Origin of the sequence: Aurantimonas marina (assembly GCF_017183135.1) — a bacterium.
In the GTDB taxonomy this organism is placed as follows: domain Bacteria; phylum Pseudomonadota; class Alphaproteobacteria; order Rhizobiales; family Rhizobiaceae; genus Aurantimonas; species Aurantimonas marina.
Genome location: NZ_JADDXW010000010.1, coordinates 1 through 56385 on the forward strand (window position 1 = coordinate 1; position 56385 = coordinate 56385).

General features: G+C 65.5%; 53 protein-coding genes and 1 riboswitch. Of the genes, 24 read left to right on the plus strand and 29 right to left on the minus strand.

Annotated features, from left to right (window positions below):
- On the minus strand, positions 1-847 hold an 847-nt coding region (locus ING15_RS12270; protein ID WP_206455116.1), incomplete at its 3' end, for a CHASE3 domain-containing protein.
- Positions 848-885: 38 nt separating this feature from the next.
- On the opposite strand from ING15_RS12270, the gene ING15_RS12275 reads away from it, so the two are divergent.
- Complete coding sequence (locus ING15_RS12275) at positions 886-1125, plus strand: hypothetical protein (protein ID WP_206455117.1); 240 nt, start codon at positions 886-888, stop codon at positions 1123-1125.
- A gap of 86 nt (positions 1126-1211) precedes the next feature.
- Here ING15_RS12275 and thiD read toward each other — a convergent pair whose 3' ends face one another.
- The 11 genes from thiD to ING15_RS12330 all read right to left on the minus strand — a co-directional run bounded on the left by thiD (position 1212) and on the right by ING15_RS12330 (position 12489).
- Positions 1212-1991: a bifunctional hydroxymethylpyrimidine kinase/phosphomethylpyrimidine kinase gene (thiD, locus tag ING15_RS12280; RefSeq protein ID WP_232845732.1), complete on the minus strand. Its 780-nt coding sequence runs from the start codon at positions 1989-1991 to the stop codon at positions 1212-1214.
- Positions 1988-2632, minus strand: coding sequence for a thiamine phosphate synthase (locus ING15_RS12285; RefSeq protein ID WP_206455247.1), 645 nt, complete (start codon positions 2630-2632; stop codon positions 1988-1990). Before ING15_RS12285 ends, thiD begins: the two co-directional genes overlap by 4 nt.
- A 26-nt stretch (positions 2633-2658) precedes the next feature.
- A complete protein-coding gene (locus ING15_RS12290) occupies positions 2659-3429 on the minus strand; it encodes a thiazole synthase (RefSeq protein WP_206455119.1) in 771 nt (256 codons plus the stop codon).
- Positions 3430-3440: 11 nt separating this feature from the next.
- The gene (gene thiS, locus ING15_RS12295) at positions 3441-3638 is read right to left on the minus strand and encodes a sulfur carrier protein ThiS (protein WP_206455120.1); all 198 of its coding nucleotides are present in this window, start codon (positions 3636-3638) and stop codon (positions 3441-3443) included.
- Entirely contained in the window at positions 3635-4612 is a 978-nt protein-coding gene (thiO, locus tag ING15_RS12300) for a glycine oxidase ThiO (RefSeq protein ID WP_206455121.1), read from the minus strand. The genes thiS and thiO overlap by 4 nt, the downstream gene beginning before the upstream one ends.
- Before the next feature lie 4 nt (positions 4613-4616).
- Positions 4617-6431 (minus strand): phosphomethylpyrimidine synthase ThiC, encoded by a 1815-nt coding sequence (thiC, locus tag ING15_RS12305; RefSeq protein ID WP_206455122.1) that lies wholly within the window; start codon positions 6429-6431, stop codon positions 4617-4619.
- Positions 6432-6582: 151 nt separating this feature from the next.
- A riboswitch (TPP riboswitch) is annotated at positions 6583-6700 on the minus strand.
- Between the two features lie 101 nt (positions 6701-6801).
- On the minus strand, positions 6802-7704 hold the full coding sequence (locus tag ING15_RS12310; protein ID WP_206455123.1) for a carbohydrate ABC transporter permease: 903 nt from the start codon (positions 7702-7704) through the stop codon (positions 6802-6804).
- A gap of 10 nt (positions 7705-7714) precedes the next feature.
- The gene (locus ING15_RS12315; RefSeq protein WP_206455124.1) at positions 7715-8647 is read right to left on the minus strand and encodes a carbohydrate ABC transporter permease; all 933 of its coding nucleotides are present in this window, start codon (positions 8645-8647) and stop codon (positions 7715-7717) included.
- Between the two features lie 124 nt (positions 8648-8771).
- Positions 8772-10088, minus strand: coding sequence for an ABC transporter substrate-binding protein (locus tag ING15_RS12320; RefSeq protein ID WP_206455125.1), 1317 nt, complete (start codon positions 10086-10088; stop codon positions 8772-8774).
- Positions 10089-10173: 85 nt separating this feature from the next.
- Positions 10174-11238 carry an ABC transporter ATP-binding protein gene (locus ING15_RS12325; RefSeq protein WP_206455126.1) on the minus strand — a complete coding sequence of 355 codons (1065 nt, stop codon included), beginning with the start codon at positions 11236-11238 and terminating at the stop codon, positions 10174-10176.
- A gap of 336 nt (positions 11239-11574) precedes the next feature.
- Entirely contained in the window at positions 11575-12489 is a 915-nt protein-coding gene (locus tag ING15_RS12330; protein ID WP_206455127.1) for a D-alanyl-D-alanine carboxypeptidase family protein, read from the minus strand.
- Between the two features lie 227 nt (positions 12490-12716).
- On the opposite strand from ING15_RS12330, the gene ING15_RS12335 reads away from it, so the two are divergent.
- From ING15_RS12335 to ING15_RS12360, 6 genes are all read left to right on the plus strand, one after another.
- Positions 12717-13601: an SMP-30/gluconolactonase/LRE family protein gene (locus ING15_RS12335; RefSeq protein WP_206455128.1), complete on the plus strand. Its 885-nt coding sequence runs from the start codon at positions 12717-12719 to the stop codon at positions 13599-13601.
- 198 nt (positions 13602-13799) lie between these two features.
- Positions 13800-15275, plus strand: a complete 1476-nt coding sequence (locus ING15_RS12340; RefSeq protein WP_206455129.1) for an aldehyde dehydrogenase family protein — start codon at positions 13800-13802, stop codon at positions 15273-15275.
- A gap of 34 nt (positions 15276-15309) precedes the next feature.
- Positions 15310-16059, plus strand: coding sequence for a glucose 1-dehydrogenase (locus ING15_RS12345; protein WP_206455130.1), 750 nt, complete (start codon positions 15310-15312; stop codon positions 16057-16059).
- Positions 16060-16068: 9 nt separating this feature from the next.
- Positions 16069-16674, plus strand: a complete 606-nt coding sequence (locus ING15_RS12350) for a glutathione S-transferase family protein (RefSeq protein WP_206455131.1) — start codon at positions 16069-16071, stop codon at positions 16672-16674.
- A 5-nt stretch (positions 16675-16679) separates the two neighbouring features.
- Positions 16680-17870, plus strand: a complete 1191-nt coding sequence (locus tag ING15_RS12355; protein WP_206455248.1) for an acetyl-CoA C-acyltransferase — start codon at positions 16680-16682, stop codon at positions 17868-17870.
- 55 nt (positions 17871-17925) lie between these two features.
- Complete coding sequence (locus ING15_RS12360; RefSeq protein WP_206455132.1) at positions 17926-18999, plus strand: tartrate dehydrogenase; 1074 nt, start codon at positions 17926-17928, stop codon at positions 18997-18999.
- A gap of 93 nt (positions 19000-19092) precedes the next feature.
- On the opposite strand, the gene ING15_RS12365 is transcribed toward ING15_RS12360, so the two are convergent.
- Complete coding sequence (locus tag ING15_RS12365) at positions 19093-20013, minus strand: hypothetical protein (RefSeq protein ID WP_206455133.1); 921 nt, start codon at positions 20011-20013, stop codon at positions 19093-19095.
- Positions 20014-20227: 214 nt separating this feature from the next.
- Here ING15_RS12365 and ING15_RS12370 point away from each other — a divergent pair, with 214 nt between their 5' ends.
- The 3 genes from ING15_RS12370 to ING15_RS12380 all read left to right on the plus strand — a co-directional run bounded on the left by ING15_RS12370 (position 20228) and on the right by ING15_RS12380 (position 22622).
- Complete coding sequence (locus ING15_RS12370; protein WP_206455134.1) at positions 20228-20956, plus strand: response regulator transcription factor; 729 nt, start codon at positions 20228-20230, stop codon at positions 20954-20956.
- Positions 20953-22218 carry an ATP-binding protein gene (locus ING15_RS12375; protein WP_206455135.1) on the plus strand — a complete coding sequence of 422 codons (1266 nt, stop codon included), beginning with the start codon at positions 20953-20955 and terminating at the stop codon, positions 22216-22218. The genes ING15_RS12370 and ING15_RS12375 overlap by 4 nt, the downstream gene beginning before the upstream one ends.
- A 65-nt stretch (positions 22219-22283) precedes the next feature.
- On the plus strand, positions 22284-22622 hold the full coding sequence (locus ING15_RS12380) for an RcnB family protein (RefSeq protein ID WP_206455136.1): 339 nt from the start codon (positions 22284-22286) through the stop codon (positions 22620-22622).
- A 66-nt stretch (positions 22623-22688) separates the two neighbouring features.
- On the opposite strand, the gene ING15_RS12385 is transcribed toward ING15_RS12380, so the two are convergent.
- On the minus strand, positions 22689-23483 hold the full coding sequence (locus ING15_RS12385) for a polyphosphate kinase 2 family protein (protein WP_206455137.1): 795 nt from the start codon (positions 23481-23483) through the stop codon (positions 22689-22691).
- Positions 23484-23620: 137 nt separating this feature from the next.
- Here ING15_RS12385 and ING15_RS12390 point away from each other — a divergent pair, with 137 nt between their 5' ends.
- Positions 23621-24781 (plus strand): YbfB/YjiJ family MFS transporter, encoded by a 1161-nt coding sequence (locus ING15_RS12390; RefSeq protein ID WP_206455138.1) that lies wholly within the window; start codon positions 23621-23623, stop codon positions 24779-24781.
- Positions 24782-24794: 13 nt separating this feature from the next.
- Here ING15_RS12390 and ING15_RS12395 read toward each other — a convergent pair whose 3' ends face one another.
- Both ING15_RS12395 and ING15_RS12400 read right to left on the minus strand, forming a co-directional pair.
- Positions 24795-25286, minus strand: coding sequence for a DUF302 domain-containing protein (locus ING15_RS12395; RefSeq protein ID WP_206455139.1), 492 nt, complete (start codon positions 25284-25286; stop codon positions 24795-24797).
- Positions 25287-25317: 31 nt separating this feature from the next.
- The gene (locus tag ING15_RS12400) at positions 25318-26337 is read right to left on the minus strand and encodes an alpha/beta hydrolase (RefSeq protein ID WP_206455140.1); all 1020 of its coding nucleotides are present in this window, start codon (positions 26335-26337) and stop codon (positions 25318-25320) included.
- A gap of 165 nt (positions 26338-26502) precedes the next feature.
- On the opposite strand from ING15_RS12400, the gene ING15_RS12405 reads away from it, so the two are divergent.
- Positions 26503-26955 (plus strand): DsrE family protein, encoded by a 453-nt coding sequence (locus ING15_RS12405; RefSeq protein ID WP_232845734.1) that lies wholly within the window; start codon positions 26503-26505, stop codon positions 26953-26955.
- A 66-nt stretch (positions 26956-27021) separates the two neighbouring features.
- Here the strand turns inward: ING15_RS12405 and ING15_RS12410 are convergent, their stop codons facing one another.
- The 8 genes from ING15_RS12410 to betC all read right to left on the minus strand — a co-directional run bounded on the left by ING15_RS12410 (position 27022) and on the right by betC (position 36138).
- Entirely contained in the window at positions 27022-28413 is a 1392-nt protein-coding gene (locus ING15_RS12410) for an alpha,alpha-trehalose-phosphate synthase (UDP-forming) (protein WP_206455142.1), read from the minus strand.
- An 82-nt stretch (positions 28414-28495) separates the two neighbouring features.
- Complete coding sequence (otsB, locus tag ING15_RS12415) at positions 28496-29221, minus strand: trehalose-phosphatase (RefSeq protein ID WP_206455143.1); 726 nt, start codon at positions 29219-29221, stop codon at positions 28496-28498.
- A 45-nt stretch (positions 29222-29266) separates the two neighbouring features.
- Positions 29267-30100, minus strand: a complete 834-nt coding sequence (locus tag ING15_RS12420) for an N-acetylmuramidase domain-containing protein (RefSeq protein WP_206455144.1) — start codon at positions 30098-30100, stop codon at positions 29267-29269.
- Positions 30101-30178: 78 nt separating this feature from the next.
- A complete protein-coding gene (locus tag ING15_RS12425; protein ID WP_206455145.1) occupies positions 30179-31252 on the minus strand; it encodes a sn-glycerol-3-phosphate import ATP-binding protein UgpC in 1074 nt (357 codons plus the stop codon).
- Positions 31253-31254: 2 nt separating this feature from the next.
- On the minus strand, positions 31255-32103 hold the full coding sequence (gene ugpE, locus ING15_RS12430; RefSeq protein WP_206455146.1) for a sn-glycerol-3-phosphate ABC transporter permease UgpE: 849 nt from the start codon (positions 32101-32103) through the stop codon (positions 31255-31257).
- A gap of 15 nt (positions 32104-32118) precedes the next feature.
- On the minus strand, positions 32119-33000 hold the full coding sequence (ugpA, locus tag ING15_RS12435) for a sn-glycerol-3-phosphate ABC transporter permease UgpA (RefSeq protein WP_206455147.1): 882 nt from the start codon (positions 32998-33000) through the stop codon (positions 32119-32121).
- A gap of 108 nt (positions 33001-33108) precedes the next feature.
- On the minus strand, positions 33109-34413 hold the full coding sequence (gene ugpB, locus ING15_RS12440) for a sn-glycerol-3-phosphate ABC transporter substrate-binding protein UgpB (protein WP_206455148.1): 1305 nt from the start codon (positions 34411-34413) through the stop codon (positions 33109-33111).
- A gap of 195 nt (positions 34414-34608) precedes the next feature.
- Positions 34609-36138, minus strand: coding sequence for a choline-sulfatase (gene betC / locus ING15_RS12445; protein WP_206455149.1), 1530 nt, complete (start codon positions 36136-36138; stop codon positions 34609-34611).
- Between the two features lie 242 nt (positions 36139-36380).
- Between betC and ING15_RS12450 the strand changes: the two genes are divergently transcribed.
- From ING15_RS12450 to ING15_RS12465, 4 genes are all read left to right on the plus strand, one after another.
- Positions 36381-38573, plus strand: coding sequence for a TRAP transporter permease (locus ING15_RS12450; RefSeq protein WP_206455150.1), 2193 nt, complete (start codon positions 36381-36383; stop codon positions 38571-38573).
- Entirely contained in the window at positions 38570-38983 is a 414-nt protein-coding gene (locus tag ING15_RS12455) for a DUF1850 domain-containing protein (RefSeq protein ID WP_206455151.1), read from the plus strand. The genes ING15_RS12450 and ING15_RS12455 overlap by 4 nt, the downstream gene beginning before the upstream one ends.
- A 59-nt stretch (positions 38984-39042) precedes the next feature.
- Positions 39043-39471, plus strand: a complete 429-nt coding sequence (locus ING15_RS12460; protein WP_232845735.1) for a DUF2019 domain-containing protein — start codon at positions 39043-39045, stop codon at positions 39469-39471.
- Between the two features lie 179 nt (positions 39472-39650).
- On the plus strand, positions 39651-40058 hold the full coding sequence (locus tag ING15_RS12465; protein WP_206455152.1) for a DUF805 domain-containing protein: 408 nt from the start codon (positions 39651-39653) through the stop codon (positions 40056-40058).
- Here the strand turns inward: ING15_RS12465 and betA are convergent.
- Both betA and betI read right to left on the minus strand, forming a co-directional pair.
- The gene (betA, locus tag ING15_RS12470) at positions 40049-41725 is read right to left on the minus strand and encodes a choline dehydrogenase (RefSeq protein WP_232845736.1); all 1677 of its coding nucleotides are present in this window, start codon (positions 41723-41725) and stop codon (positions 40049-40051) included. The genes ING15_RS12465 and betA overlap by 10 nt on opposite strands.
- The gene (gene betI, locus ING15_RS12475) at positions 41722-42330 is read right to left on the minus strand and encodes a transcriptional regulator BetI (RefSeq protein ID WP_206455153.1); all 609 of its coding nucleotides are present in this window, start codon (positions 42328-42330) and stop codon (positions 41722-41724) included. The genes betA and betI overlap by 4 nt, the downstream gene beginning before the upstream one ends.
- Positions 42331-42561: 231 nt before the next feature.
- On the opposite strand from betI, the gene ING15_RS12480 reads away from it, so the two are divergent.
- The 4 genes from ING15_RS12480 to ING15_RS12495 all read left to right on the plus strand — a co-directional run bounded on the left by ING15_RS12480 (position 42562) and on the right by ING15_RS12495 (position 47253).
- Positions 42562-44163, plus strand: coding sequence for a bifunctional metallophosphatase/5'-nucleotidase (locus tag ING15_RS12480; protein ID WP_206455154.1), 1602 nt, complete (start codon positions 42562-42564; stop codon positions 44161-44163).
- A 69-nt stretch (positions 44164-44232) separates the two neighbouring features.
- Positions 44233-44817: a DUF2585 domain-containing protein gene (locus ING15_RS12485; protein WP_206455155.1), complete on the plus strand. Its 585-nt coding sequence runs from the start codon at positions 44233-44235 to the stop codon at positions 44815-44817.
- Positions 44818-44884: 67 nt separating this feature from the next.
- A complete protein-coding gene (locus tag ING15_RS12490) occupies positions 44885-45394 on the plus strand; it encodes a FecR domain-containing protein (protein WP_206455156.1) in 510 nt (169 codons plus the stop codon).
- 86 nt (positions 45395-45480) lie between these two features.
- On the plus strand, positions 45481-47253 hold the full coding sequence (locus tag ING15_RS12495; RefSeq protein WP_206455157.1) for a CHASE2 domain-containing protein: 1773 nt from the start codon (positions 45481-45483) through the stop codon (positions 47251-47253).
- A 64-nt stretch (positions 47254-47317) separates the two neighbouring features.
- Here the strand turns inward: ING15_RS12495 and ING15_RS12500 are convergent, their stop codons facing one another.
- A complete protein-coding gene (locus ING15_RS12500) occupies positions 47318-47479 on the minus strand; it encodes a hypothetical protein (protein ID WP_206455158.1) in 162 nt (53 codons plus the stop codon).
- A gap of 83 nt (positions 47480-47562) precedes the next feature.
- Here ING15_RS12500 and ING15_RS12505 point away from each other — a divergent pair, with 83 nt between their 5' ends.
- Complete coding sequence (locus ING15_RS12505; protein WP_206455159.1) at positions 47563-49956, plus strand: di-heme oxidoredictase family protein; 2394 nt, start codon at positions 47563-47565, stop codon at positions 49954-49956.
- A 147-nt stretch (positions 49957-50103) separates the two neighbouring features.
- Here ING15_RS12505 and ING15_RS12510 read toward each other — a convergent pair whose 3' ends face one another.
- A complete protein-coding gene (locus ING15_RS12510; RefSeq protein ID WP_206455160.1) occupies positions 50104-51345 on the minus strand; it encodes an ROK family transcriptional regulator in 1242 nt (413 codons plus the stop codon).
- A gap of 305 nt (positions 51346-51650) precedes the next feature.
- Here ING15_RS12510 and ING15_RS12515 point away from each other — a divergent pair, with 305 nt between their 5' ends.
- From ING15_RS12515 to ING15_RS12525, 3 genes are all read left to right on the plus strand, one after another.
- Positions 51651-52634 carry a sugar ABC transporter substrate-binding protein gene (locus tag ING15_RS12515; protein ID WP_206455250.1) on the plus strand — a complete coding sequence of 328 codons (984 nt, stop codon included), beginning with the start codon at positions 51651-51653 and terminating at the stop codon, positions 52632-52634.
- A gap of 102 nt (positions 52635-52736) precedes the next feature.
- Positions 52737-53807 (plus strand): ABC transporter permease, encoded by a 1071-nt coding sequence (locus ING15_RS12520; RefSeq protein WP_206455161.1) that lies wholly within the window; start codon positions 52737-52739, stop codon positions 53805-53807.
- The gene (locus ING15_RS12525) at positions 53804-54592 is read left to right on the plus strand and encodes an ATP-binding cassette domain-containing protein (protein WP_206455162.1); all 789 of its coding nucleotides are present in this window, start codon (positions 53804-53806) and stop codon (positions 54590-54592) included. Before ING15_RS12520 ends, ING15_RS12525 begins: the two co-directional genes overlap by 4 nt.
- Before the next feature lie 57 nt (positions 54593-54649).
- On the opposite strand, the gene ING15_RS12530 is transcribed toward ING15_RS12525, so the two are convergent.
- Positions 54650-56197, minus strand: a complete 1548-nt coding sequence (locus tag ING15_RS12530) for a methyl-accepting chemotaxis protein (RefSeq protein ID WP_206455163.1) — start codon at positions 56195-56197, stop codon at positions 54650-54652.
- Between the last annotated feature and the right edge of the window lie 188 nt (positions 56198-56385).

The following is a 56385-nucleotide window of genomic DNA, read 5'->3' on the forward strand; positions in this document are numbered from 1 at the left end:
GCGCCGCCTGGCGGTTCTTCGCCTGTTCCTGGTCGATCCGCGACGCCTCGGCCTCGCTCTCCAGACGCTCGCGCTCGATCGCCGCCTGCTTGAAGCTCTCCACAGCCACAGCCATCGCACCGATCTCGTCCTTGCGCTCCTGTCCCTCGACCACGATCGACTTGTCGCCCTTGGCGAGCCGATCCATCAGAGCAGTCATCCGGTCGATCGGAGTTGCAATGGCACGCCACAGAAGCCAGCCAACCAGAACGGCGAGCGAGGCCGCCGCTATGCCGCCGATCAGCAACGCAAGCTGCATGCTGGATTTGGCGCTGTACTGCTCGGCGGATCTATCGGCCTGGCGCTGCTCCTCCGCGTCGTGGAATGCAGCCATTGCTTCACGAAAGAGCTGCAGATTCTTGCCTTTGCCCTCGCTGAAGTCGGCGATGGCCTGACCAAGCGTCAAGGGATTTCTGGCCATAGCAACGCGCTTGTCCTGGCCGGCCATCAATGTCTCGCCCTTCTCCCGGATCTCGGCGAGCCTTTGCTTTTGGCCGGGATCGGTGACCACCGCTTCGAGCTGCTGCAGGCTGTTCTGAAAATTCTTCCGCTCGACTTCGATTTGCTCGAGCCGGGCCGGAGCCTGATGGAGAAGATAGCCGCGCAGCGCGACGATCTGTTCGAGCAAGGCTGGCTCCAGCTGGGCCGCGATTCTCATGGTCTTCGCGCTCTCCTCTTGGGCGAGCGTCGCCTCCTCAAGCTTCCAAATATTGAACTGAACAACGCCGCTGAGGCCAACGACCGCCAGCATGATCATCAGGAAGCCGGCAATAAGCTTCCGGCTGATTTTCAGATTCGCGACGCGCATTCCATTTCTTTCGTAAAATGCTGGATTCCGGCTGGAGCATGCGGTTCGCGAACGAAACCGGGGCATTCATACCCTTGAAAATCCACTTTATTCCGGGGGAGGCAGTCATTGCCGTGGGATTTCGCCGACGGTGTTCCTTGCCGGCATCCCGGACCATCGACAAAAATGCTTACGAATTCGTTCTTGCCCGCGAGCGCAGTCGCTTTCCGGACAAGAATTCGCCGCAAAAACAAACTCCTGTAGAACTTAACGCAGACCTGCCCTACAAAGAAAATTGACGCTCTGGGTGCAGCGATCGTCATGTTCCGGCGCTTGCAATTGCTTTGATTAGAGTATCGGACCGCAAAAAAGCCGGACTTGCTTCTTAGCCTCTGCGTGAATCGGCGCCGCCCCATGTGCGTTCGAACCACGTGGTCATGTGATTCTTCCCCCTGCGGCAAGACGCCGCAAGGGAATCACCTTGCGCCAAGTGGACGCAAATCGCGGTCGACAGCATGCAGCCGGTGCCGCGCATCGCGACCGGCAGACGTGGTGCGGAGAAGCGATTCGGCGCGCCGCCGCCGGGCTCAAACAGCAGATCGACGGCGCTCTCGCCATTGCCGTGGCCGCCCTTGACGAGCACTGCCCTTGTACCGGCGGCAAGGACGATTTCCGCCTGCTCCGCGATCGTCGCGGGAGGTTCGGCGCCCGCGATCCCACCGGCCAGAATACGCAGTTCCGGCAGGTTCGGCGTCAGCAAGGTTGCCAGCGGGAGCATCCGCTCGATGAAGACCGCCATCGCCGGATCATCGAGAAGCCGGCGGCCGGAGCTCGAGGCCACGACCGGGTCGAGGACGACGGGTAAATGGCGATACGCGGCCAATGCCTCGGCGACTGTTTCGACGGCGGCGGCCGAGCCGAGCATGCCGATCTTGACGGCGCCGACCGCCCCATCGCCGAGTGCCAGCCGGACCTGCTCGCGCAGTACCGCCGGCGGAACCGGTTGGATGGCGGTCACCTCACGGTCGGATTGTGCTGTCACCGCCGTGACCGCCAAGCATAGCGTGGCGCCGAGATCGTGGGCGGCGCGAATGTCGGCGGCGATGCCGGCCCCGCCGGAGGAATCCGAGCCGGCGATCGCCAGCACCACGGGCCGGGCGCTCAAGCGCTGTTCGCGGGTGCCGCCTCGGCCTCGGCGGCTGTGCGCCAGCGCCGGGTCGCCGCGATCCATTCGCGGGTCCGCGCCTCCGGGTCGGCATTTCGAGTGATGTCGGTGACGACGGCGGCGCTGTCGGCACCGTTAGCGAACACCTCACCGATCCGCGCGACAGTGAGGCCGCCGATCGCCACCAGTGGTATGTCGCCGATCGCCGCGCGCCAGGCGGCGAGCTTTGCCGGGGTCTGCGGCGCCCAGTTCATCGCCTTCAGGATGGTCGGCCAGATCGGCCCGAGCGCGACATAATCGGGCTTGGCGGCAAGCGCGGTTGCAAGCTCGGCTTGGTCGTGGGTCGACAAGCCGAGCTTCAGCCCGGCGCGGCAGATGGCGGCGCGATCAGCGCCGGCCAGATCCTCCTGGCCGAGATGGACGACATCGCAGCCCTCTTCGATCGCCAGGCGCCAGTGATCGTTGATCACGAGCTGGCAGGAATTCGCCTCGCACACGTCCCTGGCGCGGCGGATTTCGGTGCGCAGCCGTCGTGCGTCCCTATCCTTGGCCCGCAATTGCACCAGTCTGACGCCGAGCGGCACCAGCCGTTCGATCCAGTCGGCATCGTCGACGATCAGATAGAACGGATCGAGCGCGATCCGCGAGCGCCCGTCCATCGTCGCACTCATGCGAGCAGCGCCTTGCCCAACACCGGCGTCGACGGCGCGGCCATGTCGCGCGGCTCCAGCGCGCCCGCATCAAAGCCGAGCCGCCCGGCCTCGACCGCCAGCGCGAAGGCGCGCGCCATCGCGACCGGATCGCCGGCCTTGGCGATAGCGGTGTTGAGGAGGACGCCGTCGAATCCAAGTTCCAACGCCTCGGCCGCATGCGAGGGCACACCGAGACCGGCATCGACGATCAGCGTCACCTCCGGAAAATGCGCCCTGAGGCTGCGCAGCCCATAGCGGTTGTTGAGGCCCCTGGCCGAGCCGATGGGCGAACCCCAGGGCATGAGAACACGGCAGCCGGCTTCGACAAGGCGCTCGGCGGCGGCGAGGTCCTCGGTCGTATAGGGCAGCACCTCGAACCCCTCGGCCACGAGGATTCGCGCCGCTTCGACCAGCCCGAAGAGATCCGGCTGCAGCGTGTCGGCTTCCCCGATGACCTCCAGCTTGACCAGCGTCGTGCCGAAGATCTCGCGGCCCATCTGCGCCGTCGTCACCGCTTCCTTCACCGTATGGCAGCCAGCCGTGTTGGGCAGCACCTGAACGCCGAAAGCGCGGATCAGGTCCCAGAAGCCTTGGCCCGCCTTTGCTCCGGCGCTCTCGCGGCGGAGCGACACGGTGACGAGTTCCGCCCCGGATGCCCGCACCGCCTCGGCCATGATCGCGGGCGAGGGGTAGAGCGCGGTGCCGAGCATCAGCCGCGAGGCGTAGTGGCGCCCGTAAATGTCCATCGACAAATCTCCTAGCCTCCCTGCATGGGCGCGACGATCTCGATCGCATCGCCGTCGACGACCGGCGTCGCTGGCCGGTCCTCCTTCGCCACGAAATCGCGGTTGCGCGCGGTGGCGACGACCGCGTCTGCCAGCCCGAGTTCGACCAGCAAAGCATCGAGCGTCGTCGCCGCGACCTCGCGCGGCTCGCCGTTCAGCCGGATCGTCATGCGGCTTGCCTCCCGCTCTGGCCAAGGGCGAGATCGGCGGCCCGCCCCGCGACGTCCGGCGCCAGCAGAAAGCCGTGGCGGTAAAGACCGTTGACCGAGATCACCCGTCCCTGCCGCGTCACCCGTGGCAGATTGTCCGGAAAGGCCGGCCGGATGCCGACGCCGGTATCGAGCAGCTCGGCCTCGGCGAAGGCCGGGTGCAGGGCGTAGGCGGCTGACAAAAGCTCGACCGCCGAGCGCAGCGTGATCGCGCTCCGGTTCTCGCTTTCGATCATCGTCGCGCCGACCATGAAGATGCCGTCCACACGCGGTACGACGTAAATCGGTTGACGCGGATGCAGGAGACGGACCGGCCGCGACAGCATCACCTCGGCCGTCCGCAGCAGCACCATCTCGCCGCGCACGCCGCGCAGCTCCGGCAAGGCCTCGCGGGCGGCAAAACCGCGGCAGTCGACGACCATTTCAAACCCTGCGGACGCAGCGCGCCCGTCCTCTCCGAAATGGAACGCAACCCCCATCCCCTCCAGCCGCCGGGCCAGCGCCTTCAAGGCGCAGCGCGGGCACAGATGCGCCTCTTCGGTAAACAACAGCCCGGCGCGAAACCGCCCGGCCAAGCTCGGCTCGAGCTCGGCGATCTCCTCCGCGCCGATACGGTCGAAATGGTCGGTGCGCCGGGCGAAACGGTCGAGCTCCGCCCGGTCGCGCGGCGGCGCCAGGACCAGGCTGCCCTGCCGCGCCACATCCGGAACACGGGCCGCCCACCAGTCGGCGGCGCCGGCGCCGAGCCGGACCACCTCAGCCTCGGCGCTTTCGCGCTCGCACCACGGCGCCAGCATGGCGCCGGCGAGACGCGACGCCGCGCCCTCGCCGATGACGGCGCCGCGCTCGAACACCGTCACCGAAGCACCCCGCTCGGCGAGCACGGTGGCGGAGGCCAGCCCCGCGACGCCGGCGCCGAGAACCGCGATCTGCATCGGCCTACTCCGCTGCTTCGCCGGCCGCGTTCGCCGGCATATAAAGATCGCCGCCCTCACGGTATTTGCGGGCCATCTCCTCCATGCCCTCTTTCTGGGCCTCGGCACGGATGTCGTGGGAGATCTTCATGGAGCAGAATTTCGGGCCGCACATGGAGCAGAAATGCGCCGTCTTGTGCGCCTCCTTGGGCAGCGTCTCGTCGTGCAGCGAGCGCGCCGTTTCCGGATCCAGCGAGAGGTTGAACTGATCCTCCCAGCGAAACTCGAATCGGGCCCGCGACAGCGCGTCGTCGCGCAGCTGCGAGGCCGGGTGGCCCTTGGCGAGATCGGCGGCGTGGGCGGCGATCTTGTAGGTGATCACCCCGACCTTGACGTCGTCGCGGTCGGGCAGGCCCAGATGCTCCTTGGGCGTTACGTAGCAAAGCATCGCCGTACCGAACCAGCCGATCATGGCGGCACCGATACCGCTGGTGATGTGGTCGTAGCCCGGCGCGATGTCGGTCACCAGGGGCCCGAGCGTATAGAACGGCGCCTCGCCGCAGACCTTCATCTGCAGATCGACATTTTCCTTGATCTTGTGCATCGGCACATGGCCGGGGCCCTCGATCATCACCTGGCAGTCCTTGCCCCAGGCGATCTGGGTGAGTTCGCCGAGCGTCTCCAGTTCGGCGAACTGCGCCTTGTCGTTGGCGTCGGCGATCGAGCCGGGACGCAGGCCGTCGCCAAGCGAGAAGGACACGTCGTACATCCGGCAGATGTCGCAGATTTCCTCGAAATGGTCGTAGAGGAAGCTCTCCTTGTGGTGATGCAGGCACCATTTGGCCATGATCGAGCCGCCGCGGGAGACGATGCCCGTGACCCGCTCGACGGTGAGCGGGATGTGCCGCAGCCGCACGCCGGCATGGATGGTGAAATAGTCGACGCCCTGCTCGGCCTGCTCGATCAGCGTGTCGCGATAGACCTCCCAGGTCAGATTCTCGGCGATGCCGCCGACCTTCTCCAGCGCCTGATAGAGCGGCACGGTGCCGATCGGCACCGGCGCGTTGCGGATGATCCACTCGCGAATGTCGTGGATGTTGCGACCGGTCGACAAATCCATGACCGTATCGGCGCCCCAGCGGATCGACCAGACCATCTTCTCGACCTCTTCGGCCATCGACGAGGTCACGGCCGAATTGCCGATATTTGCGTTGATCTTGACCAGGAAATTGCGCCCGATCGCCATCGGCTCGAGTTCGGGATGGTTGATGTTGGCGGGAATGATCGCCCGCCCCGAGGCGACCTCGTCGCGCACCCATTCGGGGGTGATGAAATCGGGGATCGTCGCGGAGAACGGATGGCCGTCCCGCTCCAGCTCAGCCTTGGCCTGCTCGCGCCCGAGATTCTCGCGGATCGCGACGAACTCCATTTCCGGGGTGACGATGCCGGCGCGGGCATAGGCGAGCTGGGTGACGGCCTTTCCGTCCCGGGCGCGCAGCGGCGCATGGCCGACGGGAAAGGCGGGAACGCGCTTGGCGTCGGAGGTGACGCCGTTGTCTTCCGGCCGGACCACCCTGCCGGCATAGTCCTCGACGTCTCCCGCGGCGAGCGTCCAGTCCCGCCGCTTGCGGGGAAGGCCGGCGGCAATATCCGTCGTTGCCGTGTCGTCCGTATAGGGGCCGGAGGAATCATAGACGGTGACCGGCGGCTCGCCGGCGGTCGGATGCACCGAAATTTCGCGCATCGGGACGCGCACTTCGGGATGCAGTGTCCCGGCGCGCCAGATCTTGCGGGATGCAGGCAGCGGGCCGCTGGTTACGGTGGGTGTCAGGGCGTTCATAGGCTCTCCTGTTCGACGAGGAGATCCAGTTCCGCGGTTTGGGTAAGATTGGGCCGTTTCACACCGGGGGTTTCCCGATGCCTCTTCCCGATTGTCGTCACCAGAGAACGCGCCGCGTAGGCGGCGGGTCGTCAAAGGGAAAAACGGATCGGGAAGCGGCTCACTCCATCCCTACGCCAGTGTCAACTGGATCAGGTTCGTAGGGTCGCCGCGCGCTTCTTGAGCCGTCGGCCTCTCAGTTCCTTGCCGGAACTCCCCTTGGACGAGCGAACGCTATCAATTCAGCGGCCAAAGTCAACGGCGATCTGCGCCGACCCGGAGACCGGACCGCCAAATGTCGTGAAAGCCCCGCGGAAGCGCCGGGCAGCGCCTATTCCTTCACCGCGCCGGTCATCGACGAGACGTAATAGTCGACGAAGAAGGAATAGAGGATGACCACGGGGAGCGAGCCGAGCAGCGCCCCGGCCATCAGCGCCCCCCATTCGTAGATATCACCTCTGACAAGCTCGGTCAGCACGCCGACCGGGATCGTCTTGTTTTCCGACGAGGAGATGAAGGTCAGCGCGTAGATGAACTCGTTCCAGGACAGGGTGAAGGCGAAGATGCCGGCGGAGATCAGGCCGGGCACGGCCAGCGGCAGCACCACCTTGGTCAGAATCTGCCAGCGCGTCGCCCCGTCCACCAGGGCGCTCTCTTCCAGCTCGAAGGGGATCGTGCGGAAATAGCCCATCAGCAGCCAGGTGCAGAACGGGATGAGGAAGGTCGGATAGGTCAGGATCAGCGCCAGCCGGGAGTCGAATATGCCAACGTTGAAAACGATGAAGGCCAGCGGAATGAACAGGATCGACGGCGGCACGAGATAGGCGAGGAAAATCAGAAGACCGGTGACCCGCGCGCCGGTGAAACGCACACGCTCAATCGCATAGGCCGCGAAGACGGAGGCTGCCAGCGCGATCGCCGTCGAGGCGACGGAGACAAGCATCGTGTTCCACAGCCAGCCCGGATAGGAGGTCTCGAAGAGCAGGAAGCGGATATGTTCGAGCGTCGGCTTGACCACCCAGAACGGGCTGTAGTCGGTGTAGTTGGTCAGCTGGTGGTTCGGCTTCACCGCCGTGATCGCCATCCAGTAGAACGGGAACAACAGCACGAAGACGAACACGGCCAGCGGCAGATAGACAACGAGGATGCGGCGCGGCAGCGAGTTGAATTGCTGCATGCCCTCGGTATCGTCATGCACGGCGGCGGTGCGCCCGGGAAGCGTTTCTTGGCTCATCGTGATGTCCTCAATCGGCCCCGCCCTGTTGCCATTTGCGTCGCTGCAGTCCGAAGAACGAGAACAGGATCGCGGCGAGCAGGAAAGGAATCATGGCGACGGCGATCGCCGCGCCCTCGCCGAGCTGGCCGCCGGGGATGGCGCGCTGGAACGAGAGCGTCGCCATCAAGTGCGTCGCGTTGACCGGGCCGCCACGCGTCAAAACGTAGATCAGCTGGAAATCGGTGAAGGTGAACAGCACCGAGAAGGTCATCACCACGGCGATGATTGGCGTCAGCAGCGGCAGCGTGATCTTGGTGAAGCGCTGCCACGACGTCGCGCCGTCGAGCGCCGCCGCCTCGTTCAGCGACTGCGGGATCGTCTGCAGGCCGGCGAGCAGCGAGATCGCCACGAATGGGATGCCGCGCCAGACATTGGCCGCGATCACCGAGGCACGGGCCTTGTTCGGATCGCCGAGGAAGTTGATCGGCGCGTCGATCCAGCCCCACTGCATGAGCACCCAGGAAATGATCGAGAACTGGGAATCGTAGATCCACCAGAAGGCCAGCGCCGACAAGACGGTCGGCACCACCCAGGGCAACAGGATGATCGCCCGGAAGAAATTCTTGAACGGCAGATGCTCGTTGAGGATCAGGGCCAGCCACAGGCCGAGGATGAATTTCAGCACCGACGCGACGAAGGTGTAGAGGACGGTATTGTAGACCGACAGCCAGAACACCGGGTCGTCGAACAGCCAGGCGTAGTTCTCCAGCCCGACGAAGACACCGGTGCGCCCGATGGTCGTGTCGGTAAAGCCCAGCCAGACGCCGAGGCCCAGCGGGTAGGTGAGAAAGAACAGCAGGAATATGCCCGCCGGCAGCATGAACAGGAGGCCGAGACCGTTCCGGCTCTGCACGAAGCGACGCAGGATGGATGGGCGTTCTACCGCCTGGACGCTCGACATCGCTTGCTCGTTCCTCTGCTTTTACCCGGCCGGTCAAGGCCGGACATATCGCGCCGCGCAACGGCGTTCCTGACGTTCGAAAAAGAGCGGGGGACGCCGACGATCGCCGGCGCCCCCTGTCTCGTTAGCGGTAGTAGCGGGCGATACGCCGCTCGGCGTTCGCGATCGCTTCCTCGGCCGTGCGCTGACCTGTCACCGCCTCGGCGAACATGTCGACGACCACATAGTCGGCCATCACGCCGGCCGACGAGGGTCCGAGCGGCCCGGCGAAGCCGTTGGGACGCAAGCTCGCCGACGCCTTGGAATACGGCTCGTGGATCGGGTCCGAGGTCCAGACTGGATTGTCGGCGAAGGCCTTCAGCGGCTGGCAGCAATAGGCACTAGCGCCCTGGATCCAGGCGTTCATCTGATCGGGCTGATACATGAAGGCGATGTAGGCCTTGGCCGCCTCAGGGTATTTGGTGTGCTTGAAGACGTTGATGGTCGAGGTCTGGTGCAGTTCCACCGACTTTCCGACCGGGCCGATCGGCAGGTTGGTCGTGCGCATATCCTCGGCGATCTCGGCCATCGCCGGGTCCTTCTTGGCGGCGTAGTAGAGCGAGACGCCGTTCGCCGTCAGCGAAATCTGGCCAGCCAGGAAGGCGCGGTTGTTGTTGATGTCGAGCCAGCTCTCGGTGCCGGGAATGAAGGTGGCATAAAGCGCCTTGGCGTATTCGATCGCCGCCTTGGTCTCGGGACTGTTGATCGCCGGCTTGCCGCTCTCGTCGACGGTCATGCCGCCATGGCTCCACAACAGCCAGTGGGCATAGTTGTTGCCGTCGCCGACGGCCTTGCCGTGCGGGAAGCCGGCAGGCGTGCCCTTGGCCTGCATCGCTTTGCAAAGCTCCAAGAAGCCGTCGGTGTCGGTCGGAAATTCCTCGAACCCGGCGGCCTTCATGTGGCTGTCGCGATAGCAGATGGCGTTGCCGATTGCAGTCAGCGGCACGGCGATAAACTTGTCGCCCTGCTTGGCATAACCTTCGAGGCCTTCGTACCAGCCGCCGCTCTGCTCGCCGAGCGCGGTGGCGACGTCAGTGACGTCGACCAGCTTGTCCGGATACTGGAACGGATCGTCGAACCAGCTCATCACCATGTCGGGTCCCGAGCCGACATTGGCCGCGACGGCAGCCTTCGGACGCACGTCTTCCCAGCTTTCCTGGTCGATCTGGACTTCGACACCGGTCGCCTCGGTAAAGGCCTTGGTATTGGCGTTCCAGGCTTCTTCCTCGCCGGAAACGAACGGCACCCAGCGCAGCAGCCTGAGGCTCGCGCCTTCTTCCGGCTGGAAGCTCGGCATGGCCCCTTGGGCGAATGCCCGGCCACTGCCGACGAGGCCACCGAGCGCGGTACCGGCGACAATGCCGGCCGTGCCCTGTAGAAGTGTTCTGCGATTAATTGTCATATTGGTATCCTCCTCTTGCGCGGAAGCGCTCCCTGCACTCTCCGTCGGCGGCCTTCCGCTGCCGCGACGGCTTGTCTGCCTGCTCCTAGACCGAGACGCGCGCCCCGGACTTGGCGTCGAACAGATGCACCGCGCTGGGGTCGATCGATACCCGCAGCTCCTCGCCCGGTCCCTGGGAAATGCGCTCGCGAAAGACGCAGATCATCTCCGTTTCCCCGAGTTTGGCGACCACGTGGGTCTCTGAGCCTGTCGGCTCGACGACCTCGACCTTGAGCGGCACATCGCCTCCAAGGGTCATACCCTCCGGCCGCACGCCGTAGATCGTCTCGCGTCCCGGCTCCGCCTTGCCTGGCCGCGCGATCGGCAGCCGGTGTCCGTCCCCGGTGACGAACCACGTCCGGTCGTCGGGATCGGTCGCGCCCGTCACCATGTTCATGGCGGGCGAGCCGATGAAACCGGCAACGAAAAGATTGTCGGGATGATCGTAAAGCTCCAGTGGCGTGCCGACCTGCTCGACGATTCCATCGTGCATGACGACGATCTTGTCGGCCATGGTCATCGCCTCGATCTGGTCGTGGGTGACATAGACGGTGGTGGTCTTCAGGCGCTGGTGGAGATTCTTCATCTCGGTCCGCATGGAAACGCGCAGCTTGGCATCGAGATTGGACAACGGCTCATCAAACAGGAAGACCTGCGGCTCGCGCACGATCGCCCGGCCCATGGCGACGCGCTGGCGCTGGCCGCCGGAGAGCTGGCGCGGATAGCGGTCGAGCAGATGGGTCAGGCCGAGGATTTCCGCGGCCGGCTTGACCCGCGCTTCGATCTCGCTCTTCGAGGCACGCTTGAGCATCAGCGAAAACGCCATGTTCTCCGCCACGGAGATGTGCGGGTAGAGCGCATAGTTCTGAAAAACCATGGCAATATCGCGGTCCTTCGGCGGCAACGCATTCACCACGCGATCGCCGATCAGGATCTCGCCCGCGGTGATGTTCTCCAGCCCCGCGAGCATGCGCAGCAGCGTGGACTTGCCACAGCCCGACGGCCCCACCAGCACGACGAACTGCCCCTCTTCGATATCGATCGAGACGCCATGCAGCACTTCCACCGGACCGAACGCCTTGCGCACGTCCCGGAACGTCACCGATGCCATTCGCTTCCCCACAATGGATTCTTTTCGTTGCCGGCATACTGTCCGCTTCGGCCACACAACGCAATCGGCGCCGTGGGATTTCGTATACCTTAATCCTGAAACGCCACGTTTGCCCCGCTTTTGCAAGCGAATTCTACGACTCGACCCACCCGATCGATGAATCCACTGTCCGCCCAGCGGGGCATTTCGTCAACAGGCATCCCCGTGATGCCGGGTGGGCTGTGCCCCCCCTCGCCGCGGCGGTGCGGTAAGCGGCTCCGGGGCCGAAACGGGGGAGCCGTCTCTGGATCGAATTGGCCGGATCGCCGGAAAATGTCAGGCGAGCCGCTCCCGGACTCAGCGCTCGGCGAATCTCGCGGCGCCGAGATACTGGTCGATCAGCGCGGTCACCTTGGCGTCTCGGTCTCGGCCCTTCTCGCCGCCCATGACGACGACGATGATCCGCCGCCCGCCGCGCTTGGCCGTCGCAACGAGGTGGAAGCCGGCGTCGCGGATGTAGCCGGTCTTCAGGCCGTCGACGCCGGGCACCTTGCCGACGAGCTTGTTCGTCGCCTTGAAGCGCTTGCCGCCATATTCGAATTCGGTGACGCTGAAGAGCGAGGCATATTGCGGAAAGCGCGAGAGCAGCGCCCGCCCGAGCGTTGACATGTCCCGCGCGGTCGAGATCTGGCGCGGGTCGGGCAAGCCGGAGGCGTTGGCGAACTGGGTCCGGCTCATGCCGAGCGACCGCGCCTTGGCTGTCATGGCCGCCGCGAAGCCGGCTTCCGAGCCGCCAAGATTTTCGGCGATGGCCGTCGCCACGTCGTTGGCGGACTTCACCGCGATCGCTTGGGCCGCATCACGAACGCGGATCGTCGTCCCCGGCTCCAAGCCGATCTTGGCGGGCGGCTTCGACGCCGCGTTCTCGCTGACGCGAAGCTCGCTGTCGAGCGAGAGTCGCCCCTCGCCGATCGCTTCGAACAAGAGGTAGAGCGTCATCATCTTGGTCAGCGAAGCCGGATAACGCAGGCCGTCGGCCGCCTCCTCGTAGAGCGTGCGACCGCTGGCATAGTCGAGGACCAGCGTGGACTGGCCGCGGATTTCCGCTTCGCCGGTGACCGCCCCGACAGACTGGGGTGCTGCGAACGGCAACAAGCCGGCGGTGGTCAGCTCCGTCGACCGGCAGGCGACGAGGGACAACGCGAGGAGCGCGGCGATCGCCGCCTTGAAGGGCGCGACAAGACCGGGCCGGGCGAAAAGGCGGGACGTCACAGTGGCGGGCTCACAATTGAATTTCCGCGAGCTAGATGGCCGCGGCTGGAGTTGTCAAACTAGCCCGACGATCTTCAATCTTGTTTAACAACCAATGTGTTGCGGCGGGCACATCGGAGCGACGAGCGCCGGGACCTGTCTTGTCCCACTTCGGGTCCGTTGCGCCGGATCGACAGGGCCGGGCGAACCGGCCATTCTCTTGGTTTCTCGAAAAGCCAGGACCGCCGATGACCGACACCGATATTTCCGTCAGCCTCTATTCCAGCATCGCCTGCCAGCTGGGCGAGGGTCCGACCTACGATCCGGCGGCCGACACGGCCTGGTGGTTCGACATCGAGGGCCGATCGCTGCTCGAAAAGCACGGCGACGTGGCGGAGGCGACCGTCCATCCCCTGCCTTTCATGGCGAGCGCCCTGGCAGTGGTCGACGGCGATCGCCAGCTAATCGCGGCGGAGGACGGCCTTTATCTTCGCGAGACGGCGACCGGCAAACTGTCGCTGCACCGGCCACTGGAGGCGGACAACGCTGCGACGCGCTCCAATGACGGCCGCGTCCATCCGTCCGGCGCGCTATGGATCGGCACCATGGGCAAGGCGCATGAGAAGGGCGCGGGCGCGATCTACTGGTATCGCGGCGGTGAATTGCGGACGCTCTATTCCAACGTCAGTATCCCCAACGCGATCTGCTTTTCGCCCGATGGCCGCCTCGCCTATTTCACCGACACCGCCATCAACCGTCTGATGCGCGTCGCGGTCGACCCACAAACCGGTCTGCCCTTTGCCGAGCCGACCCTGTTCTTCGACCAGCGCGGCGGCAAGGGCGGCCTCGATGGCGCGATCTGCGACGCCGACGGCGTCGTCTGGAACGCCCGCTGGGGCAACGGCACGGTCGACGCCTATTCACCGGACGGGACGCGCATCCGCACGATTGCCCTCGATACCCGGCAGGTCACCTGCCCCTGTTTCGTCGGCCCGAAACTCGACCGGATGATCGTCACCTCGGCCTGGTCCGGTCTGTCCGACAAGGCTAGAAAGAACGATCTCCATGCCGGTAAGACGTTCCTGGTGGATCGTCCGATGCGGGGCCGCCCCGAACCGAAAGTCCTGCTATGACGAAGCGATGGGTCGACGCTGCTCTTCGTTAGGGGAGAAGACCGACGTTTGATCGGGTAGGGTCGGAGGCCGCGCGTCGTCCTCGGCTGGCGGCTTTCCTCGCGCGCGGCGAAGCCGTAAGAGGACCTTGGCAATCGGTGCGGAGGCGCCGACGCGACGGTGTCTTAGCGCGTCGGCACGGAAAACAGGGAGGAAGCGGTGAACCAGCAGTTCAAGTTCGATAACGCGGCGAGCGGTTCGACCATCCAGATCGCCGGACAATGGGCCACCGCGGATTCGGGCGAGACCATCGATGTCATCGCCCCGTCGACCGGCGGAGTCGTGGCGACCATCGCCGCCGGCGGCGAAGCCGAGGTCGATCGCGCGGTCAAAGCAGCCCGCGAGGCTTTCGATCACGGCGCCTGGGGCCGGCTCTCGGCGGTCGAGCGCGGCCGGCTGCTGATGAAATTCTCCGAACTGATCGCCGCCAACGCCGAGGAACTGGCGCAGCTGGAGGCGCTCGACTGCGGCAAGCCGATGAAGCAGGCGCGGGCCGACATCACCGCCTGCGCCCGCTATTTCGAGTTCTACGCCGGCGCCGCCGACAAGGTGCATGGCGAAACGCTGCCATTCATGAACGGCTACACGGTCATGACCCTGCGCGAGGCCAAGGGTGTCACCGGCCATATCATCGCCTGGAACTATCCCGCGCAAATGTACGGCCGCACCCTCGGCGCCTCGCTGGCAATGGGCAACGCCACGGTCATCAAGCCGGCCGAGGAAGCCTGCCTGACGCCGATCCGCCTGACCCAGCTGGCGCTCGACGCCGGGCTGCCGGAGGGCGCGATCAACCTCGTCACCGGCTATGGTGAAAAAGCCGGCGCGGCGCTGTCGGCCCATCCCGGCATCGACTTCATGTCGTTCACCGGCTCGCCCCAGGTCGGCACGCTGATCCAGCAGGCCTGCGCCATCAACAATGTCGGCTGCACCATGGAGCTTGGCGGCAAGTCGCCGCAAATCCTCTTCGACGACGCCGATCTCGACAAGGCCTTGCCGTTCATCGCCGGCGCGATCGTCCAGAATGGCGGCCAGACCTGCTCGGCCGGCAGCCGCCTGCTCGTCCACAGACCGATCCTCGACAAGGTGCTCGAACGGGTGACGGCGAAATTCGAGAGCCTCGTCGCCGCGCCCCATGACGAGGACGCCGATCTCGGCGCCCTGGTCAGCGCCAGGCAGAAGGCGCGCGTCCAGTCCTTCCTCGATCACGCGGCGGAAACCGGCGTCAAGACGCTGGCGACCGGCCGGATCTCGCCCAACGCGCCGGCCGGCGGCTTCTACGTCGCACCGCGGGTTCTTGGCCTGGTTCCGCCCGAGCATCGCCTGGCCCGCGAGGAGGTGTTCGGCCCGGTGCTGGCCGTGACGACCTTCGAGGACGAGGCTGACGCTGTCCGCATCGCCAACGGCACCGACTATGGCCTCGTCGCCGGAATCTGGACCAATGCCGGCGACCGGCAGATGCGCATGGCCAAAAAGGTCCGCGCCGGTCAGGTCTACGTCAACGGCTATGGCGCCGGCGGCGGCATCGAGCTGCCTTTCGGCGGCGTCAAGAAGTCCGGCCACGGCCGCGAGAAGGGCTTCGAGGCCCTCTACGAGTTCTCGGAACTGAAGACGGTCGTGTTCAATCACGGCGAATAGCGAAAAGATAGACGATCGATCGGGAGGATCATTCATGCGTCTGGCCAACAAGCGCGCCCTCGTCACGGGCGGCGGCTCCGGTTTCGGCGAAGGCATCGCCAGGGCCTTCGCCAAGGAGGGCGCGGAAGTCGCCGTGCTCGACATCAACGAGGCAGGCGCCAGGCGCGTGGCCAGCGAACTCGGCGAGGGGCATGTCGCGATTGCCTGCGACCTCACCGACGGCAAGGCTGTCGAGGCTGCCTGGAAATCGGCGAGCGACGCGCTGGGCGGTATCGACATCGTCGTGAACAATGCCGGCTGGACCCATCGCAACAAGCCGATCCTCGAGGTCACCGAGGACGAGTTCGACAAGGTCTACGCGGTCAATGTGAAATCGATCTTCCACATGACCCGCGTCTGTGTCCCGGCCATGCGCGACGCGGGCGGCGGCGTTATCGTCAATATCGGCTCGACCGCCGGCTTGCGTCCGCGTCCGGGCCTGACCTGGTACAACTCGTCCAAGGGCGCGGTGAACACGCTGACCAAGTCCCTCGCCGTCGAGCTGGCGCCGATGAAGATCCGGGTCTGCGGCATCGCCCCGGTGATCGGCGAAACGGGTCTGCTGTCGGAATTCATGGGCATTCCGGACACGCCGGAGAACCGCGCCAAATTCATCGCCACCATCCCGCTCGGCCGGATGAGCCGGCCCGACGACATCGCCAACGCCACGGTCTTCCTTTCCTCCGACGAAGCCGCGATGATCACCGGCGCCGTCCTCGAGGTCGATGGCGGCCGCTGCATCTGAGGAATTGCGATGAAGCTTCTGAAGAACGCCACCTCGCCTTTCGCCCGCATCGCCCATGCGGCGCTGATCGAGGCGGGCGTCGCGAATCTCCAAATCCAGACCGTCGACCCCTGGGCGGACGAGGCCGATCTGCTGGCCGCCAACAGCGCCGGGCGGGTTCCCTGCCTCGTTCTCGACGATGGCACGACGATCACCGAGTGCCTGCTCATCGCGACATTTGCCGAGCGACAGGGCAAGGGCGCCCTCTCGGCCAGTGATCCGAAGAGCCTTGCGATCGCCGGCACCGGCATCGGGGTCTGCGACGCCGCCGTGCAGATTCTGATTGGGCGCCGCATCGTTTCCGGCGATTTCGCCGACCGCACCTTCGACGCCAATCCGATCGCCGCCAGGCGCAGGCGGTCCGTCGCCGACGGTCTGACGCGCCTCGATGCGATGGTCCTCGACGCACCGGGCGAGCGTCTGGATCTCGGCACCATCGCCGCCGTGACTGCGCTGGACTATATCGAGCTGCGCTTTCCCGGCGCCGAGTGGATTCCGGCGACGCCGCGATTGTCCGCGCTGCGCGAGCAACCCGCTGATCGGCCGGCGCTGGCCGCGACCCGGCCACCGCTTTAAGGAGCATTGCCATGCAGGACCCGATCGTCATTCTCGGCGGCGCCCGCACGCCGCTCGGGGGGTTCCAGGGTGAGTTGGCCGATCTCGCGGCGACCGAACTCGGCGCCAGGGCGATCGCCGCCGCGATCGAGCGCAGCGGCGCGGCGGTGGACGATGTTGCCGAGGTGACGATGGGTTGCGTGCTGCCGGCCGGGCTCGGTCAGGCGCCGGCGCGTCAGGCGTCGATCGGCGGCGGCCTGCCGAAGTCCGTCCCCTGTGCCACCGTCAACAAGATGTGCGGGTCCGGCATGATGGCGGTGATGATGGCCCATGACAGCCTGCACGCGCGGCCAGAGGGCCTGCGCGTCGCCGGCGGCATGGAGTCGATGTCGAATGCGCCGTATCTGCTGCCCAAGGCCCGCGCCGGCCTGCGGCTCGGCCACGGCCAGGTGATCGACCACATGTTCCTCGACGGCCTGGAGGACGCCTACGAAAAGGGCCGGCTGATGGGCACCTTCGCCGAGGCCGCGGCCGAAGCCTACCAGTTTACCCGCAAGGAACAGGATGACTACGCCGTCGCCTCGTTGACTCGCGCCCTTGATGCTCAAGGAAGTGACGTGCTCGGCGCCGAAATCGTCCCGGTCGACGTAGCCACCCGCAAGGGGACCGTGACCGTCACCCGGGACGAACAGCCGGGTAAGGCCGACGCCGCCAAGATCCCGACTTTGAAGCCGGCGTTCCGTCCCGGCGGCACGGTCACCGCCGCCAATTCCTCGTCGATCTCCGACGGCGCCGCGGCCCTCGTGCTCGGCCGCGAACGCTTTGCCGAAAAGCGCGGTCTGACGCCGGTCGCGCGGATCGTCGCGACCAGTCAGTTCGCCGGCGAACCGGCGAAGTTCACCTCCGCGCCCGTCGAAGCGATCCGCCGCGTCCTCGAGGTCGCCGATTGGCAACTCGCCGATGTCGACCTCTTCGAGGTCAACGAAGCCTTCGCCGTCGTGCCGATGATCGCCATGCGCGAGTTCGGCATTCCGCTCGACATCATGAACGTCCATGGCGGCGCCTGCGCGCTCGGTCATCCGATCGGCGCCTCCGGAGCGCGCATCATCGTCACCCTCCTCGCCGCCCTCCGTGCGCGAGATGCGCGGCGCGGCGTCGCCGCGATCTGCATCGGCGGCGGCGAGGCGACGGCCGTCGCGGTCGAAATGCTGCAATAAGCCCCGCAGCCGCAACCCGAACCACCCCGATTGACACCTGAAGCAAAGAGGCCCCATGTCATCCAACAGTCTGAAGATCGCCGTCATCGCCGGGGACGGCATCGGCAAGGAAACCATCCCCGAGGGGCTGCGCGTGCTGGAGGCGGCGGCGTCGAAATTCGACCTCGACCTGCGGTTCGACACCTTCGACTTCGCCTCCTGCGACTACTACGCCAAGCACGGCGAGATGATGCCCGAGGATTGGAAGGCCCAGATCGGCGGTCACGATGCGATCTTCTTCGGTGCCGTCGGCTGGCCGGACACCGTCCCCGACCACGTCTCGCTCTGGGGCTCGCTCATCAAGTTCCGTCGCGAGTTCGATCAATATGTGAATCTTCGTCCGGTCAAGCTGATGCCCGGCGTCAAGAGCCCGCTCGCCGGTCGCGAGCCGGGCGACATCGACTTCTTCGTCGTGCGAGAGAACACCGAGGGCGAATATTCCTCGGTCGGCGGCCGCATGTTCGAGGGCACCGACCGCGAATTCGTCTCCCAGCAGACGGTGATGAGCCGCGTCGGCGTCGACCGGATTCTTCGCTACGCCTTCGAGCTTGCCCAGCGCCGCGACAAGAAGCACCTGACTTCGGCGACCAAGTCGAACGGCATCTCGATCACCATGCCCTATTGGGACGAGCGGGTGGAGGAGATGGCGAAATCCTATCCGGATGTTCGCTGGGACAAGTACCACATCGACATCCTGACGGCGCATTTCGTGCTCAACCCGGACCGCTTCGACGTGGTCGTCGCCTCCAATCTGTTCGGTGACATCTTGTCCGACCTTGGGCCGGCCTGCACGGGCACGATCGGCATCGCGCCGTCGGGCAACATCAATCCGGAGCGGAACTTTCCCTCGCTCTTCGAGCCGGTGCATGGCTCGGCGCCCGACATCTTCGGCAAGGGCATCGCCAATCCGGTCGGCCAGATCTGGGCCGGCGCGATGATGCTCGACCATCTCGGCCACACCGAGGCGGGCGCGGCGATCGTCGGCGCCATCGAGACGGTGCTGGCTGAGGAAAAGCTCAGGACCGGCGATCTCGGCGGCCCGCTTGGCACGGAAGGTTGCGGCAAGGCGATTGCCGACGCGCTGGGCTGACCCCGCGGGAGTCTTACCAAAAACGGCCGGCCTCGTCGCGAGGCCGACCGTTGTTTTCAGTGGCGCGAAAGCGCCCAAGAAGGTGCGGTTTCGTTAGCGCCGGTCGCTGCCGCCGCGACCATGGAAGCCACCCGAGGAATCACCACCGCGCCCGCGATGGCCGCCCATATCACCGCGCCCGCCGCCATGGCCACGCATCTGCATGCCGCGTTTGCCATGAGCGTCCCGCATCATCGAGCGGACGATGCTCTGCGCATTGCTGATCTGCTCGGGCGTCAGCACGCCTTCGACTTCGGCGAGCGCACTCTTCAGCGCCTCGGCCTTCCCGGCCTGGGCAATCGCCCGGTCCGCCATGCGGTCGAGCATCCGGAAGCCGCGGAACTGCGAGCTGGCCTGGCCCGCATTGCTGGCACTGTCGTCGTTATCGTCCTGCATCGCCTCGTCCGAGGCTGCGGCGGTATCGGTCTCGTTGTCCGAATCCGTCGCCTCGCCCGCCATAGCGGTGTCGTCATCGGAGGTGTCGGTGCCGGCATTCGGCATCATCATGCCGCGCCCTTGTCCCATTCCCATGCGCGGCGGCTGCGAGGCATCGGCGAAAGCGACCACGGCGGCGGTGAATGTGCGCCATGCCTCCATCTGGTCCGGCCGAACGCCGATACCGGTCTCGATCGTCGACAGCGCGTCGGCGACATGGGCCGGCGTGAACATGCGCGCCATCATGCCGGCGTGACGCCCGCCGCCGCCCATGCGGCCCATACCAGGCATGCCGCCCATACCGCGGCCGTTGAATTCCTTGCCGCCGCGCTGTCCACGCTGCTCCGACATGCGCGGACCACCGCTGCGGCGCATCATCGAACCGTCGCGCGAGTCCGAAGCGGTCGCGGCAGATGGTTGCGCGGGGGAGGCCTGCTGGGCGAAGGCGGTGCCCGCAGCGGTGCTGGCCATCAGCGCCGCGGCGGCGATGGCGACGAACCCTTTGGAGCGGGTCGTGGGGCGATTGTGGATCTGGGTCATGTCGATGTCCTCTGATTGGATGACGTCTGGACCCTCTACCTAGACGCCGGTTGTTGCAGCGATGCGGCGGAATGTTGCGAAACATGGCCTGGACACGGAGAGTTGTTACGAAACGTGTCACAGTGCCCAGGGGCAACGTCCCGTTACAAAATTCGCCTCGCACGCGGAGCCGGGAGCCGGCAGAGATAGGATACGCAGAAGGAAACACCGCCGCATGAGCCTGCCCCACATCCTCGTGGTCGACGATGACCCGGAAATCCTGCGCCTGCTCGGAAAATATCTCGAGAGCCAAGGTTTCCGTTGCTCCCTCGCCGCCAACCGGCGCGCGGCCGAGCAGAAGGTCGCCGATTCGCGCATCGACCTGGTCGTGCTGGACGTCATGCTGCCGGACGGCTCCGGCCTCGACATCTGCCGCGATCTGAAGGAACACCGGCCGGACATCGCGATCATCCTTCTGACCGCGCTGAAAGAAGATGTAGACCGAATCATCGGCCTCGAACTCGGCGCCGACGATTATCTCGGCAAGCCGTTCAACCCGCGGGAACTGGCCGCCCGCATACGCGCCGTGCTCCGACGCAGTGGTGAGAGCCCATCAGAGCGCCCGGCGGAACCTGGTCTCTATGCGTTCGAGGGCTTCACCGTCGACCCGGAGCGCCGGCTCGTCGGCGCGCCCGATGGCGAGGAGATCGAACTCACCGGCGCGGAGTTCGATCTTCTGATGATTTTCCTCGAACGACCGGGCCGGGTTCTCTCCCGTGACGTGCTAATGGACCTGTTGCACGGGCGGACCGCCGACCCCTTCGACCGCTCTGTGGACGTGACGATGAGCCGGCTGCGGCGCAAATTCAACGACAACGGCGTCTTCCGCCTGTTCAAGACGGTACGCAATGGCGGTTATCAGTTCGCAGCGCGGGTCGAGCGGCACGCCGGCGAACAGACATGAGATCACTCCGCTCCCGGCTGGCTCTGCTTCTCGTCCTTGCCATCGTCGGCGTCGTGGTGATCGCGGCGCTGGTTTCGGTGCAGGTTCTCGAACGGCCCGACCGCGACAGCTTCCGCGCGGCGTTCGTCAATGAGGTGCGCATCGTCGCCACGATTCTTGCGGCCGAGCCGGGCGCCGCCGAGCGACTCGGCATCGTCGTCGGCCCCGAACCGACGCCCGGCAACGGCGTGATGGTTCACGAGGCGCGCCGCATGGCCGAAAGCTTGGCCGGTGAAGGCCTCGCCATTCCCGTTCGCATGGTCGGTGACATGCGCACGCACACGCCTCAGATCGCCTTCGAGTTCGCACCGGGGCGCTGGGCCTATCTGCCGCATCCGGGCCTCAGAACCCGCAACTGGCCGGCCTTCGTGTCCTATATGGCCCTTGTCGTCATCGGCGCGGCGGCGGTCTCGCTGTTTGCCGCCACCAAGATGACACGCCCGCTTCGCATCCTCGATCAGGCGGTTTCGACGATCGGTCCGGACGGGCTGCCCGCCCATGTCCCGGAAGACGGTCCGGCCGAGGTCCGCGCCACCGCAGCGGCGCTCAACCGGTTGACCAGCCGCGTGCGCGAGGCGATCGAGAGCCGCATGCGGCTGGTCGCCGCTGCGGGCCATGACCTTAGAACCCCGATGACGCGCATGCGTCTGCGCGCCGAATTCCTGCCCGACGAGGAGCGGGAGGTCTGGCTCAAGGATCTGGCCGAGCTCGACCGCATCGCCGACAGCGCCATCCGCCTTGTGCGCGAGGAGGTCGACACCGCGTCCGACGAGCCGATCCGGCTCGACCGGCTGCTCGCCGAGATCGCAGCGGAGCTGCGCGAGATCGGCCGTCCGGTGGATGAGATAGCGGCTGGCGCACCGCCCCTCGTAGTGGTCGCCCGCCCGCTGGCGTTGAAGCGGGCGTTGCGCAACCTCCTCGACAATGCTGCCATCCACGGCGAGGGCGCGCATATCGCGCTGGATCGTGAGGAGCGCGGGGCGGTGATCACCATCACCGACGACGGACCTGGCATACCGCATGAGATGATCGACCGGGCCTTCGAGCCGTTCTTCCGGGTCGATCCGGGCCGCCGCAAGTTCAAGCCAGGCGCCGGACTCGGCATGGCCATCGCCAAGGAGATCGTCGAGCAGGCCGGCGGTTCGATCGGAGTCGCCAACCGCGAGACCGGCGGTCTCGAACAGACCGTCCGCTTGCCGTTGGCTCCGTTACAAATGACATAGTTTGAAACTGGATCGCGAGACTTATGGCGTGGTTACTCCCGCGACGACAGCAAAGGAGAATCGTCATGATGAAATCGCTCGCAATCGCTCTCGGCCTCGCCGTCGCGGTCCCGGCCACGACGACCGTGCCGGCCTTCGCCCACGACGCCAAAACGACCTACAGAGCAGCCGCGCCGAGCAGGACCCTGCGCCAGGCCAGCAAGGATACTCGCCATGCCGCGGACTGGCGTCGACGCGGCGCCCATTTGCCGTCCGCCGCAAGGGGGCCGGTTGTTTCCAACTGGCAACGCCACGGACTGCGTCGTCCGCCCTCGGGACACCGCTGGGTCAAGGTCGACAACGACTACATACTTTTTGCGACCGCCACCGGCATTATCGCCAGCATCGTCGCGGCAAGCAGATAGCCCGCTTTTAACCCGGCGTGTCTGTTCAAAGCTTTCGGTCGGCCACCATCGTGGCCGACCGTGCCCCTAATCTGTCGTTTCCCGCTCGAAGCGCCGTTCGAGTTCGGAATCGAGTGGCCGTGGCGACAGGTCGACCCCATTCGCGAGCCGGTCGGCGATCCCGGTGAGGGCCGTCACCCGAGCGTATTTCTTGTGGTTGGCGGAAATGACCTGCCATGGCGCCGCCGTAGTGTCAGTGCGCTCCAGCATGTCATTGACGGCCTCTTCGTACTGATCCCATTTGTCGCGGTTGCGAAAATCCTCGAAGGACAGCTTCCAGCGCTTCAGCGGATCGCGCAGCCGCTTCTCGAACCGCGCCAGCTGCTCGTCCCTGTCGATATACAGGAACACCTTGGCGATCCGCGTGCCGGCGTCGGTCAGCATTGCCTCGAACTGATTGATCTCCTCATAGGCGCGGCGCCATTCGGCCTCCTCGGCATACCCCTCGACGCGTTCGACCAAGACGCGCCCGTACCAGGAACGGTCGAACACCGCGATCTCGCCCTTTGCCGGCAGCCGCTCCCAGAATCGCGCCAGATAGTGCCGGGCCAGCTCCTCGGCGGACGGCGCACCGATCGGCCAGACCCGAAAGCCGCGCGGATCCATCACGCTCGCCATGCGCCGGATCGCGCCACCCTTGCCGGCAGCGTCCCAGCCCTCGAAGACGATGACGGCCTCGTCCTTCGTATGCAGATAAGCCTGCTGGATCTGGCGAAAGCGGGTTTGCACCGCCTCCAGCCGCGATTCGTACTGATCCTTCGCAATCCTCGCATCCATATCGAGGTCGGACAGCCGCTTGGCGTGGGATTTACGGTTGGTCATGGGTCTCCTCAACTGGTCTCGCCCACCACATAGGGCGCGGGCGAGACTCCGCGACAACGGCATTTCGAAGCGGCCGTCCATGGGCTAAGAAACGCGTGGCGGCGCGAACGGCTCGTCGACGGATCCGGTTTTTCGCGATGCACCCGACCAATCGACTTCTTCTCGGCGGTTTCCTGACGCTGGCGATCGTCATGGGCGTCGGCCGGTTCTACTACACGCCGCTCTTGCCTCTCATGCAGCGCGATTATCGCTTCGGCGTGGATGTCGCCGGCCTCATCGCGGCGGCGAATTTCGCCGGCTATCTCGCCGGTTCGCTTCTCGCCAGCTTCGTCCCGCGCGGCGTGGCGCGTCTCGCCGCTTTCCGCCTCGGCGTCGCCACCAGCGTTCTGACCACCTTGGCGATGGGGCTTACCGACCAGCTCGGCGCCTGGCTGGCGCTTCGGACCATTTCCGGGCTCGCCAGCGCCTTCGCGATGATCTCCGCCGCCGGCATGGTCGCCGAGGCGCTGGCGCGGGTCGGCGCGGAGGCACGGCTCGGCTGGGTCTTTGGCGGCGTCGGGATCGGCATCGCCGCCTCCGGCCTGCTCGTGCTTTTTGCGGCGCCAGTGCTCGATTCGGCCGGTCTGTGGATCGCCGGGGGTTTGCTAGCGGCGCTGTTCGCGCCGGTCGTCTTCGCGGAAATTCGCGATCGGACGCTGCCGGCGCGCACCGACACACCCGACCCGCGTCGCCGCGTACCAAGGCCGCTGCCCTTCTGGCCGCTCTTGGTCAACTACAGTTGCGAGGGGCTCGGCTATTCCGTCTTCGCCACCTTCATCGTCGCCATCGTCAAGTCCCGCCCGGGCCTCGAGGCGATGGGCGACTGGGTCTGGATCATCGTCGGCCTCGCCGGCCTGCCGAGCTGCCTGATCTGGTCACGCATCGCCGAGCGGATCGGCTTTTCAGCCGCCCTCGCCGCCGCCTATGCGGCCCAGATCGTCGGTGTGCTTTTGCCGGCCGTCAGCAGCTCAGGCATCGCAGCGCTGGTTGCGGCCATCCTTTTCGGCGGCACTTTCATGGCGATCACCGTTCTCACCATGCCGCTCGGGCGGCACGGTCTCGGCGGCCGGGGCTTCGCCATACTCACCGCCGGTTTCGGCCTCGGCCAAATGCTCGGCCCGCTCGCCGCCGGCTTTCTCGTCGCCGGCGAGGCGGACTACAATACCGCTCTGATCGGCTCGGCAGCGGTGCTCGCTATCGGCCTGTCCGCGCTCTTGATCGCGATCCGGCGGCGACCGGACACACCGGTCGCCGCCTGAACCTGATCGCCAATCATTCGGCGCCCGCGGCCTCCTTGGCGATCTCGTCGAGGACAGCGTTGATTTCGCCGATAGCGGCTTTGGATTCGTCCGAGCCGATCTCGTCGAGGCGGCGGAAACCGACCGTCACGGTGCCGGCTGACTCGGCGTTCTCATAGACGAACACGCCGTAGGGACAGAAGGAAAGATTCATGATGTCCGCCTCCATCGCCTTGCGCGACAGGACGGCGGAACAGAATTGCATGACATTGGCGTTGCCGTCCTGGAAGATGGTCTTCTCGGCCCCGACATCTCCGCCGGTTCGCGCCAGCATCTCACCGACGAACGCCTCGTAGTCGATCACGTAGCCGCGGTTGACGATGGCATCCATCAGATCCTGCCGAACCTCGTCGAACGGCGCCGTGGTCTCATAGGAGGTGACGGTCTCGGCCGCAGTGGCCGGCATGGCGGCGAGACCGGCGAACAGAAGCGCGATAGCGCCTCCCTTGATGGCAGTCCGTTTCATTGCAACTCTCCTTTGGTTGATATCTCGGTGTTCACGGGATGGCGGTGACGTGCTCCGCGACGAGATCGGCGGCATCCTCCGCAAAGAAATCCAGGAACATATGATCGGCCCCCTCAACGGTCTCCAGGCGAATCTTCGCCGAGTCGATGATGGGCGCCAGCCGCTCCGGCAGATCGGTCACCACCTCGTCCTCGCTGGCGGCGATCACCAGAACCGGCATCGAAACGCCCCGGGTCAGCAGCGTCGGCGTATCGCGTTCCGGATTCTCGGCATGGTATGACAAGACCGATTGCGCCGTCGCAGTGGTGTTCGAGCAGTAGACGAGGCCTGGAACGTCCAGCATCTGACCTGGCTCGGCGGCCTTCGCCTCGGCGAGGACATTCGACAGATTCGCGCCGAAGCGCTGTTCGTAGCTTTCCGCCGCGGAGCCATCCTCGGTTGCCGGCGCGATCAGGACGGCGGCCGGAATATCGGCTCGTTCGCCCTGCCGGCTGAGCCAGAGCGCGACCTGCGCGCCACCGCGACTGTGCCCGAGCGGAACGATTTGCCCGAAGCCCTCATCGCCGAGCCAGTCGACCCAGGCGCTGATCTCCGCCACCGCATCCTCGTGCCGGTGGGTCGAGGGTTGATTGCAGTCCCACATGCCTACCCGCCGATCCTGTCCAAGCGACAGGGTGACGGCCAGCGAGGCGACCTCGCGCTCGGCGAGCGCGGCCTGCAGCGCCTCGATCAGCTCAAGGTCCTTATGGGCAAACGTGCCGTGGACGAGAAGAACGATCGGCTGACTCGTATCGACATCGTCGGGACGCACGAGATCGCCGGTCAGCGTCAATCCGTCGAAGGGGATCTCGACCGCCGCTGTTTCCGCCGCGCTTGTGGGGGATACGCCGAATGCCGCAATGGCAAATCCGGCGGCCGCAAGACAGGACACGAAGAGCCGGACAAGCGTGCCGCCGGCGAGGCCACGCTTGAACGCGGCGGCCTGGCGCCAAATTCCGGCGGCGCGAGACAAAAGATCCATTGCCGTAGCGGCACCCTCCACTTGTTTCATAAAGCCCTCCCCTTCGCGCCATTATGAACCCGACATATTCGCATTTATGAATATCACCGTAGACATCAAAGACCGCTTCGGCAACACTGCCGCCGCAAACGGTGCGCGGATTCGAAAGCCGTGGCCGATCGGATCGCAACGGGAGGAATATCAATGAAGATTGCAATGACGAGTTTCGCGGCCCTCGCCGCGCTGGCCTTCATGCTAGCGGCGCCGTTTGGCGTTGGGGTGACGGGCGCCCAGGCGGCGGAACCGCACAAGGTTGCGATCCATATCGATGAGAACGACCCCAAACGGATGAACCTGGCACTGAACAATGTTCAGAACATCAAGGCCTATTACGACGAGAAGGGCGAGGACGTGACCATCGAGGTGGTTACCTATGGTCCGGGCCTTCACATGCTGCGCGCCGACACCTCGCCGGTTGCCAATCGGATCAAGATGATGTCGATGGAGATCGCCGGTCTGAGCTTCGCCGCCTGCGGCAATACCCGCAATGCAATGGCCAAGAACGAGGGCAAGGATATTCCCTTGCTTGAGGACGCAACCGAAGTGCCTTCGGGCGTGGTGCGCTTGATCGAGTTGCAGGAGGACGGCTACGCCTACGTCCGTCCATAGGCCCTTGAAACACTCGGCGGAGAGCCTGAAAGCCTCCGCCGAAGGCACCCCGCCGCGCGCCGTGCGTCAGTCTTCGCCGCTGTTCTCGAGCGCACCGAGGAAGGTGTCGCACCAGTTCGACGAGGTTCCGACGAAGACCGCTTCGCGCATCGCCTTCCACCGTCGGTTTCGCTCGTCAAAGGGCATCGTCAGCGCCTGCTGCAAGGCCCGCGCGACATCGTCGGTCGAATAGGGATTGACGATCAGCGCATCGGGCAATTCGGCCCGTGCGCCGGCGAAGCGTGACAGCACAAGCACGCCGGGATCGTCGGGATCCTGCGCGGCGACGAACTCCTTGGCAACGAGGTTCATGCCGTCACGCAGCGGCGTGACCAGGCAGACGCGGGCGGCACGGTAGATGCCGGCGAGCGCCCGGCGGGTGAAGCCGCGGGTCATGATCTGGATCGGGGTCCAGTCCAGCGTCGCGAACCGGCCGTTGATATGCCCGGCGAGTTCCTCTAGTTCCCGACGCAGCTCGACATAGGCGTCGAGCTCCGAGCGGGACAGCGGCGCCACCTGCAGAAACTGAACCTTGCCGCGATTTTCCGGGTAGTCCTCCAGCAGCCGCTCGAAGCCGCGAAAGCGTTCGACCAGTCCCTTGGAATAGTCCATCCGGTCGACACCGACGATCTGCAACCGGTCGCCGACCATCTCGCGCACCATTTCCTCGTGCTCGCTAGCCTCCGGCGAGACGGCGAAGCGCTCGAAGCCTGGCGCGTCGATGCCGATCGGAAAGGTATCCGCCCTCACGACGCGGTCGCCCACACGGACCCTGTGGCCGTCCAGTTTTTCGCCCCCGAGCTCGCGCAGGCAGAACGCCACGAAGTTGCGCCGGTCCGTGTCGGTCTGGAAGCCGACGACATCGTAAGCCAGCATGGCCCGTACGAGATCGTGGCTGGCCGGCAGCGCGCTGAAGATTTCCGGCGGGCAGAACGGAATGTGCAGGAAGAAGCCGATCTTTCCCTTGAAGCCGCATTGACGCAGTTCCGAGCCGAGAAAGAAGAAATGATAATCGTGAACCCAGACGAGATCGTCGTCGGCAATGAGCGGCGCCAGCCGTGCTGCGAAGCGCTGGTTCACCGAGCGATAGGCGCGCTCCGACTGGCGATCGAATTCGGCAAGATCGAGACGATAGTGCAGCAACGGCCACAAGGACCGGTTGGCGTAGCCGTAGTAAAAGCCATCGAGTTCCTCCTCGGTCATGTCGATGGTGGTCATCGACACGTCGCCCTGGACCTCGGTATGGGCGTCCTTGAAGGTGCCCTGGTCCGAGGTCTCGCCGCTCCAGCCGAACCAGAGCCCGCCGCGCCGCTTCAACGCGTCGGACAGGCCGACGGCGAGCCCCCCGGCCTTGCCCTCGTCATTCAGGGGGCCGACCCGGTTCGACACCGCCACCAGTCGTCGCTGCCCGTCAGCCATCGTCTCCCTTTCCCCTGTCCCTCCGCCGAACTCACGCCGACGTCTCTCCGTTTGCGACCCGGCGACCGGCCCAGGTCGGCGGTCAGGCCGACGCCGCTAGCCAGTGATGAACGGCCACGACATCCGCCAGCCGGAATTCCGCAACGCTGTGCTTGTCGCCGACCTTGATCGAGATGCCGCCGGCATCACGGACCTGCCGGAGCGCGAATTCGTCCGTCGTGTCATCCCCTACATAGACGGGAATACGCCCCGCGAACGGCGGGTCCTTCATCATCGCGGCGAGCGCCTTGCCCTTGTCCATTCCGGCCGGATGCACCTCGACGATGTTGTCGCCATTCATGACGGCTAGGTCATGACGGCCTACCGTCGCGTCAGCCATCGCGCGCTCGGCTACGTCCTTCAGATCCGGCGCCGTGCGATAATGCAGGACCAGCGCGGTGCCCTTGTCCTCGAGCTTCAACCGGGGATTGTCCCGCAGCGGCGCACCGAGCCTTGCGCGCACGTCGTCGAGCACCTCCGGGCCCGCCAGTCGTTCGATTTCGTCGTCGGGACGAACGCGGCGTTCGAGCCCATGGACGCCGGCCGCCGCGAAGCGCATCGGCGCCAGAAACCGGTCGAGATCCGCGATCCGGCGGCCGCTGACCACGGCGAGCGCGCCGGACAGCTCCGATTGCAGCGTTTCCAGCCTGTCCAGCGCCGCCGGCGCGATGGAGACTGCCTGCGGATCGTCGACAAGAGCGACGAGCGTGCCGTCGAAATCGAGGAAAACGGCGTGGCGGTGCGGATCGATGGAGGGAGGCAAGGACATGACGACACTACATAGAGCCGCCCATGTTCGAAGCCAACCATTCCCTTATCGGCAATCTCCAGAACCACGCTCCGGAAGCAGCTGGAGAAGCGTCGCGACATCGCTGACTCCGTTGGCCGCCAGGCCCCGATCGCGCTGAAACGCTTGCAGCGCGGCCTCGGTGGCGGGACCGAAGATGCCGTCGATCGTCAGGCGGTGGCCATGGCCACCCAGCGCCGTCTGCAACCGCCGTACCGCCTCGCCCCGCTCCCCGCGTCGCAGTTCGCGCGACAAATCCCGCGTCCTGGACATTAGCTCCTTCGCCTCCAGCCAGGCCGCGCCGATCTTCTCATCATAGCGGTTACGGCGGTATCCCGGACCGTTGTAGCGACGTGCGAAACCGGCGATATCCCCGCCTGCGAGCAGGCGCGCCAATCCGCCGAGCTTGAGAAACCGGGCGGCGATCTCGAACTGACCGTCCGCCGAGCCACGTGCGGCCTCCGCCAGTGCGAGCGCGCTGCGGTAACCGAGCCGCTGCCAATGGGCGCCCATCACCTGACACAGGCCCCAGGACACCGATTGCACCGCAGCCGCGTGATCGATCGCCGCCGCCCTGTCGAACAACCGCCAGCGGGCCGCCTGTGCGGCCGGGTTGCGGATTCGGCCTGCGCGGGGATCGGCGAGGCCCCCGACACGGGCCCGCTGTCGATCCGCCGGGTTTAGCAGCCGGTCGAAATAATGGCCCTCAAAGCGAATCAGCGGTTCGCGCCGATCGCTCACCCGCGCAAAGGCGACAGCGCGGGTCTCGACCAGGGCGACGGCGACCAATACCGTCGCATCCACATCACTTTCGGCTTCGACCCGGCGCGCGGCCGCCAGCACGTCTCCATTCACCGTCATCGTTCTCTCCTGCGCCGGTTTCGACAGGATCAGTGTCGCCGCGGCGCGGGGGATGGGGAGAAAATTCCGGCCGGAACGTCAGTCCAGCCGGCGGCCGCTCTCGCTGTCGAAGCGGTGCAGGGCGTCGAGCGGCGCGGCCGCACGAACCTGCGTTCCCGGCTCCAGATGCGAGTAGCCCGGCACGCGCACGGCGATCTCCGGCCCCTTGCCGGGCAGCACGCCGTAGACATAGCTTTCCGCCCCCACGACCTCGACACCGGTAACGGTGAGATCGGCGAGCAGTTCACCCGGCGCGGCCACGGGTTCATCGACGAGGCGCATATGCTCCGGGCGGATGCCGAGTGTCTGCCCGACGGACGGACCAACCGCCAGGCCGTCCAGGCCGCTGAGCCCGGCAATGCCGCCGCCAGCGGACGCGACCGGGATGAGATTCATTGCCGGTGAGCCGATGAAGGTGGCAACGAAGATACTCGCGGGCCGCTCATAGACGTCCATCGGCGTGCCCGCCTGCTCGATCCGCCCGCCATTGAGCACGACCAGCCGGTCGGCCAGCGTCATCGCCTCGAGCTGGTCGTGGGTGACGTATAGGCTGGTCGTCGCGAGCTTGCGCTGTAGCCGGCGGATTTCCGCGCGCATCTGCACCCGTAGTTTGGCGTCGAGATTGGACAGCGGCTCGTCGAACAGGAAGGCTTCCGGCTCGCGGACGATGGCGCGGCCCATGGCGACGCGCTGGCGCTGACCGCCCGAGAGCTGGCCGGGCTTGCGCGCCAGTAGCGGCGCGATTTCGAGAATCCCCGCCGCCTGATCGACCCGGCGGGCGATCTCGGACTTGTCCATCCTGCGGTTCTTCAGGCCGTATTCGAGATTCTGCCGCACGCTCATATGCGGATAGAGCGCGTAGTTCTGAAACACCATGGCGATGTCGCGCTCGGCCGGTTCCAGATCGTTGACGATGCGATCGCCGATCGCGATCGTGCCGCCGGAGATCGTTTCCAGACCCGCCACCATGCGCAGGAGCGTCGATTTTCCGCAGCCCGACGGGCCGACCAGCACGACGAACTCGCCGTCCGGAATATCGAGCGAGACGCCCTTCACCGCTTCCACCCCGCCGGGATAAACCTTGCGGACGTCGGAAAGTTGGATGCCTGCCACGCCTACTTCTCCGCTTCGACGAGGCCGCGCACGAACCATCGCTGCATCAGGACGACCACCAGCACCGGCGGCACGATCGCCAGGATTGAGGTCACCATGACCAGATGCCACGGCGTGTCGGCGTCGGCGAAGGACACCATTTTCCTCAGCGCGATGACGATGGTGTTCATCTGGTTGTCGTTGGTGACCAGCAACGGCCACAGATATTGCGTCCAGCCATAGATGAAGAGGATCACGAACAGCGCAGCGATGTTGGTCTTCGAGAGCGGGATGAGGATGTCCCAGAAGAAGCGCATCGGCCCGGCGGCGTCGACCCGCGCCGCCTCGACCAGTTCGGATGGGATCGTCATAAAGAACTGCCGGAACAGAAGCGTCGCGGTCGCGGACGCGATCAGCGGCAGAATCAGCCCGGCATAGGTGTCGATCAGGCCGAGATCGACCATCACCTTGTAGGTCGGCAGGATGCGGACCTCCACCGGCAGCATCAAGGTGATGAAGATCAGCCAGAAGAAGGTCATGCGGAGCGGAAAGCGGAAGAACACGATGGCGAAGGCCGACAAGATCGAGATGACGATCTTGCCCACCGCTATGCCGAGCGCCATCACCGTCGTGTTGAACAACAGCGTCCAGACGTTGACGCCGCCGATCCGGCCAATCCCGCCAAACAGCGCTTGTCGGTAGTTCTCGCCGAATTCCCCACCGGGTGTCAGCGGCAGCGGCGGGCGCAGGATGGCCTGCAGCGTCTGCGTCGAGGCGGTGAAAGTATAGTAGATCGGAAAGGCGACAATCGCGATGCCGAGCACCAGCATCACATGCGCGACCGGGCGGCCGATGGAATGACGTTCGATCATCGCCGTACCCCCGCCTCAGGCATAATGCACCCGCTTCTCCACATAGCGGAACTGGAAGGCGGTGAGCGCGATGACGATCGACATCAAGATCACCGACTGGGCGGCCGAACTGCCAAGGTCCAGATTGACGAAACCGTCGATATAGACCTTGTAGACGAGCGTCTCCGTCGCCCGCGCCGGGCCGCCGGAGGTGACCGAATCGATGATGCCGAAGGTGTCGAAGAAGGCGTAGACGGTGTTCACGACGAGCAGGAAGAAAGTCGTCGGCGCGATCAGCGGGAAGACGATCGTCCAGAAGCGCTTGGTCGATCCGGCGCCGTCGATCGCCGCCGCCTCGATCAGCGATTTCGGAATCGACTGCAGGGCGGCGACGAAAAACAGGAAATTGTAGCTGATCTGCTTCCAGGCCGCCGCGACGACGACGAGGAGCATCGCCTGATCGCCATCCAGCAACGGGTTCCAGTCGAAGCCGTTGCGACGCAGCATATAGGCGAAGGTCCCCATCACCGGGTTGAACATGAACAGCCACAACAGGCCCGCCACCGCCGGGGCAACCGCATAGGGCCAGATCAGCAGCGTGCGGTAGAGCCCGCGGCCGCGCACGACCTTCTCGGCCGCGGTCGCCAAAAGCAGCGCCAGCGACATCGACAGCGCCGCGGTCGAGAGGCTGAAGATCGCCGTCACCTTGATGGAATTGAGATAGGCCGGGTCCGACAGGATCGACTGGAAATTGGCCAGCCCGACGAATTCCGATTTCAGCCCGAACGGGTCCTCGTGCAGGACGGACTGATAGAGCGCCTGGCTCGCCGGCCAGTAGAAGAAGACCAGCGTGATCGCCACCTGCGGCGCGACCAGCAGATAGGGCAGCCATTTGTTGGGGAAGACGGCTTTCGACACGGCTGTCCTGGATCCATCACTCAGGCGACACGCGAAGCGAAGCCCTTGGCAGGTGTACGAGATGTGCCGGGCGGTTGTGCCGCCCGGCGTTCTTGTAGCCTCGGCGCCTTACTGCGCTTCGGCGATCGCCTCGTTGCCCTGTTCGACCAGCTTGTCGAGCGCCTGCTTGGCGTCCTGCTGGCCGGCTAGCATCGCCTCGAACTGCTCATTGGCGATATCGCGGATCTGCGGCAGGTTCGGCAGACGCACGCCCCTGGAGTTCGCGGTCGGCTCCTTGCCCATCATCTGCGTGATCGGCGTCTCACGGCCGGGATTCTCGTCGTAGAAGCCGGAGCTCTTGGTCGCTTCATAGGCCGCCTTGGTCACTGGCAGATAACCGGATTTCTGGTGCAGACGTGCCTGGATGTCAGTCTGGGAGAGGAAGTTGAAGAACTCGGCGATGCCCTTGTATTCCTCGTCCGACTTGCCGCCGAATACCCATAGGCTGGCGCCGCCGGGAATGGTGTTCTGCGGCGCGCCCTCGGCGTTCTCGTCATAGGGCAATTGGCCGATGCCGTAGTTGATCCCGGACTTGACGATGTCGCCAAGACCGCCCGACGATTCGGTCAGGATGCCGCATTCCTCGGAGAGGAACAGCTGCTTGGCCTCGGAGGTTCGGCCGCCATAGCGGAACACGCCCTCCTTGGCCAGATCGGCGAGCGCCTGGAAGTGCTCGACATAGACCGGCTCATTGAGCTTCAGTCCGACATTGGTGCCGGCCAGCCCGTTCTCCTGGGTGCCATAGGGCACGTTGTTCCAGGCGGCGAAATTCTCCAGATGAATCCAGGTCAGCCAGGTCGAGGTGTAGCCGCATTCCGCCGCGCCGGATTCCTTGATCTTGCGCGCCGCGTCGAACACTTCCTGCCAGGTTTTCGGCGGGTTCTTAACGTCGAGCCCGGCTTTCTCGAAGACATCCTTGTTGTAATACAGGATCGGCGAAGAGGAATTATACGGGAACGACAGCATGGTGCCGTCTGGCTTGGAATAATAGGCAACGATGCCCGGCAGATATTGCGACTTGTCGAACGTGTAGCCGCCGGCCTCAAGCACCTCGGCGATCGGCTTGACCGCGCCCTCGGCGCCCATCATCACGCCGGTGCCGACATCGAAGACCTGGATGATCGCCGGCATCTGCTTGGCACGGAATGCGGCGATGCCCGCATTCAGCGTCTCCGGATAGGTCCCCTTGAACACCGGCGTGATCTTGTACTCGTCCTGGCTTGCGTTGAATTCCTTGGCCAGCGTTTCGACGACCTCATTGTTGGCGCCGGTCATCGCGTGCCACCATTGAAGTTCGGTCGCGGCGAAAGCCTGGCTCGCGCCGGCGATCATCGCGCCGATGGCGACGGCTGCGCTGAGAAGTTTGCGGTTCATCTGATGTCCTCACCCGTTGAAGCGACTCTCGGGCCCTGTTGCCGAGCTTGTCCAAGACGCCCGGTAACACTGCTTCAAAACCGGTCTGTGACGCAATGACGAAGCTTCGATGACAGCGCAAAAACCTGGCACCTTGCCTATTTGCGCGCCAGATCACCGACGCCCGGAGCAAGCTGGCCCGTTGCGCCGCCTCGCTCATTCGCCTCTAGGAAACCGCTGGTTCTCCTCCAGTACGTTGAGGTCCATATGGTTGCGCATGTAGCGCTCGGAGGCCTTTTGCAGCGGCTGGTAGTCCCAGGGGTAATAGGCGCCGTTGCGCAGCGCCTCGTAGGTGATCAGCCGCCGCTGCTGGCTCTCGCGCACCGCCGCGTCGAACGCCGGAAGATCCCAGCGCGTTTCCGCCGTCTGCCGCAGTTGGTCGAAGGCTTCCTTGGCCACCGGCCCGCCGCATTCCGGCTCGGCCGCCAGATTGCGTGTCTCGCCCGGGTCGGCGTCGACGTCGAAGAGCTGCGGTGGGTCGATCTCGCAAAGATTGAGCTTGAAGCGCCCGTCCCTGAGCGAGACCATCGGCGCCTCGGAGCCCTCGGCGGCATATTCCATCGGCACCGGTCCGGACCGGCTTCCGGCGCGCGCCGTTGCGAGCAGGCTCTGCCCATCGGCGAAGGGCGCGATCCCGGCCAGATCGACCCCCGCCAGTTCGCAGAGCGTCGGCAGCACGTCGAGGGTCGAGACCGGCGCGGCCACCAGTCCGCTCTCGCCGCCCGGCACGCTGAGCATCAGCGGCACACGCGAGGAGCCTTCGCGAAAGCTCATCTTGAACCACAGGCCGCGCTCACCCAGCATGTCGCCATGGTCGGAGACGAACAGGACGACGGTGTTCTCCGCCATTCGGCAGTCGTTCAAAATGCCGAGCAGCTCGCCGATCTTTTCGTCGAGATAGGAGATGTTGGCAAAATAGGCCCGGCGCGAGCGGCGGACATCCTCGGGCGTGATCGCGAATTTTTCGAAGTCGGACGCCTTCAAAAGCCGCCGCGAATGCGGGTCGTGCGCGTCAAGCGGGATCGGGCCGGTCGCGGGATCGAGATAGGCGCAATCCTCGTAAATATCCCAGAAGCGGCGCCGCGCCACATAGGGATCGTGCGGATGGGTGAACGAGACAGTCAGGCAGAACGGCCGCCCGTCCTGTCCCCGCGCCAGATCGTAGAGCTTGGCGCCGGCGTGATGGGCGACCTCATCGTCATATTCGAGCTGGTTGGTGATCTCGGCAACGCCCGCGCCGGTGACCGAGCCCATATTGTGATACCACCAGTCGATCCGCTCGCCCGGCTTGCGATAATCCGGCGTCCAGCCGAAATCGGCGGGATAGACGTCGGTGGTCAGCCGCTCCTCGAAGCCATGCAGCTGGTCGGGGCCGACGAAATGCATCTTGCCGGACAGGGCGGTGCGATAGCCGGCGCGCCGTAGATGATGGGCGAAAGTGGGGATCGCGGACGCGAACTCGGCTGCGTTGTCGTAGACGCCGGTGCGGCTCGGCAGTTGTCCGGCCATGAAGGCCGCCCGCGCCGGGGCGCAGAGCGGGCTCGGCGTGTAGGCGTTCTGAAACCGCAGCGACCGTGACGCGAGCGCGGCAAGGTTCGGCGTGTGCAGAAACTCCGAGGGGCCGTCCGGAAACAGCGTTCCGTTCAACTGATCTACCATGACGATCACGATGTTCGGCTGATGCATTGGCGGCCCCTCCTTGCGATTCACGTGAAACCGCGAAAAATCGGCGTTGCGGCCCTCACCATCCCGCTCCTACCACGGCAACCCGCTTTCGCGCACGGCATCGAGCAGCCCAGCGGCGCGAACTGCGTGACACCAAGGAAAATGCGGTTCTACGCCATACCAAACCGGCGCCTGACTGTTTGCACCCCCTTCCCGGCGCGGCTAAGGTCCCGTCGCGACGGGCGTTCGGGAGGAACCGCATCATGAATCAGGGGCTTGCGGAGAAACTGAACCCGACCGACGACGAGCGGGCCAAACTGCACGACCCGCTGTCTTCGGGCTTTCCGGCCAGCCTCGAGGGCCGGCTGTTGTTCTCGATCGCGTTTTTCTTCTCGATCTTCCAGCTCGCTACCGCGGCGCATTTGTGGGATCTGCCAAGCCAGATCGTGCGGGCCGTCCATGTCGGCTTTCTCTGCCTGCTCGGCCTGCCGCTGATCGCCGCGATCAAGCACGAGAGCCCGCTATGGCGCGCGCTGTTCTGGACCCTCGGCGTCGCCGGAATGGGGGTCGCCGTCTATCAGTGGTGGGAATACAAGGCGCTGATCTTTCGCGCCGGGATGCCGCTGCCGATGGACACCGCCGTCGGCGTCGCGGCGCTGACCATCCTGTTCGTCGCCACCTGGCGGATCATGGGGCCGGCGCTGCCGATCATCGCCGGGACATTTCTCGCCTACAGCCTGTTCGGCAACTATCTGCCCTCGCCCTTCGTCACCCGCGGCTACGATTTTTCGCAGGTGATCGACCACATGGCCTTCGGCACCGAGGGCATCTACGGCATCCCGACCTACGTCTCGTCCTCCTACATCTTTCTGTTCATCCTGTTCGGCTCGTTCCTCGAGCGCGCCGGGATGATCAAGCTGTTCACCGACATCTCGCTCGGCCTCGTCGGCGGCGCCAAGGGCGGCGCGGCGAAGGTGGCGGTCATCTCCTCCGGCCTGATGGGCACGATCTCCGGCTCCGGCGTCGCCAATGTTGTGACCACCGGGCAGTTCACCATTCCCTTGATGAAGCGTTTCGGCTACCGCGCCGCCTTCGCCGGCGGCGTCGAATCCACCGCTTCGATGGGCGGTCAGATCATGCCGCCGGTGATGGGCGCCGTCGCCTTCATCATGGCCGAGACGATCGACGTTCCCTATACCGCCGTCGTGCAGGCGGCGGTGGTGCCGGCGATCCTGTATTTCGGCTCGGTGTTCTGGATGGTGCATCTGGAAGCCGGCAAGCGAGGCCTGCTCGGCCTGTCGCGCGCCGAACTGCCCTCGCCGCTGGCGGCTCTCAGGAACGGCTGGTACCTGCTCTTGCCGCTGATCGTTCTGGTCTGGCTATTGTTCAACGGCTATACGCCGCTATTCGCCGGCACCATCGGCCTCGCCCTGACGGCGCTCCTGATCCTCGGTGCGCCGCTTGCCGGGCGCATCTCCGTGCAGGCGCTGCGCTATGTGTTTTGGATCGGCCTCGGCCTGTCCGCCGCCGCCTTCTTCCAATATGGCATCATGCCGGTGGTCATCGCGCTGGCGATCCTCATCGCCCTCTCGGCGCTGTTCAAGGGCGGACGCGAGACGCTGCTCCTGACCCGCGACGCGCTGGCGGAAGGCGCCAAGACGGCGCTGCCGGTCGGCATCGCCTGCGCCATCGTCGGCATCATCGTCGGCACGATGACCCTAACCGGCGTCGCCAACACCTTCGGCCAGTATATCGTCTCGGTCGGCGATACCTCGCTGTTCCTCTCGCTGGTGCTGACGATGATTACCTGCCTGATTCTGGGCATGGGGATTCCGACCATCCCCAACTACATCATCACCTCCTCGATCGCCGGCCCCGCCCTGCTGGCGCTGGGCGTGCCGCTGATCGTCTCCCACATGTTCGTCTTCTATTTCGGCATCCTCGCCGATCTGACGCCGCCGGTGGCGCTCGCCTGTTTCGCGGCGGCACCGATCGCCAAGGCACCGGGGCTGAAAATCTCGATGGAAGCGGTGAAGGTGGCGCTCGCCGGCTTCATCATTCCCTTCATGGCGGTCTACACGCCGGCGCTGATGCTGCAGGACGGCGGCCCGCTGGCCGAAGCGATCGGCTACTGGCCGGCGGTCATCTATGTCGTCGTCAAGGCATGCCTCGCCATCGGACTGTGGGGCGCGGCCGCGATCGGCTATCTGGTCGCGCCGCTGACATGGTGGGAGCGGCTCCTGGCTGCCGTCGCCGCCTTCACGCTGATAGCCGCACTGCCGGCGACCGACGAGATCGGCTTCGGTCTCGCCGCTTTGGTGGTCGGCTGGCACCTGTGGCAGGTGCGCAAATACGGCGCGCCGGAGACGGTGAACCGCACCGGCGGGCCGGGCGGCCTCGTCGCGCGGCCCGCCTCCGCAAAGGCGGCCGACGAGACCGTGACACCGGCTGAATGATCTGCGTCGTCGCCGCCGGCAAGACGATCGCGCTTGCCGCGTCCGCCTTCACCCTCGCCTGGACCCATTCGGTGGAAAAGACCAGCTGGCAAGAGCGCTGGACCGCCGGCCCGGACGGGCTGACGGTGGTCGAGGGGCGCATCGAGGGCTCAGGCGCCGGCATGGAACCGCCGCCTGACGCGGTGCTCAAGGACGGCGCCTATGTCTACACGCCGGACCTGCCAGCGCTTCCGGAACTGGTGCTGGCCGCCTCTGGCGCGACCGGAGCGGGCTGGACGCTGTGCGCCAAGGAGAGCGCGGACGCAGGAGGCTCGAAGGCGGGCGAATGCGTGACGCTCGGGACCCAGGCCGCCGCGCCGGTGGTGGTGCGCTGGTGCGACGCGGATAAGGCGGGCACCGATAGTCCATAGGACGTTCGCTCCATCGACTTTGGCAGACTGTCGCCGCGTGACTATCTGCGAGGCAGAGGTTGGGACGAACGGCTGGCCGTGGGGCTTTACGCATTGAGGAAGTTCGGGGTGCTCCGGTGACAGGAAACAAGGTCGAAACGATGAGCCGGGATCAACTCGTCGCGCGTTTCGCTGAAATCGGTGAAGCCCAGTCCACGGCCGAACTGATGGGGCGGACCGAAGCATTCAATAAGCTGTTCAAGCGAATGACCAGCATCGAGGACGAGTTGAAACAGAGGGATGGCGATCAGCGCCGCGCGTTGGTCACGCTTTTCGCACATCCGAACATGCAGGTTCGGTTGAACGCCGCAAAGGCTGTCCGGCCGGTGGAGCCGGAGGTAGCACGACGGCAACTGGAAGAGATTGCGGCCTCGCGGCATTATCCGCAGGCCGGTGACGCCGGTATGTCACTCTGGGCTTGGGACGAAGGCATCTACAGACCCGAATGACCGGACACGGATTCACAGTCAGCGACCAGCAGACCAAATCGTGGATGGCCGTCCGGGTAAATTTCATGCTGACAAGTTTGGCCGCAGCAACGGGGAGCCGTTGAACGCTCACCAGCCTTGCGTCATCCTCCGATCCCAGCATTTTCGCGGCATTCGGTCCGCCACCAATCGAGGCAAGCATGGGTTTTTCAGAAGCCGTCCGTTCGGTATTTTCCAATTACGCCAATTTCCGTGGGCGGGCCTCCCGTCCGGAATTCTGGTGGTTCGCGCTGTTCGCGCTGATCGCGCAATTCATGCTGGGCCTTCTCGACAGCATCGTCGTCGGCCCGATCCTCGGCCTCAGCCCGCTGAGCGGTCACGGCGCGCGGCCGCTTGGCGCGCTGTTCAGCCTGGCGATCTTCGTTCCGTCGCTGGCGGTGGGCGCCCGGCGGCTGCACGATACCGGCCGCTCGGCCGGGTGGATGCTGATCTGGCTGATCCCAATGATCGGCTGGCTGATCTTCTTCTTTCTCGCGGCGCGGCCCACGGAGCCGGTGACCAACCAATACGGCCCGCCGCCGCTGCGGCAGCCCGACCCCTATCGCTGACGGGTCCGCCAATTCGGGTTGATCCAAGGCTGCAATTCGGGTTCAGGCTGCAGCATCCCCTCGCCGAGAATGTGATCCGCGGCCTTTTCGCCGACCATGATCGACGGGCCGTTGAGATTGCCGTTGGTGATGCGCGGGAAAATCGAACTGTCGGCGAGGCGCAGATTGTCGGTGCCGATGACCCGGCATTCGGGATCGACCACGGCGTTGGAGTCACTCTCGGCGCCAAGACGGGCTGCACCGCAAGGGTGATAGGCGCTTTCGGCGTGATGGGCGATGAAGCCGTCGAGATCGGAATCGCTCCGTAGCGCTTCGCCCGGCTGGATCTCCGGCCCGCGATAGGCATCGAAGGCGGCCTGCGCGAAGAGTTCGCGGGTCAACCGGATCGCCTGGCGAAACTCGGTCCAGTCGTCCTCATGCGACATGTAGTTGAAGCGGATCGCCGGCTTGGCACCGGGATCGGCGCTGGCCAGCCGGATATCGCCCCGCGATTTCGAGCGCATCGGCCCGACATGGGCCTGGAAACCGTGGCCGGGGGCGGCGGCCTGGCCGTCATAGCGGATCGCGCCGGGCAGGAAGTGATACTGGATGTCGGGATAGTCGACGCCGGCGCTTGAGCGGATGAAGCCCGCCGCCTCGAAATGGTTGGTGGCGCCGTAGCCGGTGTGCAGCATCATCCATTCGAGCCCGACCCGGCCCTTGGAGAACAGGTCCAGATAGCCGTTGAGGGTGATCGGCTGGGTGCAGCTCTGCTGGATGTAGAGTTCGAGATGGTCCTGCAGGTTTTGCCCGACGCCCGGGCGGGCAAGCCGCGTGTCGATGCCGACGCGCGACAGCTCGGCCGGATCGCCAATGCCCGAATGCATGAGAATCAGCGGCGAATTGATGGCGCCGGCGGCGAGCACCACCTCGCGCCGCGCCTTCACGAGACCAGTGGTGCGGCCGGATCGCTTGACCTCGACGCCGGTGGCGCGGCTGCCTTCGAAGGCGACGCGCATGACATTGGCCTGGACGAGGCGGCAGTTGCCTCTGGCCATGGCCGGCCGCAGATAGGCGTTGGCAGCCGACCAGCGCCGGCCGCGCCAGATCGTCTGCTGCATCGGGCCAAAACCCTCGGGATATTCGCCGTTGTAATCGTCGGTGACCGGATAGCCGGCCTGTCGTCCGGCCTCGACAAAGGCGCCGTAGAGCGGGTTTTCCATGGCGCCGCGCCTGACGTTGAGCGGGCCGGAGCCGCCGCGCCAGGCCGGATCGCCGCCTTGTCCGCCCTCGAAGGCCTCCATCCGCTTGAAATAGGGGACGACGTCGGCATAGGCCCAGCCGGAGGCGCCGATCTCGGCCCAATGGTCGAAATCATGGGCGTGGCCGCGCACGAACACCATGCCGTTGATCGAGGACGAACCGCCGATAACCCGGCCGCGCGGGGTGGCGAGACGCCGGCCGGCGAGCGCCGGCTCGGGTTCGGCGCGGTAGCCCCAGTCGTAGCGGGCCATGTTCATCGGAAAGGACAGCGCGCCCGGCATCTGGATGAACGGCCCGGCGTCGGTGCCGCCGGCCTCGACGACGACGACGTCGTAGCGGCCCGATTGCGATAGGCGGTAGGCGAGCGCCGAACCGGCCGAGCCCGAGCCGACGACGACATAGTCGGCTTCCTCTACGACCTTCATGTGCCGATCTCCGCGTCGATATAGCGTTCGACCATCCGAACCGCCGCTGGTCCGTCGGGGGCGGTGAGCGGGGTCAGCGCCTGGCGCAGCCAGACGCCGTCGATCATCGCGCCGGCGGCGGCGGCGACCGAAATGGCCGCCGGCGGGCCGAGAAGCGGCGCGAGGCCGGAGATCAGATTGGTCTCCAGCCGGCGAAAATACAGTCGCAACAGTCGCGCCGCCTCGGACGAGCGGCGGGCGTAGAGATAGAAGACCAGCCAGGCGGCGATCGCCTCGCGGGAGAACTGGCTCGGGTCGAAGCAGCCTTCGATGACGGCGCTGACGCGCTCGCGGGACGTGCGTGCGGCACTCAGCCGGCGGGTGAGCCCGTCGCGAAAGCCGAACAGGAGATGGCGCATCGCGGCGATCATCAGATCGTCCTTGGCGCCGAAATAATGGTGCACCAGTGCCGGCGACACCGAGGCACGGGCGGCGATCTGCGCCATGGTGGTCGCCTCCATCGAGCCGGCTTCCTCGATGGCGGCGATGGCGGCGGTGATCAGCGCCTCGCGGCGGGCGGCCTCAAGGCCATCGCGGACCCGGCGCAGGGATCTCCATTCGGACATGGCCGGTAGCATAGAATCATTGATTGATCAGTCAATCAACAAGCGCTCACACTTCGGTGCGAGCCGACAGGCGGCTTGAGGCGGCATTCTGGCTCGGAGCGATCCACGCCTCGAAAACCGCTAGGAAAGCGGCGCCAGCCGCGCTTATGATCGGGACGTTACGCGGCCGACGCCGGCGGGAGCGCGAATCGCGGCAGCCCGACGGTGTGCCCTCCGCAAAAAGGACATGACATGCGACTGCTTTTCGCTTCCGCCGCCGCGCTGGCGCTGACCACTGCCGGTGGCGGCGCCGCGTTCGCCGAGTACAGACTGACGATCCTGCACACCAACGATTTCCACAGCCGCATCGAGCCGATCAACAAGTACGATTCGGGCTGCAGCGAAAAGGACGCCGCCGAGAACGCCTGTTTCGGCGGCTCGGCGCGGCTGGCCACCGGCATCAAGGCCGCGCGTGGAGCCTCCGACAACACGCTGCTGGTCGACGGCGGCGACCAGTTCCAAGGCTCGCTGTTCTATACCAAATACAAGGGCAAGGCGGCGGCCGAGCTGATGAACACGCTCGGCTATGAGGCGATGACCGTCGGCAATCACGAGTTCGACGATGGGCCGAAGGTGCTGCGCGCCTTCATGGACGCGATCGACTTTCCAATCCTGCTCGCCAACGCCGATTTCACCAGGGAACCGGAGCTGGCCGACACGCTGAAACCCGCGACGGTGATCGAAAAGGCCGGCGAGAAGATCGGCCTGATCGGCATCACGCCGGCAGACACCGGCGAATTGTCGAGCGCCGGCCCGAATGTCAGCTTCGCCGATCCGGTGGCGGCCCTGAAACGCGAGGTCGCGGCGCTGAGCGACCAGGGCGTGACCAAGATCGTCGTGCTCAGCCATTCCGGCTACGCGGTGGACAAGCGCATCGCGGCCGCGGTGCCCGGTATCGACGTCATCGTCGGCGGCCATACCAACACGCTTCTGTCGAACACGGACAACAAGGCCAAGGGTCCCTACCCGACCATGATCAAGGGCCCGGAGGGGGATGTGGCCATCGTCCAGGCCTATGCCTACGGCAAATATCTCGGCCAGCTTGACGTCACCTTCGACGATGCGGGCGTCGTGACGGCGGCCTCGGGCAAGCCGATCATCATGGACGGCGAGGTGGTCGAGGACAGCGCGCTGAAGGCCCGGATCGCGGAACTGGCCAAGCCGCTGGAGGAGATCCGCCAGAAAGTGGTCGCCCGCGCGGCCCGGCCGATCGACGGCGGCCGCGACGCCTGCCGCTCCGGCGAATGCGCGATGGGCAATCTCGTCGCCGAGGCGATGCTCGACCGGGTCAGGGACCAGGGCACCCAGATCGCCATCACCAATGGCGGTGGCCTGCGCGCATCGATCGATTCCGGCGAGATCACCATGGGCGAGGTGCTGACCGTCTTACCGTTCCAGAACACGCTGGCGACCTTCAAGCTCACCGGCGCCGACCTCAAGGCGGCCCTGGAGAACGGCGTCTCCGAGGTCGAGGAGGGGGGCGGCCGCTTCCCGCAGGTCGCCGGGCTGAGATTCACCTGGTCAAAGGCCGGCACGCCGGGCGAGAACCGGGTGACATCGGTCGAAGTCAAGGAGGGCGAGGGTTTCGTGCCGCTCGACCCGGAAAAGACCTATCTCGTCGTCTCCAACAACTTCATGCGCGGCGGCGGCGACGGCTACAAGATCTTCGCGGAAAAGGGCATGGAGGCCTATGATTTCGGCCCGGCGCTGGACGAGGCGGTGGCCGATTACCTCGCCAAGGACAACGCCGCCTACGAGCCCGCCACCGATGGGCGGATCACCGAGGCCGAGTAGGCGCAAGCCTGCGACGCTACAGGACGGGAGGCCGGCCGGGCGCGCCGGCCTTTTCCGTCGAGGAGCACCATGCCGACAAAGACCGCCCCGACCGCCGGGTATTCCCGGTCGCACGCCCTGATCGGGCTCGTCATCGTCACGCTCGCGGCGCTCGTCCTCTATGCCATGGGCCGCGAGCCGGTCTGCACCTGCGGCACCGTCAAGCTCTGGCATGGCGTCGTGCAAAGCTCGGAAAACTCCCAGCATCTGTCGGACTGGTATTCGCCCTCGCACGTCATCCACGGCTTCCTGTTCTTCGGGCTCGGATGGCTGGTCTTGCGGCGCTGGTCGCTCGGCGCCCGGTTGATCCTGGCGCTCCTCGTCGAAAGCGCCTGGGAGATTGCCGAGAACACCGACCGGGTGATCCAGCATTACCGCGAAGCGACAATCTCGCTCGACTATTTCGGCGACAGCATCGTCAATTCCGTCGCGGACATCGGCTTCATGGCGCTCGGATTCTGGCTGGCCGGCCGCCTGCCGGTCTGGCTGACGGTTCTGATCGCCGTCACCTTCGAGCTGTTCGTCGGCTGGATGATCCGCGACAATCTCGCGCTCAACGTTCTGATGCTGCTTTGGCCCATCGAGGCGGTCAAGGCCTGGCAGGGCGGGGCTTAGACTTTCCGGTCGTTCTCTGCGACCATGCATCGATCGCCGGACTCCGCCCCGACAGAGGACCGATCTGATGTTCGTGAACGCGCTCAAGATGGTTGCGGCCACCGCCTTCGTGCTTGTGCTGACCGGCAGCGCTGTCGCGCAGAACCAGGGTTGCACGTCGGCCACGCTGAGCGATCCGCCGCGCGTCTCCATCCGCTGCGCCGGCGGTCTCATTATCGAGGCCGAAGCCGCGGCCCGCCTCGAAATCCGGGCACCGGCGGCCGGTGGGCCACCGCACGCCGTGACCTTGAGCGGACGCGCCGCGCTGATCACCGTCGAGCCCGGCCGGCCATTCCAGATCCTGACACCCCACGCCATCGCCTCGGTCCGCGGCACTGTCTATGCGGTCGACGCCGATGCCGAGGCGACCGCCGTCTTCGTCGCGAAGGGCCGGGTTCACGTCGCCCGGCGCGGCGGATCGGGCGCGGTCATTCTCGGCCCCGGCGAAGGCGTCGACGTCAAACCGGGCCAGCCCTTGATCGTCAAGCGCTGGCCGCAAGAGAGGGTGTCGCGCCTGTTCGCCCGCTTCGGTCGGTGATCACCGCGCGGCTCGCGCGTCTGCCATTGTTGGCCGTCGCCGCCGCGACCATACTGGCGGGAAGTTGGGCGGGATGGCTCGGTGGGATGCATCTGGTCGCCGAGCGCAGCTTCGTCGACCGGATCGAGGAACCGCTTACCGACCTGCGTCTCTTGATCGCCGGCCCCCGGCGACCGCCGGCCGAAGTGGTCATCGTCGCCATCGACGACGACACCGTCGCGGCCGAGCAGGGCTATCCCCTCGCCCGCGACCGCATCGCCGATCTGGTCCGCGCCATCGCCGCCGCCGGAGCTCGCGCGCTTGCCGTCGATATCCTTTTCATCGACCCTTCCACCGCGTTCGCCGATACGGCGCTCGCCGACGCGTTGGCCGCGATCCCCTCCGTCATCGCCGCCGCCGGCCGGTTCGACAGGACGCATGGGCAGGCCATCAGTGCCCCGGCGACCGCCGATGAATTGTGGCCGCTCGCCCCGCTCACGGGCGCTGCGTCGGTCGGGCTGGTCAACGTCTCCACCGACGGGGGCGGCACACCGCGTCACCTGCCCCTCGTCTTTCAGACCTCGCGGGGATTGATGACGGGTTTTGCCCTTCGCGCGGCGGCGCTCCGTGCCGGCGCCGAGCCGGTTCTTGGCCTGACTACCGTGACGGTGGCGGGGTCGCGCGTCCCGCTGGACGCGGGCTGGCATCTTCCGCTGCGCTTTTACGGCCCCGCGAAGACGATTCCCACAGTTAGCGCGCTCGGCTTTCTGTCCACAGGCGGTTCACGGCCCCCTCTCTCGGGGCGCATCGCCGTGCTCGGCGTCACCGCCACGGCCGTCGGCGACACCTTCGCAACCCCCTTCGATCCGGTCACGCCGGGGGTGGAGGTCCAGGCGACCGGCATCGCACAATTGCTCGCTGGCGCCGGGCTCGTCCGCGACGCCGGCATTCGCGAAATCGACGCGTCGCTGGCCCTGCTGCTCGCCGTCGGGGGGGTCCTGCTAGTCTCGCTGATACCGTTGACCTACGCCCTTCCCATCGTCGCCCTGGCACTCGTCATCGTGCTGGGGGCCACGACCTTCCTCTTCGGGCAGGGCATCTGGATGAGCGCCGCCCTGCCACTCGCCGCGAGCGTGCCGCCGGTCGCGCTCACGACCTTCGCGCGGCAGATGCACGAACGCCGCCAGGCACGATTGGTGCTGCAGGCGGAAGAGGCCCTGCGCCGGTTCCAGCCGGCTGCGCTGGCCGAACGCATCGCCGACGATCCGAGCTTCCTGAGTACGCCCGTCGAACAGGCGGCGGCGGTGCTGTTCGTCGATCTGGCCGGTTTCACCAGCCAGAGCGAACGGCTCGGCCCGGCCATGACACGCGCCTTCCTGAAGCAATTCCATACGCTGCTCGTCGACGACATCAATGCCCATCACGGCGTCGTCATGAACTTCATGGGCGACGGCGCGATGATCGTGTTCGGGGTTGCCGACGACACGGCGGACCCTGCCGGCCGCGCCTTCGCGGCGGGATTTGCGCTGGCGCGCGACGTCGGCGCCTGGCTCGAACGGCAGGGCGCCAGTGGTGACGATCCGGGCATCCGCCTTGGCCTCCACTTCGGGGTCGTGAGCCTTTCCAGGCTCGGCCACGACAGCCACCAGCAGATCAGCGTCAGCGGCGACACCGTCAATTTGGCCAGCCGATTGATGGAGGTCGCTAAGTCCGCCGGCGCGACGATCGCCGTGTCGATGGATCTCATCGACGCCATGGAAGGAAATTTCGCCGACTTCGGAGAACCGGACGACGTGCGCACGGTCGATATCCGCGGACGCAGGCAAAGCGTGGACGTCGGCCTATGGCGCGGCGCGGGCCCCGATCTACCGCTTGGATAAGCGCGGCTTGCAGCCGGCGGCTGCTGTCGGGGACCGGGCGCGAAGGCCAGATCTGCGGCAGCCCTCATCCCTCCGCATAGAGCACCCGATGATCGAGCGGATAGCGCGCGAACAGCGCCAACGTGGCCGCGCCCATCGCGCGAGCGATCGATCCGAAGGTTCCGGGCCTGATTTCCAGCGGCGTCAGGCCTTGGAGCGATTGGATGTGCGGCGCGAGAAGCGCCATACCGGACAGTAACTACTATTCGAGGTTGTAGAATCCGGAAAGTCGTGGTTTATATTACGTAAGGGAATATTTTGGAGGTTGCGATGCGGAAGATGTTATTCGCGAAGGTCATCACGGTTTTCGCTTGCGGTGTTGGCATCACGTTCCAAGAGGCTCAACCACAAGAGGCGCAAGCCGACTCGATCGACCAGGGCACCATCGCGACCGGAGCCGACGCTCCGCCCATGCCAACCCCGACACCGGGAAGTGTTGCACCGAATCCTATCTATGACGCCGGTGGGCGCGCCCTCGTCCCGATCAAGGATGCATCCGGTCAACCAATCATCCTCGATCAAGAAGCGATCAACCATCGCGATTCGAGTGGGAACCAGACCTTCGACTTTCAAACCCTCGTCGAGATCGGACGTCATCTGTTCACGACGCCCTACAGCCGCTTCGTTCCCGGAAAGGGTGAGACTGCACCGGACATCGGTTGGAACGAGCCCAAAGATCAAGTCATATCGAAACGCGGGCAACGCGGCGACTCCTTCGGTGAAGGTGAAATGGGCCCGAGACAGCGCTGGCTGGCGCTCGCCCGCGGCGATCACGGCGAAGCGCTGGCGCCGTTCTTCAACTTTCCGAAAGGAAACCGCCAATTGCGGCTGAACGGTCTCGACTCGCAATCCTGTTTCGAGTGTCACAATACGATCGGCTCGACGAGCCTTTCAGACACAGGCTCGACCGCGCTGGCCCGCAAGCCCGGGGTGACGGGCGGCCCTGCGGGTTTTGCGTCCACGGCCTTCATCAATCCGGCGCTCCAGTGCAATCCGGGTGAACCCGTGACCAACCGCGACAAGCTGCTGAGAACGCTGGAGCAGAGCGCCTTCGCGCGACAAGGTTGCTACCTGCCGGAGTTCCTATTCTTCGATCTTTATCCTAGCTACGCTGGAGCGCTTACCGCGACCAACGAACTGGTGCTGGCCGGGCCAGTCAACACGCTGGCGAAGAAGTGGCGCTCGGCCGCCTTCATGTTCCTGCGCAATCCGCCTCATGTCTTCGGAACGGGCTATGCGCAGAAAATAGCTGAAGAAATGACGCTTGAACTATACCGACAGCGGCTCACGGCGGTTCGTCAAGCGATGACCGCCGCGAAAAGCCGGCTGGAAGGCGTTGAGAAGACAACTACGTTGCGAGCGAAGGGGGTATCTTTCGGCACCTATTCTGTAAAGTTGATATCTCTCACTCCGCCGCCAGCACGACCCGCATTTGAAACATCCACTCCCCAACCTAACGTCAACGATTTCATCGCCTTTTCCCCAGTCGGTGACCTAGCAGTCCCTGGATTCGACGTGATCGAGACCTGCCTTGCCAATGGCCGGCAGACGACAGGAACGAGCTGCGTGCTCGACGGCGTCAGCCGCGACCTGATTGTGCGTCCGTTCCAATGGAAGGGCATTGCGTCGGATGAGCGCAATTTCGTACGCGACGCGCTGAACTTTCATTTCGGTATGCAGGCGGTCGAAATCCACGATAAAAAGGACGAGGACGCGGATCGCGACGCCCTTGAGGTGTCCGTGGCCGAGGTCTCGGCTTTGACAGCCTTCACCATGAGCATCCGTCCGCCCGTCAGCCGTCCCTTCGATGCCGCGAACGAGCCCGAAAGGGCCGCCAGCGCGGAGCGCGGAAAATGCCTGTTCGAAGGCCGCACTTCTGCCGACTGCGCGACGGTCACCGCTGTGAGCACTAGCGCGATGGGCGAAGCCGCCTCATGCGCTAGTTGTCACCAGCCGACAATGACGATCACTGATTCCCGCGTTACCGTCCGCGACCCCAGAGCTGGGCGTGAACGGATAGCGGGCGCCTCGACTAGTCTGTCGGCGCAGCTAAGCTATGAGAGCAGTGCCGTGCCGCCGCAGGTCCAGAGCGCCCTTTCTACTCCAATGGGGGCGGATAACGGCGAAGACACGCCCGAAGAAGAATTTATGAGGCAGCTTGATGCATTCCTTTCCGGCACCTCGTTCCAAGCCATCGGTTACACTTTCGATCTCAACACGGGAACTTTGCCGATCACGCTTTGCCGACTGAGCCCCGAAGAGCCGATGGGCAATGAAGCCTGCCCGCAGCCGTCGTCCCCCGGCACTTCGCTTGACGTGCCGATCTTCAGCGATTTCAAGCGGCATCGAATGGGCGACAACCTGGCCGATCCCGTGGCGCAGCCGGTCGACCGCGTGATCTTCGAGGTGCAGCCGGTCCCGGCCGACGAGTTCTTGACGAGGCCGCTCTGGGGCGTCGCTGATACCGGTCCCTGGCTCCATGACGGACGGGCGCAGAGTCTGCGGGAGGCGATCCTGCTGCACGGCGGTCGCGGCAGCGAGGCCCAGCCGGCCGTCGATCGCTTCACCGGACTGCCGAAAGACGACCAGGACGCGATTGTCGACTTTCTCTTGACGCTCCGCCTGCCCGTCGAACCGACTTTCGGCCGCACCCTCAAGCCCTGACCGGCAGCGAACGCAGGGGCACAAAGTCCTCTTAGGCCGACTTTAGTCCGGTTCTTGAAAGGCGTGCGAAAGCGCGAATGGATGAGTCTGCCGAATTCAACCAAAGCCGGCCCTGTCAGCGGGGGATTTGCAGTGCTTTCCCCTCCCTCAATCCTCCGCGTAAAGCACCCGATGATCGAGCGGATAGCGCGTGAACAGCGCCAACGTGGCCGCGCCCATCGCGCGGGCGATCGATCCGAAGGTTCCGGGCCGGATTTCGAGCGGCGTCAGGCCTTGGAGCTTGAGGCTCATCATCGCCCGCTCGGTCGCCTCGACCAGCCGGGTGCGCACCGCCGGCGGAAACCCGCCGTCGATCACCGCGCATTCGAAATCATAGACCGAACTGGCCGCGACGAGGGCATGGGCCAACCCCTCTCCGGCGATACCCAGCCAGCGGTCGAGACAATCGCCGAGCCCGTCCCAGGCCGCGTCGCTTCGCCAGATTTCAAGCGGGTCACCGCCTTGTTCCGCGATCATCTTCTCCAGGACATGGATCGAGGCGACGTTGATCAACTGGTCGAAGCCGGCCGCGTCGGCCCCAGCCGTCCGGGCGCGGGGCACCGGCATCGGGCCGAGCACCGCGGCATTGCCGGTGCGGCCGGTGACGAGGGTGCCATCGATGACGAGGCCACCGCCGACGAAGGCGCCGACGAAGACGTAGAGATAGTCCGAGGACCGGGCGGCGCCGAAGACGTTCTCGGCGGCGCAGGCGGCGGTCGCGTCGTTGGCGAGTTGGACCGGCAGGCCGGTCGACTCGCTCAAGGTTCCGGCGATGTCGGCCCTGCGCCATTCGTCCATGCTAGCTGCCGGCGCGCCGATCTCCTCGGCCCAGGACCACAGTTCGAAGGGCATGGCGATGCCGAGGCCGACGATCCGGGTCCGCAGCTTCGGGTCGATCGCGGCGACGACGCGCGCCTCGGCGGCGCCGACGAAATCGAGCACGGCGTCGAGGCGCGGATAGGCATAGGTCTGGCGCTCGCTCGCCCGGATCCTCCCGACGAAATCCATCAGCACCAGCTCGACCGAGCGCCGGCCGATCTTGAGCCCGAGCGAAAACGCGCCGTCCGGATTGAGCCGCATCGGCACTGACGGCTGACCGACCCGGCCGCGCCGGGGCTTTTCGCGCAAAACCAGTTGATCGGCCTCGAGCACCCGCATGATCACCGAGGCGGTCTGTGGCGACAGGCCGCTGCGCCGGGCGATATCGGCCTTGGCCAGCTCGCCGTGGCGACGGATCAGCGTCAGCACGGCGCGCTCGTTATGGGCCCTCATTCCAGCCTGGTTCGAGCCGCGTGTTCGCTCGTCGCGGCGGGTCGCCGCGGCTGCCTCGCCGGTCCTGGTGTGGTCCATGCTTTCCTCCCGGCCCCTTGAAACCACAGGCGGTTCGCGGGCTGGCACCGGCGAGCCTCACCATGCCGATGCTACCCCACTGTTCCACCACCAGAGGCCCCAGTCAATAAATAAATCCACTTGATTTATATTCATTGACAAGCGTCGCGTCATGGTGTTTCGTCAACGCGGATCGGGACGGCGAGGAGGCCGCCCGGCATCGCCGACCGGGTAGATTGTCCCGGCACGCGAGTTTCAACTGGGAGGTTTCGTCCGTGACACTTCGTACGCTTCTTGCATCCACCGCCATCGTCGCCGCCGGGGCCATGGGCCTCGCCGCGCCCGCCGCCGCCGCGCAGGACACCACCAAGGCCTGCCTGATCACTAAGACCGACATCAACCCATTCTTCGTCAAGATGAAGGAAGGCGCCACCGCCAAGGCGGAGGAGCTCGGCGTCGAACTGTCGACCTTCGCCGGCAAGGTCGACGGCGACCACGAGACCCAGGTCCAGGCGGTCGAGAGCTGCATCGCGGCCGGCGCCAAGGGCATCCTGATCACCGCGTCCGACACCAAGGCGATCACCGACGTGGTCAAGCAGGCGCGCGACCAGGGCGTTCTGGTCATCGCCCTCGATACGCCGCTGGAGCCGATCGACGCGGCCGACGCGACCTTCGCCACCGACAATTTCAAGGCAGGCGAGCTGATCGGCCAGTGGGCCGCCGCGACGTTGGGCGACAAGGCGGCCGACGCCAAGATCGCCCTGCTCGATCTGTCGCCGTCGGCGCCATCGGTCGACGTCCTGCGCGACCAGGGCTTCCTCAAGGGCTTTGGCATCGACATCAAGGACGAAAAGAAAATCGGCGACGAGGACGATCCGCGCATCGTCGGCCACGACGTCACCGCCGGCAACGAGGAAGGCGGCCGCACCGCGATGGAGAACCTTCTGCAGAAGGATCCCGACATCAACGTCGTCTACACCATCAACGAGCCGTCGGCCGCCGGCGCCTACGAGGCGCTGAAATCCTTCGGCAAGACCGAAGGCGTACTCATCGTCTCGGTCGACGGCGGCTGCCCGGGCGTCAAGAACGTCGAGGAAGGCGTGATCGGCGCGACCTCGCAGCAATATCCGCTCGACATGGCATCCAAGGGCATCGAGGCGATCGCCCAGTTCGCCGAGGATGGCACCGTGCCGCAGCCGAGCGAGGGGCTCGATTTCTTCGACACCGGCGTCAATCTGGTGACGGACAAGGCCGTCGATGGCGTCGAGTCGATCGACGTGAAGGAAGGCACCGACCGCTGCTGGGGCTGAGTTAGCCGGCCCGGGCGGCCCCGAAGCGGGCCGCCCGCTTGACCTCGCCTTTTCTTCGCGCGTTGATGCGTTAGCGGCCCTGGCCTTCCGGAGCGACACGCCATGAGTGAAACGACCGACAAGGGGGAGGATTTCGAATCCTCCCTCGGCCAGAGCGACACCGCCGTCGCCGCCTTCGGCCATCGCCGGCGCGGCGCGCTCGGCAACCTGCAGCACTTCCTGCACGGCAACCCGACCATGGTGCCGGTCATCGTTCTCCTGCTGTCGGTGTTGGTGTTCGGCCTCGTCTCCGACAATTTCTTTTCGGCGTTCAACCTGTCGCTGATCATGCAGCAGGTGGCCATCGTCGGCATATTGGCGGCGGCGCAGAGCCTCGTCATCCTCACCGCCGGCATCGACCTGTCGGTCGCCGCCGTCATGGTGATGGTTTCGGTGATCATGGGCCGGCTGTCGACCGAATTCGGCCTGCCGGTGCCGCTGGCGATCCTGGTCGGCCTCGTCGTCGGCGCGCTGACCGGCCTGCTCAACGGCGTTCTGGTTACCCGCGTGCGGCTGCCGCCCTTCATCACGACGCTGGGCACCTGGAACATCTTCCTGGCGCTGAACTATTATTTCTCCAATCGCGAGACCATCCGCAGCCAGACGCTGGACGCCGAGGCACCGCTCCTGAAGCTGTTCGGCGAACGCTTCGAGATTGGCGGCGCGGTGCTGACCTGGGGCGTCGTCCTGATGATCGCGATCTTCCTGATCCTTTGGTACGTGCTCAACCGCACTGCCTGGGGCCGGCATGTCTACGCCATCGGCGACGACAAGGAAGCGGCTGAGCTCTCCGGTATTCGCACCGACCGCACCCTGGTTTCGGTCTATGTCCTCGCCGGCTTCATCTGCGCCATCGCCGCCTGGGCCTCGATCGGCCGTGTCGGATCGGTCAGTCCGACGTCCTTCTTCGAGGCCAATCTGGAATCGATCACCGCCGTAGTGATCGGCGGCATCTCGCTATTCGGCGGCCGCGGCTCGATCCTCGGGCCGATGATCGGCGCGCTGATCGTCGGGGTGTTCAACTCCGGGCTGCGGCTCGGCGGCGTCGACGTGCTCTGGCAGGTCTTCGCCACCGGCTGGCTCATCATCATCGCCGTCGCCATCGACCAGTGGATCAGGAAGATCTCCGCATGAGCGCCTCCCAGACTGCCGTCCTGTCGGCTCGCGGCCTCGTCAAGAATTACGGCCGCGTCACCGCCCTCGACCACGCCGATTTCGACCTCTACCCGGGCGAAATCCTCGCGGTGATCGGCGACAACGGCGCCGGCAAGTCGACGCTGATCAAGGCGCTGTCGGGCGCGGTCGTGGTCGACGAAGGGGACATCCGATTGAACGGCGAGGCGGTGCGGTTCACCGCGCCGATGCAGGCGCGCGACGCCGGCATCGAGACGGTCTACCAGAACCTTGCGCTGTCGCCGGCGCTGTCGATCGCCGACAACATGTTCCTGGGGCGCGAAATCCGCAAACCCGGCCCGCTCGGCAAATACTTCCGGATGCTCGACCGCGGCGCGATGGAAAAGATCGCCCGCGACAAGCTCTCCGAACTCGGTCTGATGACCATCCAGAACATATCGCAGGCGGTGGAGACCCTTTCCGGCGGCCAGCGTCAGGGCGTCGCGGTGGCCCGCGCGGCGGCCTTCGGCTCCAAGGTGCTGATCCTCGACGAGCCGACGGCGGCTCTCGGCGTCAAGGAGTCGCGCAAGGTTCTGGAGTTGATCCAGGACGTGCGCTCACGCGGCATGCCGATCGTGCTGATCTCGCACAATATGCCGCATGTCTTCGAGGTCGCCGACCGGATTCACATCCACCGGCTGGGGCGGCGTCTATGCGTCATCGACCCGAAGACCGCGACGATGAACGACGCGGTGGCGCTGATGACCGGCGCCAAGCAGCCGGAGCCGGAGATGGCGGCGGCGTGACGTCAGGCTGAATTGGTGGCGGCCGGCGGCGCATGACGCGCCGCCGGCCGCTCGCCGTCAAGCCGCGATCATGCCATTCCTGCGAAGGCCTTTTTGGAGGGTCTCCACCCGCTGGCGGGCCGGCCCCGAATGAGTCGAATCGCCGGCATCGTTATCGGCGGCCGTGCGGATTTCAGCCATCATACGCAATAGCTCAGAGGCCGTGTCCTTGAGCGTGACCGCAACGGCGGCTGCCTCCTCGACCATCGCCGCGTTCTGCTGGGTATGCTGGTCCATCTGGGCGACGGCGGTGTTCACCTCCTTGATGGCGATGGCCTGTTCGCCGGACGTGTTGGCGAGGTCGGCCACGCCCGCCGTGATCTCGGTGGAGCGTTCGACGATCTTGCCGAGCGCCTCGCCCGTGCCCCGCACCAGCTCGACGCCGCCGGCGATTTCCACCGAACTTGCCGAAATCAGCGTCTTGATCTCCTTGGCCGCCTCGGCCGAGCGCTGAGCGAGGCCGCGCACTTCCTGGGCGACCACGGCAAAGCCACGGCCGGCTTCGCCCGCCCGCGCCGCCTCGACCCCGGCGTTCAGCGCCAAAAGGTTGGTCTGGAAGGCAATCTCGTCGATCACCCCGATGATCATGCCGATCTCTTTCGAAGACTGCTCGATCCGGCCCATCGCCGCGACCGCCTTCTGGACGATCTCCCCGACATTCCTGGCTTCATTCATTGAACTTTGGACGCCCGCCGAAACCTCGGCGGCACGGTCTGATGCGCCCTGAACGCCGGCCGCGAGCTGCTGCAGAGCCGCAGCGGTCTCTTCCAGACCGGCGGCCTGCTGCTCGGTGCGGCGGGCCAGATCCTCCGATGCGCCGGCAATCTCCCGCGCGCCGGTTTCCACCGCCTCAGCCGAGCCGCTGGTCGCGGCAACAAGATCGCCAAATGCCGTGACGGCCTGATTGAAGTCATCCTTGAGTCCCTGGAACTCTTCGGGAAACTCGGTTGTGATCGGCTGCGACAGGTCGCCCGCGGCCATACGGTTGAGGGCGGCGCCAAGCTCCCCGACGACAAAACTGCGAACGGTCGCCGTTCGCTGCCGTTCTTCCTCGGCGCTCTTCTCGGCGGCACGCTGGGTCAGGATGTCGAGATAGCTCGTGATACAACGCTCCATGTCGAGGAGCGCGACGCGGACCAGCGCATTGATCGCCGCCGCCGCCTCCTCCTTGCCGCTGCGTCCCATGAGGCCCTTCGGCCAAAGTTGCAGGAGCGTTTCCCGGACAAGCGTTCCAAGCAGAACGCTATAGCCCGAGATGAAGTATTTCGGCTCGAGTCCGATCCTTGCATGAGCGGCGCCGATACGCTCCGTACGCACCACATGGTCGCTACCGGTTTCACCCCTTGCGAGAGCGAGCCAGTGATCCTTTTGCTTCGCATGGGCGGCGCGTAGATGCTGATCATTGCTGAAGAAGGATATCAGCGTGTCGTCCGCCCGAATGACCGCGTAGAATTCATCCAGCGCGTCATCCAGCACGTTGCGGATGATGGGTTCAATGCGACGAAGCGACTCGGGGGCATTCCGACTTGCGGTCGCCGCGATGGGGTTTTCTGGCTTTGGTTGCATTACTCGGTTGAACTCTTGCTGTGGCGCGATGGAGAAGGTTGGCCCCGCATCCCAAACGTGGGAAAGCAGAAGAATTACGCAGGATCAATGCCTTGAAGGTGGATCGGACATGCTTACCAAATTCTTACATGGGTCATGGCCGCGCCGACTATTTCGTTGGTCGGGCAACGACCCTCGAACAACCAGTG

Coding starts and splice junctions, on each gene's coding strand:
- ING15_RS12515 (WP_206455250.1), top strand. CDS start 51,651: ATGGGCCTCGCCGCGCCCGCCGCCGCCGCGCAGGACACCACCAAGGCC.
- ING15_RS12405 (WP_232845734.1), top strand. CDS start 26,503: ATGACGAGTTTCGCGGCCCTCGCCGCGCTGGCCTTCATGCTAGCGGCG.
- ING15_RS12465 (WP_206455152.1), top strand. CDS start 39,651: ATGGGTTTTTCAGAAGCCGTCCGTTCGGTATTTTCCAATTACGCCAAT.
- ING15_RS12390 (WP_206455138.1), top strand. CDS start 23,621: ATGCACCCGACCAATCGACTTCTTCTCGGCGGTTTCCTGACGCTGGCG.
- ING15_RS12360 (WP_206455132.1), top strand. CDS start 17,926: ATGTCATCCAACAGTCTGAAGATCGCCGTCATCGCCGGGGACGGCATC.
- ING15_RS12500 (WP_206455158.1), bottom strand. CDS start 47,479: ATGGCGCTTCTCGCGCCGCACATCCAATCGCTCCAAGGCCTGACGCCG.
- ING15_RS12345 (WP_206455130.1), top strand. CDS start 15,310: ATGCGTCTGGCCAACAAGCGCGCCCTCGTCACGGGCGGCGGCTCCGGT.
- ING15_RS12335 (WP_206455128.1), top strand. CDS start 12,717: ATGACCGACACCGATATTTCCGTCAGCCTCTATTCCAGCATCGCCTGC.
- otsB (WP_206455143.1), bottom strand. CDS start 29,221: ATGTCCTTGCCTCCCTCCATCGATCCGCACCGCCACGCCGTTTTCCTC.
- ING15_RS12450 (WP_206455150.1), top strand. CDS start 36,381: ATGAATCAGGGGCTTGCGGAGAAACTGAACCCGACCGACGACGAGCGG.
- ING15_RS12420 (WP_206455144.1), bottom strand. CDS start 30,100: ATGACGGTGAATGGAGACGTGCTGGCGGCCGCGCGCCGGGTCGAAGCC.
- ING15_RS12325 (WP_206455126.1), bottom strand. CDS start 11,238: ATGGCATCGGTGACGTTCCGGGACGTGCGCAAGGCGTTCGGTCCGGTG.
- ING15_RS12350 (WP_206455131.1), top strand. CDS start 16,069: ATGAAGCTTCTGAAGAACGCCACCTCGCCTTTCGCCCGCATCGCCCAT.
- ugpE (WP_206455146.1), bottom strand. CDS start 32,103: ATGATCGAACGTCATTCCATCGGCCGCCCGGTCGCGCATGTGATGCTG.
- ING15_RS12480 (WP_206455154.1), top strand. CDS start 42,562: ATGCGACTGCTTTTCGCTTCCGCCGCCGCGCTGGCGCTGACCACTGCC.
- ING15_RS12315 (WP_206455124.1), bottom strand. CDS start 8,647: ATGTCGAGCGTCCAGGCGGTAGAACGCCCATCCATCCTGCGTCGCTTC.
- ING15_RS12510 (WP_206455160.1), bottom strand. CDS start 51,345: ATGGACCACACCAGGACCGGCGAGGCAGCCGCGGCGACCCGCCGCGAC.
- ING15_RS12520 (WP_206455161.1), top strand. CDS start 52,737: ATGAGTGAAACGACCGACAAGGGGGAGGATTTCGAATCCTCCCTCGGC.
- ING15_RS12530 (WP_206455163.1), bottom strand. CDS start 56,197: ATGCAACCAAAGCCAGAAAACCCCATCGCGGCGACCGCAAGTCGGAAT.
- thiC (WP_206455122.1), bottom strand. CDS start 6,431: ATGAACGCCCTGACACCCACCGTAACCAGCGGCCCGCTGCCTGCATCC.
- thiO (WP_206455121.1), bottom strand. CDS start 4,612: ATGCAGATCGCGGTTCTCGGCGCCGGCGTCGCGGGGCTGGCCTCCGCC.
- ING15_RS12375 (WP_206455135.1), top strand. CDS start 20,953: ATGAGATCACTCCGCTCCCGGCTGGCTCTGCTTCTCGTCCTTGCCATC.
- ING15_RS12400 (WP_206455140.1), bottom strand. CDS start 26,337: ATGAAACAAGTGGAGGGTGCCGCTACGGCAATGGATCTTTTGTCTCGC.
- ugpB (WP_206455148.1), bottom strand. CDS start 34,413: ATGAACCGCAAACTTCTCAGCGCAGCCGTCGCCATCGGCGCGATGATC.
- ING15_RS12505 (WP_206455159.1), top strand. CDS start 47,563: ATGCGGAAGATGTTATTCGCGAAGGTCATCACGGTTTTCGCTTGCGGT.
- ING15_RS12365 (WP_206455133.1), bottom strand. CDS start 20,013: ATGACCCAGATCCACAATCGCCCCACGACCCGCTCCAAAGGGTTCGTC.
- betI (WP_206455153.1), bottom strand. CDS start 42,330: ATGTCCGAATGGAGATCCCTGCGCCGGGTCCGCGATGGCCTTGAGGCC.
- ING15_RS12310 (WP_206455123.1), bottom strand. CDS start 7,704: ATGAGCCAAGAAACGCTTCCCGGGCGCACCGCCGCCGTGCATGACGAT.
- ING15_RS12410 (WP_206455142.1), bottom strand. CDS start 28,413: ATGGCTGACGGGCAGCGACGACTGGTGGCGGTGTCGAACCGGGTCGGC.
- betA (WP_232845736.1), bottom strand. CDS start 41,725: ATGAAGGTCGTAGAGGAAGCCGACTATGTCGTCGTCGGCTCGGGCTCG.
- ING15_RS12385 (WP_206455137.1), bottom strand. CDS start 23,483: ATGACCAACCGTAAATCCCACGCCAAGCGGCTGTCCGACCTCGATATG.
- ING15_RS12455 (WP_206455151.1), top strand. CDS start 38,570: ATGATCTGCGTCGTCGCCGCCGGCAAGACGATCGCGCTTGCCGCGTCC.
- ING15_RS12490 (WP_206455156.1), top strand. CDS start 44,885: ATGTTCGTGAACGCGCTCAAGATGGTTGCGGCCACCGCCTTCGTGCTT.
- ING15_RS12485 (WP_206455155.1), top strand. CDS start 44,233: ATGCCGACAAAGACCGCCCCGACCGCCGGGTATTCCCGGTCGCACGCC.
- ING15_RS12495 (WP_206455157.1), top strand. CDS start 45,481: ATGCATCTGGTCGCCGAGCGCAGCTTCGTCGACCGGATCGAGGAACCG.
- ING15_RS12320 (WP_206455125.1), bottom strand. CDS start 10,088: ATGACAATTAATCGCAGAACACTTCTACAGGGCACGGCCGGCATTGTC.
- ING15_RS12275 (WP_206455117.1), top strand. CDS start 886: ATGCGGTTCGCGAACGAAACCGGGGCATTCATACCCTTGAAAATCCAC.
- ING15_RS12395 (WP_206455139.1), bottom strand. CDS start 25,286: ATGAAACGGACTGCCATCAAGGGAGGCGCTATCGCGCTTCTGTTCGCC.
- ING15_RS12380 (WP_206455136.1), top strand. CDS start 22,284: ATGATGAAATCGCTCGCAATCGCTCTCGGCCTCGCCGTCGCGGTCCCG.
- ING15_RS12525 (WP_206455162.1), top strand. CDS start 53,804: ATGAGCGCCTCCCAGACTGCCGTCCTGTCGGCTCGCGGCCTCGTCAAG.
- thiS (WP_206455120.1), bottom strand. CDS start 3,638: ATGACGATCCGGCTGAACGGCGAGCCGCGCGAGGTCGCGGCGACGACG.
- ING15_RS12290 (WP_206455119.1), bottom strand. CDS start 3,429: ATGGACATTTACGGGCGCCACTACGCCTCGCGGCTGATGCTCGGCACC.
- ING15_RS12370 (WP_206455134.1), top strand. CDS start 20,228: ATGAGCCTGCCCCACATCCTCGTGGTCGACGATGACCCGGAAATCCTG.
- betC (WP_206455149.1), bottom strand. CDS start 36,138: ATGCATCAGCCGAACATCGTGATCGTCATGGTAGATCAGTTGAACGGA.